This window comes from Bradyrhizobium sp. CCBAU 51765 (assembly GCF_015291725.1).
Taxonomy (GTDB): domain Bacteria; phylum Pseudomonadota; class Alphaproteobacteria; order Rhizobiales; family Xanthobacteraceae; genus Bradyrhizobium; species Bradyrhizobium liaoningense.
In genome coordinates, this window is the sequence record NZ_CP030038.1 from 450,256 (window position 1) to 506,653 (window position 56,398).

Annotated in this window: 53 protein-coding genes and 1 pseudogene (2 of these 54 running past the window's edge); 25 read left to right on the top strand and 29 right to left on the bottom strand. The window is 65.1% G+C overall.

Features of this window, described 5'->3' with window-relative positions:
- On the bottom strand, positions 1-537 hold the 5' portion of the coding sequence (gene rutB / locus XH96_RS02120) for a pyrimidine utilization protein B (RefSeq protein ID WP_194390847.1). 204 nt of this gene lie to the left of the window's left edge; 537 of the gene's 741 nt are visible here — the first part of the coding sequence; it begins with the start codon at positions 535-537; its stop codon lies beyond the left edge, outside the window.
- Positions 537-1,550 carry an ABC transporter substrate-binding protein gene (locus tag XH96_RS02125; protein ID WP_194390848.1) on the bottom strand — a complete coding sequence of 338 codons (1,014 nt, stop codon included), beginning with the start codon at positions 1,548-1,550 and terminating at the stop codon, positions 537-539. Before XH96_RS02125 ends, rutB begins: the two co-directional genes overlap by 1 nt.
- Positions 1,551-1,689: 139 nt before the next feature.
- Between XH96_RS02125 and XH96_RS02130 the strand changes: the two genes are divergently transcribed.
- From XH96_RS02130 to XH96_RS02140, 3 genes are all read left to right on the top strand, one after another.
- The gene (locus XH96_RS02130; protein ID WP_194390849.1) at positions 1,690-2,610 is read left to right on the top strand and encodes a LysR family transcriptional regulator; all 921 of its coding nucleotides are present in this window, start codon (positions 1,690-1,692) and stop codon (positions 2,608-2,610) included.
- A 121-nt stretch (positions 2,611-2,731) separates the two neighbouring features.
- Positions 2,732-4,003, top strand: a complete 1,272-nt coding sequence (locus XH96_RS02135; RefSeq protein ID WP_194390850.1) for a DUF2157 domain-containing protein — start codon at positions 2,732-2,734, stop codon at positions 4,001-4,003.
- Entirely contained in the window at positions 4,000-4,614 is a 615-nt protein-coding gene (locus tag XH96_RS02140; RefSeq protein WP_194390851.1) for a GDYXXLXY domain-containing protein, read from the top strand. The genes XH96_RS02135 and XH96_RS02140 overlap by 4 nt, the downstream gene beginning before the upstream one ends.
- A gap of 473 nt (positions 4,615-5,087) precedes the next feature.
- On the opposite strand, the gene XH96_RS02145 is transcribed toward XH96_RS02140, so the two are convergent.
- Positions 5,088-7,067, bottom strand: coding sequence for a DUF1643 domain-containing protein (locus XH96_RS02145; protein ID WP_194390852.1), 1,980 nt, complete (start codon positions 7,065-7,067; stop codon positions 5,088-5,090).
- Positions 7,068-7,293: 226 nt separating this feature from the next.
- Between XH96_RS02145 and XH96_RS02150 the strand changes: the two genes are divergently transcribed.
- A complete protein-coding gene (locus XH96_RS02150) occupies positions 7,294-8,154 on the top strand; it encodes a DMT family transporter (protein WP_194390853.1) in 861 nt (286 codons plus the stop codon).
- 10 nt (positions 8,155-8,164) lie between these two features.
- Here XH96_RS02150 and XH96_RS02155 read toward each other — a convergent pair whose 3' ends face one another.
- Both XH96_RS02155 and XH96_RS02160 read right to left on the bottom strand, forming a co-directional pair.
- The gene (locus XH96_RS02155) at positions 8,165-9,379 is read right to left on the bottom strand and encodes an EAL domain-containing protein (protein ID WP_194390854.1); all 1,215 of its coding nucleotides are present in this window, start codon (positions 9,377-9,379) and stop codon (positions 8,165-8,167) included.
- A gap of 816 nt (positions 9,380-10,195) precedes the next feature.
- Positions 10,196-11,359: a hypothetical protein gene (locus tag XH96_RS02160; protein WP_194390855.1), complete on the bottom strand. Its 1,164-nt coding sequence runs from the start codon at positions 11,357-11,359 to the stop codon at positions 10,196-10,198.
- Between the two features lie 333 nt (positions 11,360-11,692).
- Between XH96_RS02160 and XH96_RS02165 the strand changes: the two genes are divergently transcribed.
- Complete coding sequence (locus XH96_RS02165; RefSeq protein ID WP_194390856.1) at positions 11,693-12,310, top strand: LuxR C-terminal-related transcriptional regulator; 618 nt, start codon at positions 11,693-11,695, stop codon at positions 12,308-12,310.
- Between the two features lie 72 nt (positions 12,311-12,382).
- On the opposite strand, the gene XH96_RS02170 is transcribed toward XH96_RS02165, so the two are convergent.
- From XH96_RS02170 to XH96_RS02180, 3 genes are all read right to left on the bottom strand, one after another.
- Positions 12,383-12,631 carry a hypothetical protein gene (locus tag XH96_RS02170; protein WP_131874055.1) on the bottom strand — a complete coding sequence of 83 codons (249 nt, stop codon included), beginning with the start codon at positions 12,629-12,631 and terminating at the stop codon, positions 12,383-12,385.
- A gap of 195 nt (positions 12,632-12,826) precedes the next feature.
- Positions 12,827-13,225 carry an Hpt domain-containing protein gene (locus XH96_RS02175; RefSeq protein ID WP_246789910.1) on the bottom strand — a complete coding sequence of 133 codons (399 nt, stop codon included), beginning with the start codon at positions 13,223-13,225 and terminating at the stop codon, positions 12,827-12,829.
- 134 nt (positions 13,226-13,359) lie between these two features.
- On the bottom strand, positions 13,360-14,058 hold the full coding sequence (locus XH96_RS02180) for a Crp/Fnr family transcriptional regulator (RefSeq protein ID WP_194394000.1): 699 nt from the start codon (positions 14,056-14,058) through the stop codon (positions 13,360-13,362).
- Positions 14,059-14,397: 339 nt separating this feature from the next.
- Between XH96_RS02180 and XH96_RS02185 the strand changes: the two genes are divergently transcribed.
- From XH96_RS02185 to XH96_RS02215, 7 genes are all read left to right on the top strand, one after another.
- Positions 14,398-14,538 (top strand): hypothetical protein, encoded by a 141-nt coding sequence (locus tag XH96_RS02185; protein WP_194390857.1) that lies wholly within the window; start codon positions 14,398-14,400, stop codon positions 14,536-14,538.
- A gap of 425 nt (positions 14,539-14,963) precedes the next feature.
- Positions 14,964-17,792: a hybrid sensor histidine kinase/response regulator gene (locus XH96_RS02190; RefSeq protein ID WP_194390858.1), complete on the top strand. Its 2,829-nt coding sequence runs from the start codon at positions 14,964-14,966 to the stop codon at positions 17,790-17,792.
- Positions 17,793-17,870: 78 nt separating this feature from the next.
- Positions 17,871-18,341 (top strand): chemotaxis protein CheW, encoded by a 471-nt coding sequence (locus XH96_RS02195; RefSeq protein WP_194390859.1) that lies wholly within the window; start codon positions 17,871-17,873, stop codon positions 18,339-18,341.
- A gap of 32 nt (positions 18,342-18,373) precedes the next feature.
- Positions 18,374-18,760, top strand: a complete 387-nt coding sequence (locus tag XH96_RS02200) for a response regulator (protein ID WP_028181013.1) — start codon at positions 18,374-18,376, stop codon at positions 18,758-18,760.
- Between the two features lie 60 nt (positions 18,761-18,820).
- Positions 18,821-19,702, top strand: coding sequence for a protein-glutamate O-methyltransferase CheR (locus tag XH96_RS02205; RefSeq protein WP_194390860.1), 882 nt, complete (start codon positions 18,821-18,823; stop codon positions 19,700-19,702).
- Position 19,703: 1 nt separating this feature from the next.
- On the top strand, positions 19,704-20,021 hold the full coding sequence (locus tag XH96_RS02210; RefSeq protein ID WP_028181011.1) for a hypothetical protein: 318 nt from the start codon (positions 19,704-19,706) through the stop codon (positions 20,019-20,021).
- A 140-nt stretch (positions 20,022-20,161) separates the two neighbouring features.
- A complete protein-coding gene (locus XH96_RS02215; protein ID WP_194390861.1) occupies positions 20,162-20,665 on the top strand; it encodes a response regulator in 504 nt (167 codons plus the stop codon).
- Positions 20,666-20,719: 54 nt separating this feature from the next.
- Here XH96_RS02215 and XH96_RS02220 read toward each other — a convergent pair whose 3' ends face one another.
- The gene (locus XH96_RS02220) at positions 20,720-21,022 is read right to left on the bottom strand and encodes a hypothetical protein (protein WP_194390862.1); all 303 of its coding nucleotides are present in this window, start codon (positions 21,020-21,022) and stop codon (positions 20,720-20,722) included.
- Positions 21,023-21,171: 149 nt separating this feature from the next.
- On the opposite strand from XH96_RS02220, the gene XH96_RS02225 reads away from it, so the two are divergent.
- Positions 21,172-21,807 carry a response regulator transcription factor gene (locus tag XH96_RS02225; protein WP_028181008.1) on the top strand — a complete coding sequence of 212 codons (636 nt, stop codon included), beginning with the start codon at positions 21,172-21,174 and terminating at the stop codon, positions 21,805-21,807.
- A 157-nt stretch (positions 21,808-21,964) separates the two neighbouring features.
- Here the strand turns inward: XH96_RS02225 and XH96_RS02230 are convergent, their stop codons facing one another.
- Together XH96_RS02230 and XH96_RS02235 are read right to left on the bottom strand one after the other, a co-directional pair.
- Positions 21,965-25,471 (bottom strand): PAS domain S-box protein, encoded by a 3,507-nt coding sequence (locus XH96_RS02230; protein ID WP_246789911.1) that lies wholly within the window; start codon positions 25,469-25,471, stop codon positions 21,965-21,967.
- Positions 25,472-25,544: 73 nt separating this feature from the next.
- Positions 25,545-25,643: pseudogene (locus XH96_RS02235) on the bottom strand (response regulator); the annotation flags it as partial.
- A 262-nt stretch (positions 25,644-25,905) separates the two neighbouring features.
- Here XH96_RS02235 and araD point away from each other — a divergent pair.
- Positions 25,906-27,645 carry an L-arabinonate dehydratase gene (gene araD / locus XH96_RS02240; RefSeq protein ID WP_194390864.1) on the top strand — a complete coding sequence of 580 codons (1,740 nt, stop codon included), beginning with the start codon at positions 25,906-25,908 and terminating at the stop codon, positions 27,643-27,645.
- 117 nt (positions 27,646-27,762) lie between these two features.
- Entirely contained in the window at positions 27,763-28,482 is a 720-nt protein-coding gene (locus XH96_RS02245) for a ribonuclease activity regulator RraA (RefSeq protein WP_194390865.1), read from the top strand.
- Positions 28,483-28,740: 258 nt separating this feature from the next.
- Here the strand turns inward: XH96_RS02245 and XH96_RS02250 are convergent, their stop codons facing one another.
- Entirely contained in the window at positions 28,741-30,840 is a 2,100-nt protein-coding gene (locus XH96_RS02250) for a S9 family peptidase (protein ID WP_194390866.1), read from the bottom strand.
- A gap of 200 nt (positions 30,841-31,040) precedes the next feature.
- On the opposite strand from XH96_RS02250, the gene XH96_RS02255 reads away from it, so the two are divergent.
- Positions 31,041-32,477, top strand: coding sequence for an MBOAT family protein (locus XH96_RS02255; protein WP_194390867.1), 1,437 nt, complete (start codon positions 31,041-31,043; stop codon positions 32,475-32,477).
- Entirely contained in the window at positions 32,477-33,583 is a 1,107-nt protein-coding gene (locus XH96_RS02260; RefSeq protein ID WP_194390868.1) for a hypothetical protein, read from the top strand. Before XH96_RS02255 ends, XH96_RS02260 begins: the two co-directional genes overlap by 1 nt.
- A 177-nt stretch (positions 33,584-33,760) precedes the next feature.
- On the opposite strand, the gene XH96_RS02265 is transcribed toward XH96_RS02260, so the two are convergent.
- The 3 genes from XH96_RS02265 to XH96_RS02275 all read right to left on the bottom strand — a co-directional run bounded on the left by XH96_RS02265 (position 33,761) and on the right by XH96_RS02275 (position 37,796).
- On the bottom strand, positions 33,761-34,948 hold the full coding sequence (locus XH96_RS02265) for an alanine--glyoxylate aminotransferase family protein (protein WP_194390869.1): 1,188 nt from the start codon (positions 34,946-34,948) through the stop codon (positions 33,761-33,763).
- Between the two features lie 102 nt (positions 34,949-35,050).
- The gene (locus XH96_RS02270; RefSeq protein ID WP_194390870.1) at positions 35,051-35,776 is read right to left on the bottom strand and encodes a thermonuclease family protein; all 726 of its coding nucleotides are present in this window, start codon (positions 35,774-35,776) and stop codon (positions 35,051-35,053) included.
- Positions 35,777-36,068: 292 nt separating this feature from the next.
- Positions 36,069-37,796 (bottom strand): hypothetical protein, encoded by a 1,728-nt coding sequence (locus XH96_RS02275; RefSeq protein ID WP_194390871.1) that lies wholly within the window; start codon positions 37,794-37,796, stop codon positions 36,069-36,071.
- A gap of 419 nt (positions 37,797-38,215) precedes the next feature.
- Between XH96_RS02275 and XH96_RS02280 the strand changes: the two genes are divergently transcribed.
- On the top strand, positions 38,216-39,064 hold the full coding sequence (locus XH96_RS02280) for a caspase family protein (RefSeq protein ID WP_194390872.1): 849 nt from the start codon (positions 38,216-38,218) through the stop codon (positions 39,062-39,064).
- A gap of 245 nt (positions 39,065-39,309) precedes the next feature.
- Here the strand turns inward: XH96_RS02280 and XH96_RS02285 are convergent, their stop codons facing one another.
- Positions 39,310-40,203 carry an efflux RND transporter periplasmic adaptor subunit gene (locus XH96_RS02285; protein WP_194390873.1) on the bottom strand — a complete coding sequence of 298 codons (894 nt, stop codon included), beginning with the start codon at positions 40,201-40,203 and terminating at the stop codon, positions 39,310-39,312.
- Positions 40,204-40,490: 287 nt separating this feature from the next.
- Between XH96_RS02285 and XH96_RS02290 the strand changes: the two genes are divergently transcribed.
- On the top strand, positions 40,491-41,102 hold the full coding sequence (locus tag XH96_RS02290) for a PAS domain-containing protein (RefSeq protein WP_194390874.1): 612 nt from the start codon (positions 40,491-40,493) through the stop codon (positions 41,100-41,102).
- Between the two features lie 3 nt (positions 41,103-41,105).
- Here the strand turns inward: XH96_RS02290 and XH96_RS02295 are convergent, their stop codons facing one another.
- Positions 41,106-41,276, bottom strand: coding sequence for a hypothetical protein (locus XH96_RS02295; RefSeq protein WP_194390875.1), 171 nt, complete (start codon positions 41,274-41,276; stop codon positions 41,106-41,108).
- A 124-nt stretch (positions 41,277-41,400) separates the two neighbouring features.
- Here XH96_RS02295 and XH96_RS02300 point away from each other — a divergent pair, with 124 nt between their 5' ends.
- Complete coding sequence (locus XH96_RS02300; RefSeq protein WP_194394428.1) at positions 41,401-41,577, top strand: hypothetical protein; 177 nt, start codon at positions 41,401-41,403, stop codon at positions 41,575-41,577.
- Between the two features lie 111 nt (positions 41,578-41,688).
- On the top strand, positions 41,689-41,811 hold the full coding sequence (locus XH96_RS39605) for a hypothetical protein (RefSeq protein ID WP_256439331.1): 123 nt from the start codon (positions 41,689-41,691) through the stop codon (positions 41,809-41,811).
- Between the two features lie 90 nt (positions 41,812-41,901).
- On the opposite strand, the gene XH96_RS02305 is transcribed toward XH96_RS39605, so the two are convergent.
- Positions 41,902-42,948, bottom strand: coding sequence for a GlxA family transcriptional regulator (locus XH96_RS02305; RefSeq protein ID WP_246789912.1), 1,047 nt, complete (start codon positions 42,946-42,948; stop codon positions 41,902-41,904).
- A 136-nt stretch (positions 42,949-43,084) separates the two neighbouring features.
- Here XH96_RS02305 and XH96_RS02310 point away from each other — a divergent pair, with 136 nt between their 5' ends.
- On the top strand, positions 43,085-44,131 hold the full coding sequence (locus XH96_RS02310) for a bifunctional 2-polyprenyl-6-hydroxyphenol methylase/3-demethylubiquinol 3-O-methyltransferase UbiG (protein ID WP_194390877.1): 1,047 nt from the start codon (positions 43,085-43,087) through the stop codon (positions 44,129-44,131).
- 76 nt (positions 44,132-44,207) lie between these two features.
- Positions 44,208-44,345, top strand: a complete 138-nt coding sequence (locus tag XH96_RS02315) for a hypothetical protein (protein ID WP_194390878.1) — start codon at positions 44,208-44,210, stop codon at positions 44,343-44,345.
- Positions 44,346-44,424: 79 nt separating this feature from the next.
- On the opposite strand, the gene XH96_RS02320 is transcribed toward XH96_RS02315, so the two are convergent.
- On the bottom strand, positions 44,425-45,117 hold the full coding sequence (locus tag XH96_RS02320; protein ID WP_194390879.1) for a hypothetical protein: 693 nt from the start codon (positions 45,115-45,117) through the stop codon (positions 44,425-44,427).
- 181 nt (positions 45,118-45,298) lie between these two features.
- Between XH96_RS02320 and XH96_RS02325 the strand changes: the two genes are divergently transcribed.
- Positions 45,299-46,321 (top strand): LysM peptidoglycan-binding domain-containing protein, encoded by a 1,023-nt coding sequence (locus tag XH96_RS02325; RefSeq protein ID WP_194390880.1) that lies wholly within the window; start codon positions 45,299-45,301, stop codon positions 46,319-46,321.
- A gap of 190 nt (positions 46,322-46,511) precedes the next feature.
- Positions 46,512-47,804 (top strand): Spy/CpxP family protein refolding chaperone, encoded by a 1,293-nt coding sequence (locus XH96_RS02330; protein ID WP_194394001.1) that lies wholly within the window; start codon positions 46,512-46,514, stop codon positions 47,802-47,804.
- A 32-nt stretch (positions 47,805-47,836) separates the two neighbouring features.
- Here XH96_RS02330 and XH96_RS02335 read toward each other — a convergent pair whose 3' ends face one another.
- The 10 genes from XH96_RS02335 to XH96_RS02380 all read right to left on the bottom strand — a co-directional run.
- Positions 47,837-48,880 (bottom strand): uroporphyrinogen decarboxylase family protein, encoded by a 1,044-nt coding sequence (locus XH96_RS02335; protein WP_210337841.1) that lies wholly within the window; start codon positions 48,878-48,880, stop codon positions 47,837-47,839.
- A gap of 52 nt (positions 48,881-48,932) precedes the next feature.
- On the bottom strand, positions 48,933-49,802 hold the full coding sequence (locus XH96_RS02340; RefSeq protein ID WP_194390881.1) for a fumarylacetoacetate hydrolase family protein: 870 nt from the start codon (positions 49,800-49,802) through the stop codon (positions 48,933-48,935).
- Positions 49,803-49,805: 3 nt separating this feature from the next.
- The gene (locus tag XH96_RS02345; protein WP_194390882.1) at positions 49,806-50,465 is read right to left on the bottom strand and encodes a polysaccharide deacetylase family protein; all 660 of its coding nucleotides are present in this window, start codon (positions 50,463-50,465) and stop codon (positions 49,806-49,808) included.
- Positions 50,466-50,474: 9 nt separating this feature from the next.
- Positions 50,475-51,284 carry an ABC transporter permease gene (locus XH96_RS02350; protein ID WP_194390883.1) on the bottom strand — a complete coding sequence of 270 codons (810 nt, stop codon included), beginning with the start codon at positions 51,282-51,284 and terminating at the stop codon, positions 50,475-50,477.
- A gap of 7 nt (positions 51,285-51,291) precedes the next feature.
- The gene (locus XH96_RS02355; RefSeq protein WP_246789914.1) at positions 51,292-52,098 is read right to left on the bottom strand and encodes an ABC transporter ATP-binding protein; all 807 of its coding nucleotides are present in this window, start codon (positions 52,096-52,098) and stop codon (positions 51,292-51,294) included.
- Positions 52,077-52,832, bottom strand: a complete 756-nt coding sequence (locus XH96_RS02360; protein ID WP_194390885.1) for an ABC transporter permease — start codon at positions 52,830-52,832, stop codon at positions 52,077-52,079. Before XH96_RS02360 ends, XH96_RS02355 begins: the two co-directional genes overlap by 22 nt.
- Before the next feature lie 6 nt (positions 52,833-52,838).
- Positions 52,839-53,801, bottom strand: coding sequence for an ABC transporter substrate-binding protein (locus tag XH96_RS02365; RefSeq protein WP_194390886.1), 963 nt, complete (start codon positions 53,799-53,801; stop codon positions 52,839-52,841).
- A 47-nt stretch (positions 53,802-53,848) separates the two neighbouring features.
- Complete coding sequence (locus XH96_RS02370) at positions 53,849-54,556, bottom strand: GntR family transcriptional regulator (RefSeq protein WP_246789915.1); 708 nt, start codon at positions 54,554-54,556, stop codon at positions 53,849-53,851.
- A gap of 127 nt (positions 54,557-54,683) precedes the next feature.
- Positions 54,684-55,550 carry a hypothetical protein gene (locus XH96_RS02375; RefSeq protein ID WP_194390888.1) on the bottom strand — a complete coding sequence of 289 codons (867 nt, stop codon included), beginning with the start codon at positions 55,548-55,550 and terminating at the stop codon, positions 54,684-54,686.
- Positions 55,551-55,750: 200 nt separating this feature from the next.
- Positions 55,751-56,398, bottom strand: the final stretch of a protein-coding gene (locus tag XH96_RS02380) for an adenylate/guanylate cyclase domain-containing protein (RefSeq protein ID WP_194390889.1). Its footprint extends 1,800 nt past the window's final position; the window shows 648 of its 2,448 coding nt (coding positions 1,801-2,448); the start codon falls outside the window, past its right edge — the gene reads right to left on this strand; it ends in the stop codon at positions 55,751-55,753.

Below are 56,398 nucleotides of genomic sequence, written 5' to 3' on the forward strand. Positions count from 1 at the left end.
CACGCACACATTGGTGGCGATGCCGCAGAACACCAGGTTGCGGATGCCGCGGGCGCGCAAGATGCTGTCGAACTGGCTGTTGAAGAAGCCGCTGTAACGCGTCTTCGGCACCACGATGTCGCCGGGCTTCGGTTGCAGCTCGTCGACCAGTGCATAGTCCCAGCCGCCCTTGGCGAGCAGCTTGCCTTGCAGCTCGGGCCGCTTGCGCATCGTCTTCAGCGCGTTCGACTTGTGCCAGTTCGGCGAGCCCGGCCCGCCGGCCTCGACATAGTCGGCGTCCCAGCCGTTCTGGAAGAAGATCACGGGAACGCCGGCGCCGCGCGCGACCGTCACAACGTCCTGGATCGCCGTGATGGCGGCCTTGGCGCCGGAGATGTCAAAGCCGGCGAGGTCGAGATAGCCGTTCGGCGAAGCATAGGCGTTCTGCATGTCGACGACGACGACGGCGGTCTCGTCGACGGCGAGGCGGAGCGGCTCGGGTCGCGCAGGCAGCGTGACGTAGCGCGGCTCGCGCGCGGGAGAGGTATTCACCGTCATCACACCAGACCGAACTGCTTGGTGGCCTGCTCGGCAAAGCGGTTGTCGACCATCCGCGCATAGGGAAGGGCGGACTGCACCGCGCCGCCGCCCTGTTCGAGCTGCATCGCGCGGTCCCACTCATCCGCGGAAATGGTCGGATTGCGCGGGATCGCGGTCTTGGAGCCGAAGAAGTTCTTCGTTGCGCTCGCGACCACCGACGGCGTGACTTTCGGGAAATACTTTTCGGCGACCTCGGTGAAGACGGCATTGTTCTCGTGCATCAGCTTCTGCGCTTCCGCGATCGCGTTGCAGAAGCCCTGCACCGCGGCCGGATTGCTCGCGATCGTCTCTTCGGTCGCCATCGCGGTGGTGAAGCAGAGCGAACCGAGCGCGTCGGCAAAGGACAGCACGGGGACGAGGCCGAACTGCTCGGCGGCGATGCTGACGTCCCATTCGAACGCGGTGGCGATGTCGGCGCGGCCGTCCTTCACGGCGGCGGCCTGCGCGCCCGGCGGAAGCTCGAGGAAGGTGACGCCGGCTTCCTTGGGATCGAACTTGCCGATGGTCTTGATCGCGTAGGTCGGCACCTGGATCGTCGAGGACGGGAATTTCAGCGTGGCGATGGTCTTGCCGCGCAGATCCTCGATCGTCCTGATCTTGCTGTCGGGCTTGGCGATGCCCCACATCGACACGCCGCCGACGATCTTGGCGATGTTCTTGATCTTGCCGCCCTCGCGAACGGCGTTGACCGACATGCCCGGGCTGGTGACACCGATCTGGCCGCGTCCCGAAAGCAGGATCGGCACCGGCAGCGCGATGCCGCCGGCGGTGGCGAGGTCGGCATCCAGGCCGTGCTTGGCGAACAGCCCTTTGTCCGCGGCGACATAAAGTGAGTTGTACATGCCGAGCCGCAGCGCTTCGGTGATGGCCACTTTGGTGCCGGCCGAGAAAGCCGGGGCACTCAGGCCCGCCAGCGGTGCCGTTGCCGCGCCGAGCAGTGAATACTTCATGAGGTCGCGTCTGTTGATCACGTCCCTGTCCTTTAGCTTGTCAGAACAGTGGGTTACGCCCTGTTCTGCCTAATTGACGATCATCCCCGGTCTTCGCCCAAAATCTTTGCATCGGAGATTTTTATTAACAATCCGGAATAGAGAGATATATTTATAAGGAATGCCGATAGATCAGCTCGACCTCAAGCAGCTCCGCGCCTTCGTTTGCGTTGTCGAGACCGGCAGCTTCAGCGCTGCAGCGCGGGCGCTCGGGATGTCGCAATCCGCCGTCAGCCAGGCGGTGCGCCAGCTCGAAGACGGATTGCGCGTGCGGCTGCTCGACCGCACCACGCGAAAACTCCAGCTCAGCAAGGTCGGCGCGGATTTCATGCCGGGCATTCAGCGCCTGCTCGCCGATCTCGATCGCCAGCTCCAGGATCTACGCGACCTGCGTGAGCATCGCCGCGGTCACGTCACGGTGGCTTGCGTGCCGTCGGTGGCGCTGCGGCTGATGCCGCGCGTGCTCGCCGCGTTTCAGCGCGAGCATCCGATGGTGGCGGTGACGCTGAAGGAGATTTCGCGGCATCAGATCTTTGCGGCGCTGCGTGGTGGCGATGCCGATCTCGGCATTGCGAACGTGCCAGGCGACGATCCCGAGCTCGATGCCGCGCGCCTGCTGGTGGACAATTTCGCGCTGGTGATGCGCCGCGATCACCCGCTCGCCGCGCGCGATGCCGTGAGCTGGGCCGAGGCGTCGAAAGCGGGCCTCGTGGTCATGGCATCAGGCACCGGCATCCGGCTCGAGATCGAGCGCGGAGTCGCCGAACTCGGCCAGGGCACGCCGATCCACGAAGCCGAGCATCCGGCGACGCTGCTGGCCCTGGTCGAGGCCGGCGTCGGCGTTGCGCCGCTGCCGAGTCTCGCCTGGCCCGAGGCCAGCCATCCCGTGCTCACCTGGCGCAAGCTGGTCGATCCCGTGATTGAGCGCGAACTCTATCTGATCTGGCGCATCGGCCGCGATCTGTCGCCGGCCGCGCGCGCACTCCAGCGCGGCATTCTGGCGGGCGCGCAGGCGATCCGCGAGCGCAGCTTCGCCAACTGATGCCTTGCGCCGCCGGCGAAGCAGTGCTCTCGCCACCAGAGCGTTGACGGCTTGAACCTGTTATGGGTGCGGACCGACCTAGCAACATCCGCCGCCAGGCGAGAGTCAGTGAATCACCACAATGTTCGACACAGCCTACCGGCAGCGCCTCGAAGCCGATCTTGCGCGATGGGAAGCCGATGGCGTGATCGCGCCCGCGGCAGCCGCCAGCATCCGCCACGCGCTGCCGCCGCTCTCGCCCGGCGTCAACATCGCCGTGGTCGTCGCCATCGTCGGCGGCCTCTTGATCGCAGCCGCGTTCCTCGCCTTCGTGGCGGCGCACTGGACCGAGATCGCGCGGCTCCTGCGGTTCGCGAGCCTCTTGGCCGGCATGGCCGTTGCCGGCGGCCTCGGCGCCTGGTTCGCCGCGCGCGGCCGCACCATTCTCGCCGATCTCTGCGCCAGCGTCGGCGCCATCATCTTCGGTGCCGGCATCGCGCTGGTCGGGCAGATGTACCATCTCGGCGAGGATTTCGCCGGCGGCATGCTGCTGTGGTCGATCGGCGCGTTTGCCGCGGCGCTTCTGACCGGCTCGCGCGGCGCGCTCGCGGTCGGCCTCGTCGCGGCCTCGATCTGGACCTGCCTGCGGACCAACGACGCGCCCGACATCCTGCATCTTCCTTACGTCGCGGTCTGGCTCGTCGCCGCCGCGGCGGCCTTTGCCTGGAATTCCCGCGTCGCGGCCCATCTCGTCGCGCTCGCGCTGCTGCCGTGGTGGATCGCGACCTCGCTTCGCTTCGAGCTCGACGGCGCCCAGCCGGCCTTCCTGCTCGCCAATGGCGCGGCATTGGCGTTCGGCGCGGGGCTCGCGATCGCGGCCATGCCGTCGCCGCGGGCGCTTCGTTTCGGCAGCGTGCTGTCGGTCTATGGGGCGTTGTCGCTGGCCGGCGTCGCATTCCTCGAGGTGACGACCATCGACGACATCATCCGCCTGCGCACCCTCACGGTGCCGGTCCAGCCGTGGTGGGCGATCCTGCGCGGCGCCGCCGGCGTGATCCTTGCCCTGGTGTCCGCCGCGTTCACCCGGCGCGCCGGTGAAGTCCTGGCGGCCGGCGCGATCGGCCTCGTGCTGCTCGCCGCACCGCTGTGGCCGGCGCCTGCTTCCGGCGAGCCCTGGCTCGCCTATGCCGCGCTGCTCTCAGCCATGCTGTGCCTCGTCGTCTCAGGCATGCTCGACGACGTGCGCCCGCGCATCGTCGCCGGCTGGCTCGGCATCGCCGGCGTGGTCGCGGGCATCACCTGGGCCGTGAAGGGCTCGCTGCTGCGCCGCTCGGTCTTCCTGGCAGTGGCGGGCGTTGCCGCCGTCGCCTTTGCCACCGCGCTGGGCCGCCTGCTGCCGAGGGCCGCGCGATGAAGGGGCTGATCGCTTCGCTCACCGCGTTCTGGCAGCGCATCCCGAAACCCGTGCTGTTCGGCCTCGCCGTCCTGCTGCAATCTGCGTTGCTGGTGCTGATGGTGGCCGACCGCATGCAGATCCTGCGCGACGGCGTCGAGGTGACCTTGCAGACGCAGCCGGTCGATCCCCGCGATCTCCTGCGCGGCGACTATGTCGTGCTCAATTACGACATCTCTCTGGTCGCTGCCGGCGCGCTCAAAGGCAAGGTCGCCGACGCGCGCCATCCCATCGTGTTCGTCAAGCTCGCGCCCAATGCCGATGGCGTCCATCAGGCGGTCTCGGTGCACGCCGAGCCTGTTGCGGTCACCGCGCCCGATGTGCTGATCCGCGGCCGCGTCGCCAATTACGGCGGCTCCTGCGGCGACGACCGGCGACGGTTCTGCGACAAGCTGCCGGTCAAATACGGCCTCGAAAGCTATTTCGTGCCCGAAGGCGAGGGCAGGAAGCTCGAGGACGCCCGCAACCAGCAGAAGCTGCGCATCGTCGCCGCCGTGCTGCCCTCAGGCCGCGCCGCCATCAAGCGGCTGCTGCTGGATGGGGAGCCGGTGTATGAGGAGCCGTTGTATTAGGGCGGGATGGCGTTAGGATAGATCGATTGCCGCGGCGCTCGTTCATCTCTCCCGCTTGCGAGAGGGCCGCGGCCTCTCCTACGGAGGAAATGGATTTTACTACCGTTTAAGGCCAGGGCTGAATGAGACTAAGTTGATGGTTGGAAGCGCGGAGCTACTCCATCTCGTGCCGTGACAAGGAGCGTCGGCACCATATTTTTCTCCGAAGACTCGGCAGGCAGGAGGGTTCGCGTGAATCAAAAGGACTCAGGCAGCGTCGGAATTGGCGCATCATCATGCGTGGGAGATGCGCGGTGGTGGGTATATTGATCGTTGTGCTGAATGATGCCTCAGAAATTGGAGGGGGCCAGGGGGGAAAGCTCGCAGCCGACCCCCCGAGGTGACCTCTCAGATTCTGGACCCCTGCACAGTTCTCGCTCGGGTCCCTCACCGCGCGGCACCAAGCGTCACAGAACGTTATGGCAGTGCGTAGCCTAGAGAACCAGCTGCGCAAGATAAGGTCGCAAATGTTCGCTAACAAATGCAAACTGATTGTCGTCAAGTAGCTGGCGTTTCTGGACCCCCACGCCGACGATATCCGCGTCATCGGCTGTAATGCCAACCGCATCTTCTACGCCAAGTATCAGTTGCGCGTTCTCTGGGCGCTTCTTGACAAGGAACGAGATAATCGCGGGCAGATGCTGTCCATCTTGTCCTTGCTGATTCGGGGCATCGATCACGATCGGACAAAATGTCGACGATCCAAATTCCTTTGCTGTGTGCAAGAAAGCGTAGAAATAGGCGGTGAGACCGCGCGGCCCTTCACTGCCACGAGCTAAATGCGCATTCGCGATTGAACCTGACTTAAAGCTCTCCATCCTCACATCTAGACTCATCGAAAAGCCTGTGAGGCGACTGAAGAAGAAATCATTAATCGCGGCAGACCTCTTACGGTCGAGTGATTTGCGCATCGCAAGCTTAAGCTCCGCGATACGGGCGCCAAGTGCCCCCACCTTGCCTTCAATTTCGGTCATGCGCTCTCGCAGCACGCGGCTTGCCGCATTGCGACCCTCCGCAGCCATTACTTCCTCTAGGCTGACATCATTCTTGCGCGTTGAGAGAATCGCCCTAATACGGGAAAGCGCAGTCTCGACGTCGCCCAGTTCTCTTTGAGCGGCGTCGATCTGTTTCTGAAGCTCGTCCTTTTGTTCTTTAGCTTGGTGGAGGATGCCGATCAGAGCTTCGGTGTCTGCCGCAATGCCGAATCGTTCAGCAATATCGTTTGTGTAGTGTTCTCCGCATGTGGGGCATTCAACGTCCGCCGGGTGTCCAATTGCGCTCTTGAATACCTCGTCAAGTTCCGCAAGGGCCGCTTTTGCGATGTCTATCTGTGTCGTCCACAAGGCGCGAGTATCAATCAATTCTGATAATTTTGCCCGGTGGGAATTCTGTCGGTCGAGAAGTTCCGAGCACTCCGCCAAGAGACTGTTCGTTTCAGCCTCGAAATCCTTCAGGTCGAAATAAATCCCCGTTTCGGGTTGCACGGAACGAATTTGCTCCAGTGCATCTCGGAATCCTTGAAGCTTTGCTTGCGCTTCTTGAAGTGCGATCGTTAGTCGATCCCTCTCAGCCCTCGCAACGTAATAGGCGTTGGGTTTAAGGCCGGAGTGATACTCGGCGAGACTTGCAGCTGAATTCGGAAGATACATCCCACGAAACGGCTTCCATGGTTCGGACCAGCTCTTATCTTGATCGATACAAAAAGGAGCAAATGCGTAAGCCGGCGGTGGGATACCCCAGCCAGCGATTGCGATACCCTTGCGATCTCTGCATTCCTGCAAAATCCTTCGTATATGACGGTCGTTTTCCGGACCTATTGGATCGGCAAGCAATTTCCAGGCTTGGGGTTGTGTGGCCCGCCCTGCTCCTAAATTCCAAACGATCAGGGACCCGAACCCCATCGCCCGGGCACGTTGAATATTACGCGTTATCGTCGGGTCGTCACGGTCGGCGTCCGCCGTCGATGGATTGAGCATCCCAGACACGAATGGTGGAAGCGAGTCGTCCCAAACTCGCCTAAGCTCGTAACGGTATGTTTCACACCGCGAGAGAACTGCGCTGGATTTCTCGAACAAATTTCGCATTAAACCTAGTAGCTGCAAGCGATGCGGCTTCATCGTGAAGGCGAAGCGGATCGTCTTCAAGACCAAATAGCTCCCGAAGCAGGTCAGTTCTAAGAAGACTCGCTTTCTCTGCCGATCCACCGGCGCAGCGGCGACCAGCAGGGTCCAGCGGCAAAACTCGAACCTGCGTCGACCGCGCAATGGGATCGCTTTTAAAGGCCCTGCATACCCCAGCCACTTAGACCTTGCGATGATGCCACTATGCTCCTGTTTTGCCCGACGAAGCAAATGACGCGAGACGTCATTCGAATGGGCGGCAACGATCGCGACCAATTCTCGTTCGGCCCGCATGGCTGCGCCGGGACAAGCGCGTCAAACCACGATCCCTCGGCCTTTTAGCTCCCGAAACGCCCTCCGACCCGCACTCGATCCCGCACCCCACCTAACCCATTGATCTTGCAACCCCCGTCTACTGTGCATGGGGTTGTTTTCGCACTTTCGTTGCTTCATGCCATCACGCGAGGCCCTCAACCGCCCCGGCACCCGATCCGCGGCCCCCACCCCAAGCGAGACCAACATGCACTCTTCGGCCAGCGGCTGGGGCAACGGGCTTCTCGGCGTCATCATCTTCAGCGGCTCGCTGCCGGCGACGCGGGTGGCGGTCGGCGGCTTCTCGGCGCTGTTCCTGACCTCGGCGCGCGCCGTCATCGCGGCGCTGATCGGGGCAGTGGTGCTTGCCGTGCTCCGGCAGGCGCGGCCGCAGCGCCGTGATCTCGGCTCGCTCGCCATCGTCGCCGTCGGCGTCGTGGTCGGCTTCCCGCTGCTGACGGCGCTCGCGCTCCAGCACATCACCTCGGCGCATTCGATCGTCTTCATCGGCCTCCTGCCGCTGTCGACCGCGATCTTCGGCGTGCTGCGCGGTGGTGAGCGGCCGCAACCGCTGTTCTGGCTGTTCGCCGTGCTCGGCAGCGCCACCGTGGCCGGCTTCGCGCTCTCCGGTGACGGCTCCGCCTCGCTCGAAGGCGATCTCCTGATGGTGGCCGCGATCGTGCTGTGCGGCCTCGGCTATGCCGAGGGCGCCGCGCTGTCGCGCCGCCTCGGCGGCTGGCAGGTGATCTCCTGGGCGCTGCTGCTCGCGCTGCCGTTGATGGCGGCGCTCGCGATTCTGACATGGCCGCCCGCCTGGAGCGGCATCGGCGTGCCGGCCTGGATCGGGCTCGCCTACGTCTCCGTCTTCAGCATGTTCGTCGGTTTCATCTTCTGGTACCGCGGGCTCGCAATCGGCGGCATCGCCCGCGTCGGCCAGTTGCAGCAGCTGCAGCCGTTCTTCGGTCTCGCGCTCGCGGGCTTCCTGCTGCATGAGCCCGTTGCCTGGAGCATGATCGCCGCGACCGCGCTCGTGGTCGTCTGCGTCTTCTTCGCGCGGCGGTTTGCGTGAGGCCTGTGCCTCACGCCTCCCCCATCACCGTTCGCGTCAGCGCGCTCCTTGCAAACTTCTTCAGCGGCATCGGCTTGCCGAACAGAAAGCCCTGCACGAGGTCGAAGCCGAGCTCGTTCGCCGCGACGAGGTCGGCGCGGCTCTCGACCCCTTGAGCCACGGTGCGTGCGCCAAAGCCCTGCGCCAGCTCGACGATGTGACGGCACACCGTGCGCTTCAGCCGATCACTGCCGCTGCCGGTGACGAATTGCCGATCGGCCTTCAGCTTGACGAAGGGAATTCGGTCGAGCCCCATCAGCGACGGCCAGTTGGTGCCGAGATTGTCGATCGACAGGCCGATATTGTGCAGGCCCACCTCGCGTGCGACCTCGGTCAGGAGATCGACCTCGCGGATCGCCTCCTCGCTGTCGATCTCGACCGTCAGTCCGCCGAAGGCCGGATGCGTCGGCACGCGGCGGCAGAGATCCCGCACGGCCTGCGGTTCCCTCAGATAGGAGGCGGGAAGATTGATCGACAGATCGACCGGGCTTTGTTGTTCCAGAAGATAGTGCCAGTCCTGCACGGCGCGATCGATCACGAACTCCGACAGACCGCGGAAATGCGGATCGTGCGGCTCCGGGATGAAGTAGGCCGGCGGCACCACGCCCCAGGTCGGATGTCGCATCCGCACCAGCGCCTCGGCGCCGCTGCGCACGAGCGTGCGCGCATCGATCTTGGGCTGGTACCAGAGCTCGAGCCAGCCGGCGTGCAAGGCCTCGCCGACATGCACGGCCGGGCTCGGCGCCGGCTCATCCGGCAGCAGCATCGCGACACGCTCGCGCAGCGTCTCCGCGGCAAAGGGCGTGGTCAGCGGCGGCAGCATCGCAAGGCCATATTCCTCACCGACCTGCCGCACGGCCTTGACGATGATCGACTCGCGGGCACCGACGGCGAGGACCCTGCCGGCAAATGCCTCGCGCACCAGGATTTCGAGGAATCGTCCCGGCTCGATGCCATCGGCGGCGACGCCGAGCAGGATCAGGTCCGGCAACTCGGTGGCGAGCACGGTTTGCAACTCGTCGGCACTGGCGCATTCGCAGGTGACGAACCCGAGATCCTCGAGCACCTCGCTGAGAAAGGCGCGCAGGTGACGCTTGCTGTCGGCCACGCAGGCGCGCGGCGTCACCTTTCGTCGTCCGAAGGTCACAGGCCTCCGGCCGACGAGTTCAATCATCCCATCGTTCATCGTACACCACTCCCGTTCCGTGACGGTTTTTTAAACGGCGAGCGTGGGTTCAAATAAGGAGAGCTTCACTTCGTTCTTGAATAATTTGGGTAACGTTAAGCTCTGCAATTCGAGCTAATTTTTCGACAGATGCTTCGAAAAGAATCCGCATATCCAGGCGTCGCACGCGCAACGACGGTCGAAGCACGTGAAAAGTCTGTTGCGCGCAATGGGCGTGCAATCTGCCGCTCGACTGCATTGCGCAATGCGGTTGCCTGGCGCAGCGAAGAGGCCGGCCGAGGATTGATTGCCGGCGACTTTCTCGTGTCACGCCGGCCCGCGTGCTCGTTCGAGGGACGCGGCTGGTGGTGCTTGTCGTCGTGGTCGGTGTGCAATTGCCTTGCGGCTATGACGCCAGCGCCATTGTCGTCGATGCGAGCGTCAGCGCGCGCATCGGAGCGACGGCTGCGCCGGAACAGCTCGTCTTCCCGCCATGCGCGCATCTTGCGCTTTCGCGCGCGGTGGTCCTGCGACAACGGGGCCGGCCCGGCGGCCGAGAATGTGAAGTGCATCACACGCGCATTGCTGCGCCTGCGCTATTGGTCCGCGCAGCCGGTGGTGGGCTGTCGAGGACTACAGCAATGTCGATGCGGCGAATGATGTATTGGTGGTTCAGATTCGTGCTGTCGGGGCGGTTTTTCGACCGTTTCCTGAGCCTGCCGCGCGCCCGGCGCGCCTAAAGCATGATCCGGAGAAGTGCGCAGCGGTTCTTCGAGAAGATCACGCCTAGACAGCACCCCAAAGCGCGATGACGATTCATCCTCATCGTAGCGCGCTTTAGTTTTGCCCGATCAACTTGCGGAACGCCGCCGCACCGTCCTGCATCGCGTCGCGTCCCTTCCAGGCCAGATAAGTCAGCTTGCCGCCGAGCGTGTCGTGGTTGCGCAGCCGCCGCGATCCGAGAATGTGGCCCACATTGGCGGGGAAGCGGCTCACCTCGGCGGAGACCAGCTTTGCGATCGCGTCCATCAATTGCTGGAGGCGGACGCCCCAGTCGCAATGCTCGATGCCGTCGATGCGGACCTTGAGCGCATATTCGGTGTCGTAGATTTCGGCGAGCAGGTCGCGGGCGATCAGCACGCGGTTGTTGCGAAGCGCGATACGAAGCGCGAGGCGCTTGTCGTCGAGCCGGTCGAGGACCATGTGAACGACGCAGGCATAGGGCGTGGCGGCGACGTCTGCGGCGGCCTTGCTCGCAGCGGCCCTGGTGGCAAGCCGCACCAATTGCCAGGACGTCTTCAGGCGTCGCGCCACCAGCGCCAGCGCGAAGGGCAGCGCCTGGGGGTGGGCCTTCTTGAAGGCGTCGAGCTGCGCGGTGATCTGGGCGACCTGGCCGTCGTCGAACTTCGCGATCCTCTCGGGCAGCTTCTCGTTGAACTTCGGTAGCGCATTGCCGGCGCGCAGCACATGCAGCATCTTCACGACGTCGTCGAAGGCGGTGCGTGAGGCGGTATATTGCCCGAGCTTGGCGCGCGCGGATTCGGCGCTCTCGGGCGAGGCGAGGGTGTTCTCGAGAACCTTGACGACCTTGGTCTGGAAGGTCGACGCGATCTTCTGCACCTCCTTCGGGTTGTTCGCCGCGACCTGGTCGTTGATCGCCTTGATGTAGTCGCGCGCCATCGTCGGCAGCAGGTCGCGGCAGATCCATTCCCAGATCGGGGTGAGGGTATTGCGCGAGATCCGCCCCATGTTGGCATGCTCGGGCGCGCCGTCGATCAGCAGCAGCTCGAGCGGCGCGAAGAAATAGCGCGACGGGCTGGTGGCGCGGGCCTGGGTCGATCCGTCCTTGCGGAACTCGGCGCGCAAGCGGGCCTGGATGTTGGCCGAACCCGGCATGTCGATGCCGCACAGCTCGAGCCGCTCGAGCTCGCTGAGCAGACAGCTGCGCGACAGCGGCGTCAGCCTCTGCAGGAATTCCGACAGTCGATCGATCTCGTTCATGGCACGCATCTTTCGCAGCGTGTCCCGCTGGCTTGCGGGCCCAATGCGTGGAGGCATTTGCGCGCTCAACCTCCCTAGAGAAGCAAGTCGCCGTTAATTAATCCGTAAAAGCCGGGGGCCGGCGCCGGTTGGAGGCGGCGATCAAGGGGAGTTCTCCGGTCCGACGGCTCAAGGCGTTGGCCGGAACTCAACCGCTGCACGATCGAGGGCGGCCGCACGCAAGCACAAATTGTGCCGAAGTCGCCTTTTTAGCGCAAAAGAGCCCAAATCACCGTAGTCTTACGGAGAAGAAAGTTAAGCACAGACCGGCCCCGGTTCCGCTAAACGAGTGCCATGGGGTCACCGAATAATACGGCCACTGATTCGCGGCCGTCGGAATGGGACGAAGGCGGCGCGGCGCCGGCTGAAGAGCCCGATCTCGTCCGCCTGAGCGCCGCCCGTGCCAAGGCGGCCGACGAAATGGCCGCGGCCATCGCCCGCGAGCTCAACGGCCCCCTGACCGCGCTCCTGCTCTACATGGGCGAGATCAAGCACCACAGCGATCAGCTCGTGCCTGCTACGGGCGATCGTGCCTATCTGCAGCGGGTGGTGGAGAACGCGCTGGTACAGACCGAGCGCGTTTGCGGTCTGGTCAAGCAGCTCGCCGGCAAAGGCGGCTTGCCGATCCCGTCCGGCACCGAGGAGGCGCGATCCAAGGCCGCTCGCGCGCTGCAGCCGCAGCGCGTGCCGAGCGCCGAGCTCGTCGGTCCGTCGGGCCAGAAGCGGCTGACCAAGCGCGAGCGCGAGGTGCTGAGGCTGATCAGCGAAGGCTATTCGAACAAGCAGGGCGCGCTTCGCATGCAGATCAGTCCGCGCACCTTCGAGAGCCATCGCGCCGAGGCGATGCGCAAGCTCGGTGCGCGCAACACCGCGGATCTCGTCCGTGCGGCGCTGCTGCATTCGATCGACTGAGGCGGGCGTGCCGCGTCGCCGGCAGGCCATGCGCCCGCGATATCGCTCGAGACGTTCGGAAACCCGTCCTGCTCAGAAATAGTCTTCGGCGAACGGACGCGCGGGGGAGGCGCGACGCAGCGGCTTGACCTCTTCCTTCGGCGCGTTCGGAATGATCGTGATGGTCCAGCGGGGAGGCACGCTCGATTCCTGCTCAAGCACCGAACGCACGAAACCGGTCACGGTGGACTCGCCAGCCTTCACTGTCGCCATCCGGCCGTTGAACTGTGCGATGCGGAAGCGACGAACCTCTTTCTGGTCTGCCGTCTCGTACTTGAACATTGGAAACCCTCCTGGTTTTCCCCGGGACTATCGCCTCCTATGATTAGCCATCTATGAACATCCCAAACCGTAGAAGTACGGCGGGCTTCGCGCGGTCCTCGCCGGGCGGAGTGGATACCGGTTCGCCCAAGGAAAAAGCGTCAACGCGCAAGGCTGCGCGATTTCGGTCCGACTTCGATCGGAAGGAAGATGGTTCTAGACCTGCGGCTCTTGCGCGCGCGCGGCGGCGTAGGCGGCATCCATCCGGTCCAGCAGAGCGTGGAATTCGGCCTCGCCGAGGCCCTCAACGGTCTTCTCCAGCCGCAACGCCAGCGCTGCGAGCCTGACATAGCCGAACGTCCCGGCCGTGCTCTTGAGCGAATGCGCCTCGCGCGCGATCCGGGCGTGGTGCTGCGCAAGCGAGAGCGTGCGGAACAGTTGCAGGCGCGCGCGGGTCTCGCTCCAGAATACATCGCGTACTTCACAGGCAGCATCCTCGCCGATCTCGCGCACCAGCGCTTCGTACGCGCGCGGCTCGCGCGCGGGGTCGGCATCGAGCACGTTCTGCGCAGGTGCGACGGGTGCGTCAAACATGGGCTTGCCTGCCTCGATCATCGTGCGTTGTCGCGCGGCACGTGGCGGCGCGAGGGACGCCCCCGTCTACGGCATCGCAATTTCAGTTCCGATAGCAGGATGGCCAGTGTTTGCAGACCGGCATTAGCCGGCGGTTTACCAATCGCCCGCGGCGGTCAGCGTATGCCGAGCAGCCGGTCGTACTGGGCCTTTACCGTGGCGTAGCATGCACACGCCGTCCGGCGCAGGCCGTCGATGTCGATGATCTGGATGTGTCCGCGGCTGTAGTGGATGAAATTGGCCTGTTGCAAGGAGTGGGCGACCAGCGACACGCTGTTGCGCCGCGCCCCGATCATTTGTGCCATGGTCTCCTGGGTCAGCAGCAGCCGGGAGTCGCCCGACAGATCATGGGTGTGCAACAGGCACCGCGACAGCCGCGACTCCACGGGATGGGCGACATTGCAGCCGGCGGTCTGCTGCACCTGGACGTAGACCGCAAGCCCGTGGCGCATGAGCAACGTGCGCAGGGTTCTGCTCTGGTCGGCCGCGATTCGCAGCGGGTCCAGATCCACCACCGACGCGACGCCGGGAACCAGCACAAGCGCGGTGTTCAATACAGACGCCTCGCCCATGATCGAGAGCGTGCCGAGCAGGCTGTCGCGGCCGATCATGGCGACTTGCACATGCTCGTCCCTGGCCAGCTCCACCACCAGCGAGATGACGCCGCGGTGCGGAAAATAGGCGCGCTTCAGCGTCTCGCCGGTCTCGGCCAGCACTGCGTCATGGGGCAGATCAACCGTTCGCAGGTGCGGACGGATCAATTCATAATCGTCCGCCGACAGTGCGGACAGGAAACCGTTGGGTGGACGCGCCATCGTTTCCAAAGCTGCCTCCGCTGTTCCTGCACCGTCAAATCGCGACGCGCGAAATCACGGCCCTGCGCGGTAGGTTCAATCATGTACAGGCCGGGATATATTGGCAATTGAGACAGGTTGTCCGGCCGCGGCAATGGCTTCCTGCGGCGCTTCGCACTTGCAAAGCGGCGCGCTTGCGGCAGCGCCCGGAAGGGAAGCTCCGATTTCAAGCATGGAGCCAGTTCCGGGGAACAGCACGACGCGTCCATCGGATGCCGTCGGCAAGTGCCCGTTCGTCGCTCAGTTGTAAGACTGGAAGATATTAGCCTAAAGGTTGTGACGTCGTCCAACAATTTTCGGATGATGATGGCAAGGCCGGCGAAGCCGGGCTGCACGTTCGAGCACGACCAGCTCGATCTGATGTTCATCGACATCGTCATGCCGCGTTGCCTGCCAGAGCATCGTGGTGGCGGCATTGCCTCGGCTGCGTGGCTAGGTTAGCGCGGCACGAGTCGCTATGGCCGCAGGGTAAGAGTTCGTTTACCTCATGCGCGGGCCGCGCACGTCGCAGCAATACCGCAAGGCGCAGGTCGCGAGAGCATCGCCGGTTGCGAGCGGCCCGGTCCAGTCGCCACAGGCCGTCTCCAATGCTCTTCGCGAGCAGGACTTTCCCGCGCGCCTCGCCTCGCTGTTATCGGCCCGTTTACTTCGCACGCCGACTCCTTCGCGGCGTGGAGACGGACTTGCCGAAAAGCGCTGGGGCATGCGGTCGAACCGCAAACTTCTCTTCAATATCCGTAGTAGGACGGAGGATGAAATTAACGGGACTGTGAAAGGGGATGTCTAACGATCGAGGAGAGGGCGTCCGTCCGTGCCAAGGGTGGCTCAGGCGTCCAGTTTAAATCCAGGTCAGTAAGGCGTAGCTCATGGATGATCTGTTGCGGGAGTTTTTGACGGAGACCAGCGAGAGCCTGGACACCGTGGACAATCAGCTGGTGAAGTTCGAGCAGGAGCCGAACAACGCCAAGATCCTGGATAACATCTTCCGCCTGGTCCACACCATCAAGGGCACCTGCGGCTTCCTCGGGTTGCCGCGGCTGGAAGCGCTGGCGCATGCCGGCGAGACCTTGATGGGCAAATTCCGTGACGGCATGCCGGTGACCGGGCAGGCGGTGACGGTGATCCTGTCCTCGATCGACCGCATCAAGGAGATCCTGGCCGGCCTGGAGGCGACCGAAGCCGAGCCCGAAGGCAACGACCGCGACCTCATCGACAAGCTGGAAGCGATGGTCGAGCAGGGCATGGCGGCAATGGCGGCCGGTTCGGCTCCCGTCGCTGAATCCCCGCCGCTGGCGCCGGAGGCGCCGGTTGCCGCTGCGCCCGCGCCGGCAAAGGAACTGACCACGGGCTCGCTGATCGACCAGACCCTGGAGCGCCCGTTGCGCCCCGGCGAGGTCTCGCTCGATGAGCTCGAGCGCGCCTTCCGCGAGACCGCGATCGAAGCGCCGGTGCCCGCGCCGGCTGCCAAATCCGAAGCCAAATCCGAAGCCAAGGCTGAAGCCAAGTCCGAAGCCAAACCTGAAGCAAAGCCTGAGCCCGCCCCCGAAGCGCCTGTCGCGGAAGCAAAACCCGCCAGGGAGAAGGCTGCGCCGAAGAAGTCGACGGCCGACGAGGGCGCCTCCGAGGGCGACCGCATCGCCAACCAGTCGATCCGCGTCAACGTGGATACACTGGAGCACCTGATGACCATGGTCTCCGAGCTGGTCCTGACCCGCAACCAACTGCTGGAGATCTCGAGGCGCAACGAGGACACCGAGTTCAAGGTGCCGCTGCAGCGCCTCTCCAACGTCACCGCCGAGCTGCAGGAAGGCGTCATGAAGACGCGCATGCAGCCGATCGGCAATGCCTGGCAGAAGCTGCCCCGCATCGTCCGCGATCTCTCCAGCGAACTCGGCAAGCAGATCGAGCTGGAGATGCACGGCGCCGACACCGAGCTCGACCGCCAGGTGCTCGATCTGATCAAGGACCCGCTCACCCACATGGTGCGCAACTCCGCCGATCATGGCCTCGAGACCCCCGCCGAGCGGCTCGCTGCCGGCAAGGGCGAGCAGGGCACCATTCGCCTGTCCGCCTATCACGAGGGCGGCCACATCATCATCTGCATCGCCGACAACGGCCGCGGCCTCAACACCGAGAAGATCAAGGCCAAGGCGATCTCCTCAGGTCTCGTCACCGAGGCCGAGCTGGAGAAGATGAGCGAAGCCCAGATCCACAAGTTCATCTTCGCGCCGGGCTTCTCGACCGCGGCCGCCATCACCTCGGTGTCGGGGCGCGGCGTCGGCATGGACGTGGTGCGCACCAATATCGACCAGATCGGCGGCACCATCGACATTAAGAGCGTGGCCGGCGAAGGCTCGAGCGTCACCATCAAGATCCCGCTGACGCTCGCCATCGTCTCGGCGCTGATCGTGGAGGCCGCCGGCGACCGCTTCGCCATCCCGCAGCTCTCGGTGGTCGAGCTGGTGCGGGCCCGCGCCAACTCCGAGCACCGCATCGAGCGCATCAAGGACACCGCGGTCCTCAGGCTGCGCAACAAGCTCCTGCCGCTGATCCATCTGAAGAAGCTGCTCAAGATCGACGACGGCGCGGCCTCGGATCCCGAGAACGGCTTCATCGTGGTGACCCAGGTCGGCAGCCAGACCTTCGGCATCGTGGTCGACGGCGTGTTCCACACCGAGGAGATCGTGGTCAAGCCGATGTCGACCAAGCTGCGCCACATCGACATGTTCTCCGGCAACACCATCCTGGGCGATGGCGCGGTCATCATGATCATCGATCCCAACGGCATTGCGAAGGCGCTCGGCGCCGCCGGCTCCTCGGCCCATGACATGGGCGACGACGCGGCCGGCCATCACATCGGATCGGGCGAGCAGACCACCTCGCTGCTGGTGTTCCGCGCCGGCTCGTCCCAGCCCAAGGCGGTCCCGCTCGGGCTCGTCACCCGCCTGGAAGAGCTCCCCGCCGACAAGATCGAGTTCAGCAACGGCCGCTACATGGTGCAGTACCGCGAGCAGCTGATGCCGCTGGTGGCCATGGAAGGCGTCACCATTGCCAGCCAGGGCGTCCAGCCGATCCTGGTGTTCGCCGACGACGGCCGCTCCATGGGCCTCGTCGTCGACGAGATCATCGACATCGTCGAGGAACGGCTCAACATCGAGGTCGGCGGTTCAAGTTCGGGCATCCTGGGCTCGGCCGTGATCAAGGGCCAGGCCACCGAGGTGATCGACGTCGGCCACTTCCTCCCGATGGCGTTCTCCGACTGGTTCACCCGCAAGGAGATGAAGCCGTCGATGCACTCGCAGTCGGTGCTGCTGGTCGACGACAGCGCCTTCTTCCGCAACATGCTGGCGCCGGTGCTCAAGGCCGCCGGCTACCGTGTCCGCACCGCGCCGACCGCGCAGGAGGGTTTAGCTGCGCTCCGCGCCCAGAGCTTCGACGTGGTGCTGACCGACATCGAGATGCCCGACATGAACGGGTTCGAGTTCGCCGAAGTGATCCGGTCCGACAACAACCTCGCCGCGACGCCGATCATCGGCCTGTCGGCGCTGGTGTCGCCGGCGGCGATCGAGCGCGGCCGTCAGGCCGGCTTCCACGACTATGTCGCCAAGTTCGACCGTCCCGGCCTGATCGCGGCGCTGAAGGAGCAGACCGCGGGCGCCGCCGGCGCTTCCGAGCTGAGCCGGGCCGCGGCGTAAGAGCATGATCCGGAAAAGTGTGAAGCGGTTTTCCGACAAGATCATGCTCAACCAAAACGCAGGATCAGGAGACAAGCGATGACCAGCAAGACCCAGTCGGCCGACGGCGCCATGGTGGAATACGTCACCGCGATGATCGGCGGCCAGCTGTTCGGCCTGCCGATCTCCCGCGTCCAGGACGTGTTCATGCCCGAGCGCGTCACCCGCGTTCCCCTGTCCTCGCGCGAGATCGCGGGCGTGTTGAACCTGCGCGGCCGCATCGTCACCGTGGTCGACATGCGCGCCCGTCTCGGCCTGCCCAAGGCCGAGGACGGCAAGGTGCCGATGGCGGTCGGCGTCGACCTGCGCGGCGAATCCTACGGCCTGCTGATCGACCAGATCGGCGAGGTGCTGCGCCTGCCCGAGGCCGGCATGGAGGAGAACCCCGTCAACCTCGACCCCCGCATGGCCAAGCTCGCCGGCGGCGTCCATCGCCTCGACGGCCAGCTCATGGTCGTCCTCGACGTCGATCGCGTCCTCGAGCTCGCACCCGAAATGATGGCGGCCTGAACCAACGAAACCATCGAAGTCGGAGAACCAAAATGAAGACGTGTTTGGTGGTCGATGATTCCAGCGTGGTGCGCAAGATCGCGCGCCGGATTCTGGAAGGTCTGGAATTCGAAGTCACCGAGGCGGAGGACGGCGCGAAGGCGCTCGAGATCTGCCAGCGGCAGCTGCCCGACGCGGTGCTGCTCGACTGGAACATGCCCGTCATGGACGGCTTCGAGTTTATGGGCCACATGCGCCGCCTGCCCGGCGGCGACCAGCCCAAGGTGGTGTTCTGCACCACCGAGAACAACGTGGCTCATATCGCGCAGGCGCTCAGCGGCGGCGCCAACGAGTACATCATGAAGCCTTTCGACAAAGACATTATCGCCGACAAGTTCGCTGAAGTTGGTTTGATCCCGGTCGGACAAGCCATGGTCTGAGTGTGTCTGGCCCGAGTGCTTGGGCCAGAGTGTTCCAGTACAGCTTCCGAGAGGCCATCCGTGACCCCGACCGAGTACGAGTATCTGCGCAAGTTCCTAAAGGACAATTCCGGTCTCGACCTGTCCGCAGACAAGCAATATCTGATCGAGAGCCGCCTGCTGCCGCTCGCCCGCAAGACCGGGCTCTCCGGCATCGCCGAGCTGGTGCAGAAGCTGCAAGCCGGCTCGCGCACGCTGATCACCGATGTGGTCGAGGCGATGACCACCAACGAGACCTTCTTCTTCCGCGACAAGGTCCCGTTCGATCATTTCCGCGACCACATCATGCCCGAGATCATCAAGGCGCGGGCCAACCGCCGCAGCGTGCGGATCTGGTGCGCCGCCGGCTCGACCGGGCAGGAGCCCTATTCGCTGGCGATGTGCCTGAAGGAGATGGGCGCGGCCCTCACCGGCTGGCGCATCGAGATCATCGCGACCGACCTGTCGCAGGAGGTGTTGGAGAAGGCGAGGGCCGGCATCTACAGCCAGTTCGAGGTGCAGCGCGGCCTGCCGATCCAGATGCTGGTCAAATATTTCAAGCAGACCGGCGAGACCTGGCAGATCAATCCCGAATTGCGGGCGATGATCCAGCATCGCCAGCTCAACCTGCTGCACGACTTTGCCCAGCTCGGCACCTTCGACGTCATCTTCTGTCGCAACGTGCTGATCTATTTCGACCAGGACACCAAGATCAACATCTTCAACCGGCTGGCGCGCCAGATCGAGCCGGACGGCTTCCTGGTGCTGGGCGCCGCCGAGACCGTGGTCGGACTGACCGATACGTTCAGACCGATTCCGGAGCGGCGCGGCCTCTACAAGCCGAACGATCCGCGTGCGGCAGCAGCCAAGCCGGTTCTCGCCGGAGCGGCGCCGCGCATGGCGGCGGCGATGGCGGGGCAATAACATGGCCGACGATGGCAAGGGCGCGGAGCGCGTGACGTTCAGCCGCGGCTATGATGTCTGCATCATGGCCATCGACGGCACTTGGCGACGGGACTGCAAGCTCAACGCAATCTCCGACACCGACGCCATCCTCACGGTGGAGGGCTCGATCCAGGGATTGAATCTGAAAGAGTTTTTCCTGCTGTTGTCGTCAACGGGCCTCGCCTACCGCCGCTGCGAGCTGGTTCGCGTCAACGGCGCCGAAATGGACATCCAGTTCCTGCGCGGCAAGAACAGGAAGAAGCGCGGTGCGGCCGGCGGCCACGACGCCGCGGCGTGATCTGGCCGCAGCTGCAGCCATCCTTCCGGCACCTTGCTTCACATTTGCTGAACACATTCGAATCAAATGGCCGCAGCGGTTTTACATCGCCTAAGCGCGAGCCGTGTATCCATTGAGGGTCTCAATCCCAGGATACGGAAATGCCCAGAAGTTCTCTTTCTCCCGTCTCGTCAAACCTGCCAGATGTCGCCGAGCGGCGTGCGCTTCAGCTCCTGGTGGTCGACGACGACGCCACGCAGCGCCACCTGATTGCGGTCGCCGCCAAGCAGGCCGGCCACGAAGTCACCGTGGCGCCATCGGTGATGGACGCGATCGAGAAGCTCCGCGCCGCGCGCTTTGATTGCGTGACGCTCGACCTCGTGCTGGAGGATGGCGACGGCATCGACGTGCTGCGCGAGATGGCGAGCGCGAAATTTGCGGGTTCCGTGATCGTCATCAGCGGCATGGACGGCAAACGCCGCAGCGCCGCCCGCAGCTTTGCCCGCTCCGTCGGGATCGAGTTGCAGAGCCTGCCGAAGCCGCTGGATCTCGCGGCCCTGCGCATCAGCCTCGCCAACCTCGGCAAGATCGCGATGGGCCTGCCTGCGATCCACACCTGGGGTGGTGTCGCCAACGACGCGATCGTGGAACGGCACCGCGCCTGACGCGCGGAGCTGCCATGCAAGCGGCTGCGGCGGCTCCGCCGCGCTGATTCCGGCTCAGGCCCGCTTGCCGGATTCCGACAATTGCTGCAGGGCGTGGTCGAGCCCCGCCCGGCAGGCAATGAGCGCGGCGCCCGCGGCGGCGTAACGGGGCGTGACGTCGTCGAGCACGAAAATCTCATTGGAACCCGCGGCAGCGCTCACGTGCCCTGCCGCGTCTTCTTCCGCCATGACTGCGTCGATCAGGCGCAGATTGATGTCGATGCGCGCGATCAGAGAGCGAAGATCGGCTGCGATCAACTGATGGCTGTCAGTTGCAGATGTCGCGACAAGCGGGGCCGTGCCGGCGAAATTTAGCATGGATAATCTCCGTGTCCCGCAATTAGGCACCCTGCCGCTACTTGTGCGTTAAGTCCATGTCCCGTACAAATACGGGTGGGCCGAATCCGCGCCGAGCGCCATAAGGGTTGGCGCGGACGCGAGTCCCTCATGCCAACCGGATGTGGCACATGGCCGAACAAAGCTCTCGCGGTGAAATCTTCGTGGTGGACGACGACCCTGCCGTTCGCGATACCTTGTCGATGGTGTTGAAGGCGGCGGGCTACGACGTGATCTGTTTTGCGGACGGAGCAGCACTGCTCTCGGTCGCGCGGAGCCGCACACCGGCTGCGATTCTGCTCGACGTGCATATTCCCGGAAAGTCGGGTCTCGACATCCTGAAGGAGTTGCAGGGCGAGGACTATCCGGCGCCGATCTTCATGATCTCCGGTCAGGGCGACATCGCGATGGCGGTCGGCGCGATCAAGAGCGGCGCCCTCGACTTCATCGAGAAGCCGTTCCGCGGCAGCGAGATCGTCGGCCGGCTCGATGAGGCGATCGGCGCCTACGCACGCAGGCAGGCGCAGAATGCAGCGCCGAAGTTCGGCTCGCTGCACTTCCCCGGACGCGAGCCGTTGACGCGCAGGGAGCGCGAGGTGCTGGAGCAGTTCGCCTCCGGTGCATCCAACAAGGAAGCCGGCCGCACGCTTGGCATCAGCCCGCGCACGATCGAGGACCATCGCGCCAACATCATGAAGAAGCTCGGCGCACGCAATGCCGCCGATCTGATCCGCATCGTGATGACTGCGGCCCAGCGCGCGTCGTAAGGGGTTGATTCTCTCTCGTGCCCCGGACGCGGTGCATCATGAAATGATGCGCCGCTGAGCCAGGGCCCTTCTCTCCAACTTCACGGCTCAACATTCTGGGTCCCGGCTCTGCACAGCAGCGCTTGCGCGCCGGAGTGCGTCCGGGACACGAGAGCAATCACCCGCTCAGCGCCTTGCGGATGATCCGCGCCAGGTCCGATTTGCGATAGGGCTTTGCCAGCAGGAGAACACCCGAATCCAGCCGGCCGTGATGGATGATCGCGTTCTCGGTATAGCCTGACGTGTAGACCACCTTGAGATCCGGACGCGTCTTCATCAGCTCGTCGGCGAGCTGCCGTCCGTTCATCTTGCCGGGCATGATGACGTCGGTGAACAGAAGGTCGAACGGCCTTCCGCTGGCGACGATCGCGAGCGCCTCCGCGGCGTTCGCAGCCTGCAAGGTGACGTAACCCAGCGAATGCAATTGCGCCAGCACGTAGTCCCGCACCAGACGGTCGTCCTCGACCACGAGGATCGTCTCGTGTCCGCCCTCGATCGTCGCCGGCGGCACGCCCTCGCCGACCGCTGCCGCCGTCTTCCCGGGCGGCAGGTACATCTTGATCGTGGTGCCGTGGCCCTCCTCGCTGTAGATCTTGATGTGACCTGCGGACTGCTTGATGAAGCCGTAGACCATCGAAAGCCCGAGTCCGGTGCCCTTGCCCGGTCCTTTCGAGGTGAAGAAGGGGTCGAACACCCTGGTCAGCATGCTCGCGGGGATGCCGGTGCCGGTGTCGCTCACGGCGATCAGCACGTAATGTCCCGCCGGCACGTCGTTCGCCCTGGCATAGACCTCGTCGAGATAGGCGGCTCCGGTCTCCAGGATCAGCTTGCCGCCGCCGGGCATGGCGTCGCGCGCATTGAGCGCGAGATTGAGGATCGCGGTGGTGAGCTGGTTGGGATCGACGATTCCGACGCAATTCTCGTCCTCGAACACCGATTCGATCTGGATCTGCTCGCCCAGCGTCGGCCGCAACAGTTTTGCGGTGTCGACGATCAGCGAGTTGATGTCGATCTCGCGCGGCTGGAGCGGCTGCTTGCGCGCGAAGGCGAGCAGGTGCTGGGTCAGATCGGCGCCGCGCGCGGCGGCCTCGTCGATCATCTTGGTGATGGCCGCGAGCTGCGGCTCCTTCGCGACCGCCTCCGCGAGAATCTCGATCGTCCCGGTGATGACGGTCAGAATGTTGTTGAAGTCATGCGCCACGCCGCCGGTGAGCTGGCCGACAGCCTCCATTTTCTCGGCGTGACGGATGCGTTCCTCGGCGGCGATCTTGTCGGTGAGGTCGCGGCAGAACACGTTGAACAGCAGGCCCTCGCGGCGCTTCAGGGCGGTGACGCTCAGCTCGGCCCTGAATTCCCTGCCGTCGCGGCGGCGGCACATGAGCTCGCGGCGGCGGTTCAGCGTCGTGCCGTCCTCGTCCTCGAGGAAGCGCTTCAGCCCCGCCCTGACCCTCTCGCGCTCGCTCTCGGCGACGATCAGATCGATCGTGCTCTTGCCGAGCACCTCGTCCCGGCGCCAGCCGAAGAGCTGCTCGGCCTGCGAATTCCAGTTCAGGATGCTGCCGGTCTCGTCGGTCTGGACAAAGGCGTCGAGCGAGGTGTCGACGATGTTGCGGGCGAGCCGTTCACTCTCGCGCAGCGATTCCTGCGCGAGCCGTGCCTCGGTCATGTCGCGACCGACAAAGAAGAAGCGATGCGCCGGCTCGGACCAGTTACCGAGCCAGGACAGCCAGACCTCGTGGCCGTTCCTGTGGAAGCAGCGGGTGTCGGCGAGCTTGGGACGCTCGCCGCGCCGCAAGGCGCGCATCTCGTCGCGCGACTGCTCAAGATGATCGGGATGAATGAAATCGGCGCCGCTGCGGCCGATCATCTCGTCCGGCCGGTAGCCGAGAATGACTTCGGTGCTCGGGCTGATCTGCGCGATATGGCCCTGCGCATCCATGATCATGATCAGATCCTGCGATGTCTCGAAGATCTGTCGCCGCTCCTCGAGCTGGTGCTGCAACACCCGCTCGGCGCGCCGCGCCTCGGTCAGGCTGCTCGCGCTTCCGGAGACGCCGACGATCTGGCCGGATGGCCCCCTGATCGGCGAGAGGCTGAGCGAAATTTCGACCGGCGTGCCGTCCTTGCGCAGGCGCACGGTCTCGAACCGTTCGATTGGTTCGCCCCGCGCGATCCGCTGCAGATAGTCCTTGCCGTGCGCGCGACGGTCGGGTGGGACAATGATCGACGTGGGCTTGCCGATCGCCTCTTCCGCCGAATAGCCATAAAGACGTTCGGCGGCCGGGTTCCAGCCCGTGATGACCGCATCGAGCGTCTGCATCACGATCGCATCGTCGGACGATTCCACCGCGGCGCTGAACAGTCTCTCGCGCGCCGCGTGATGGCTTCGCGCAACCTCGGTGCGGCGATGCTCCTCGATCTCGCGCTCGAGAGCGGCCGTTTTCACACGGGTCTCCTCGACCATCCGGGCAAAGGCCCGCGCCAGTACGCCGGTCTCGCCGCCGGCGTCGACGGGAATCTCCGCTGGATGTCCACTGCCGATCGCCTGCACCGCCGCGGTGAGGCGCCCGATCGGGCGTGTCAGCGAACGCGCCAGCAGCACTGCGAGCGAGGCCGCTGCGAGCACGGCCAGCACACCGACGAGCAGGGAGGTTCTCTGGATGGCTCCTGGCACGAGGCCGAACACAGGCGCCGGAATCGTCTCGATGATTGCGACCCATTCCTTGCCCACGAGCAGAGCCGGCGCGATGGCTGCGCCGCTCGGCCGGCCCGATTCGTCCGTCATGAGCCGCGTGGAGACTTCCAGCGTGCCGGCCAAGGCGGCGAAATATGGAAAGTCCTTGCGCCAGTCGTTGGGACGGTCATGCAATGCGCCGAATTCCCGCGTGCGATCGGGATGGATGAGATAGTCGCCCCGCGAATTCACGACGTAGATCTCTCCTCCTGAGGTCGCGGTGGAGCGGAGGCGGTCGAGTGCTGGGCGCATGTCGACATTGGCGACGATGATGCCGAACGGCTTGCCGTCGGATGTGAACAGAGGCATCGCAACCCGCAAAGTCGGAGCGTGAGCGGCCGTGGTTCCCCCGTGGCGGGTCGCGAGATCGACGGGGGACACGTAGATCTCGCCGGGTCCGAGCCGCATGGTTTCCTTGAAGTAGGCTCGGTCGCCCTTGCGCTCCAGTTCGCCGTCCGCGGCGATCCGTGCCGTTCCGCCCGGTCCGGAGCGGTCGACGCGGACCAGTTCGCGCTGGTCGTTGTCGATACCGATGATCCGGAACTGCCCATAGATGGGCTTGGCGTCGATCTCGGCCGCGAGCCGCGTCGCGATACGCTCGCGCCAGGTTTGCTCCGAGACGCCATCGATGGGGTCGGTTCCTCCACCAGTGTGAGCGCGGATGAGGCCGTTGATTGCCGCTGCGGCGCGGTAGCCGATCAGATCGCCGCGCACCCCGGCAACGTAGGATTCGAGATTGGACGCGAGCAGGTGTGACTGGGCTTCAACCCGCTCCAGGACCCGTGGAATGACGGCCTGTGTGGTGTTGCGATAGCCCAGCCATCCGACTGCGGCCACGGTCACCGCCACCAGCAGGATCATCGCGATGGCCAGCCGCGTTGCCAGTCTCATGGGGATTTTCGCCGGGCTTGCCGTATTGCGTCCGTTCTGGCCCGGAGCAGAGGAGGTGTCCTGGTCATCTGCAGCCATCGCCGGCGACGGTCACGTGATGACCAGCCCGTTCCAGCAGCCGGATGGTGATCTCCAAGGCCGGATCGTCATCCACAATCAGGATGTTGGCCACGTCTGAAATCCTCCGGGTCAGTGGGGAAGTCCCCGGCGACCATCAAAGCCATCAAAAACATGAAATTGTTGCGCGGATTCTCGTCTGCCGGCAAGCACTTCGGAGCCTCTCCGGCCTGAGGTGCCGATTTTTTGCCCCGCACCGTCCCTATGCCCGCCTGAGTGCATAGCAGAGGTTCGCTCTCAGCCCGCCCAGCGCCTTGCCGGGCATGGAGAGCCTGTGAGAAGAGCAGGGCCGATCCTTCGGACGGACAAGGAATAAAATGACCAACAAGAAGAAGTCGCCCGACCAGCTCCGCAGCGCGCGCTGGTTCGCGCCCGACGATCTGCGCTCGTTCGGCCACCGCTCCCGTGCCATGCAGATGGGCTATGCCCCTGAGGAGTGGAAGGATCGCCCGATCATCGCGATCCTCAACACTTGGTCGGACGCGCAGCCCTGTCACATGCACTTCAAGTCGCGTGTCGACGACGTCAAGCGCGGTATCCTGATGGCCGGCGGCCTGCCGCTGGAGCTGCCGGCGCTGTCGCTGTCGGAATCGCTGCTCAAGCCCACCACGATGCTCTATCGCAATCTGCTGGCGATGGACGCCGAGGAATTGCTGCGCAGCCATCCCGTCGACGGCGTGGTGCTGATGGGCGGTTGCGACAAGACCACGCCGGCGCTGCTGCTGGGGGCGACCTCGATGAACATCCCGGCGATCTATTTGCCGGCAGGTCCGATGCTGCGCGGCAATTGGAAGGGCAAGACGCTCGGCTCGGGCTCGGACGGCTGGAAATATTGGGACGAGCGCCGTGCCGGAAAAATCTCCGACAAGGACTGGCTCGACATCGAGGCCGGCATCGCCCGCAGCTACGGCACCTGCATGACCATGGGCACGGCCTCGACCATGACGGCGATTGCCGAGGCGATCGGCATGACGCTGCCCGGCGCCTCCTCGATTCCCGCGGCCGATGCCAACCACATCCGCATGGCCTCCGAATGTGGCCGCCGCATCGTCGAAATGGTGTGGGAGGACCTGACGCCGAAGGTGATCCAGACCCGCAAGGCGTTCGAGAACGCGATCGCGGTCGCCATGGCGATGGGCTGCTCCACCAATGCGATCATCCATCTCATCGCGCAGGCCCGCCGCGCCGGCCAGGACATTGGCCTGGACGATTTCGAGACCGCGAGCCGCAAGGTGCCCGTCATCGCCAACGTGCGGCCGAGCGGCGATACCTATCTGATGGAAGACTTCTTCTATGCCGGCGGCCTGCCGGCGCTGATGGCGCAAATCAGGCCGCATCTTCATCTCGACTGCATCACGGTCACCGGCAAGACGCTGGGCGAGAACATCGAGGGCGCCGAGGTCTACAATGCCGACGTGATCCGCGGCATCGACAATCCGATCTACAAGGAGGGCGCGCTCGCGGTGCTCAAGGGCAATCTCGCGCCCGACGGCTGCGTCATCAAGCCTTCCGCCTGCGCGCCGCGCTTTCTCAAGCATACGGGACCGGCGCTGGTGTTCGACGACTATGCCTCGATGAAGAAGGCGGTCGACGATCCCGACCTCGACGTCACCGAGGACCACATCCTGATCCTGCGCAACGCGGGGCCGCAAGGCGGGCCGGGCATGCCGGAATGGGGCATGCTGCCGATTCCGACCAAGCTCGTGAAGCAGGGCGTGCGCGACATGGTGCGCATCTCGGATGCGCGCATGAGCGGCACCAGCTACGGCGCCTGCATCCTGCATGTTTCGCCGGAATCCTATATCGGCGGTCCGCTGGCGCTGGTGCAGAATGGCGACCGCATCACGCTCGACGTCGCCGCGCGCACGATCAATCTCGACGTCCCCGAGGCCGAGCTCGAGAGGCGCCGCGCCGCCTGGAAGCGGCCCGAACCCCGCTTCGAGCGCGGCTATGGCTGGATGTTCACGAAACACATCAAGCAGGCCAATGACGGCTGCGACTTCGATTTCCTCGAGACCGATTTCGGCGCGCCGATCGGCGAGCCGTCGATTTATTGACTGTCGTTCCGGGGCGCGCGTCGCGCGAACCCGGAACCCATTTCACCGCGCTCCGTGTGGCCCGATGGATTCCGGGTTCGCCGCTGCGCGACGCCCCGGAATGACAAGAGGATGTCTATGTCAAAACTCAGCGATGCCACCCGCAACAAGCTCAAATCCGTTTCCACTGCCACGGTCGCCACCGCCCTGTTCAAGCGCGGCCTGCGCATCCAGATGATCCAGGATGTCCGCCCCTTGAGCCCGGAGCAGCCGACCATGGTCGGCGAAGCCTTCACGCTGCGCTACATGCCGGCGCGCGAGGATCTCAACACCATCGACGTGTTCAAGGACCGTTCGCATCCGCAGCGCAAGGCCGTGGAAGATTGCCCTCCGGGCGCGGTGCTGGTGATGGACAGCCGCAAGGACGCCCGCGCGGCCTCCGCTGGCGCTATCCTAGTAACGCGATTGATGAAACGCGGCGTCGCCGGCGTCGTCACCGACGGCGGCTTTCGCGATTCCGCTGAAATTGCAAAACTCGGTTTCCCCGCCTTTCACCACCGTCCCTCGGCGCCGACCAACCTCACGCTGCACCAGGCGATCGAGATCAACGTGCCGATCGGCTGCGGCGACGCGCCGGTGTTTCCCGGCGACGTGATCCTCGGCGATGCCGACGGTGTCATCGTGATCCCCGCGCATCTCGCAGACGAGATCGCCAACGAAACCTTCGAGATGACGGCGTTCGAGGACTTCGTCACCGAGGAAGTCGGCAAGGGCCGCGGCATCTTCGGTCTCTATCCCGCCACCGACCCGCAGACGCTGACCGACTTCGCGCAATGGCGGAAGAAGAACGGGCGGTAGTTCCTTCGCCTCTCCCCGCTTGCGGCAGGGCTATCGCATATGGGCTCGCCTGTGGCCATCCTTCGAGACGCCCGCCGTTGGCGGGCCCTCAGGATGAGGACCCAAGTCGTGGCGACCGTTTCAACGAGCACGGATGCTGTTTAGCCTCATCCTGAGGAGACCGCGCAAGCGGTCGTCTCGAAGGACGAGGCGTGCGCACCGGCCGCCGCTACAAGTCATATGCGATCGCCCTGCCGCTTGCGGAGAGAGGGAGAAGAGTTAAGCCTCCGCCATGCCCGCCGCCCATAGCGCGAACGCATAGACGATCGCGACTTCATCCAGCCGGTCGAATCGTCCCGAGGCGCCGCCATGGCCGGCGCCCATGTTGGTGCGGAGCAGGACCGGGCCGCCGCCGGTCATGGTGGCGCGCAGGCGCGCAATCCATTTGGCGGGCTCCCAATAGGTGACCCTCGGATCGGTCAATCCGCCCATGGCCAGGATCGCCGGATACTCCTTCGCGGCGACGTTGTCGTAGGGCGAGTAGGACAGGATGGTGCGGAAATCGGTCTCGCTCTCGATCGGGTTGCCCCATTCCGGCCATTCCGGTGGCGTCAGCGGCAGCGTGTCGTCGAGCATGGTGTTGAGCACGTCCACGAACGGCACCTCGGCGACGATGCCGGCGAACAATTCGCCGGCGCGGTTGGCGACCGCGCCCATCAGCATGCCGCCGGCCGAGCCGCCATGGCCGATGATGCGCCCGGCGCTGGTGTATTTCGCATCGATCAGCGCCCGGGCGCTGGCGGCGAAATCGTCGAACGAGTTCGTCTTCTTCTCGCGCTTGCCGTCGAGATACCAGCCCCAGCCCTTGTCGGCGCCGCCGCGGATATGGGCGATGGCGTAGACGAAACCGCGATCGACCAGCGACAGGCGGTTGGCGTTGAACGAGGCCGGCATCGCCATGCCGTAGGAGCCGTAGCCGTAGAGCAGCAGCGGCGCCGAGCCGTCCAGCTTCAGCCCGCGGCGATACAGGATCGAGACCGGCACGTCGGCGCCGTCATGCGCCTTCGCCATGATGCGCGTGGTGACGTAGTCGGCGGCATCGTGGCCGGATGGTATCTCCTGCCGCTTGCGCAAGACGCGCGTGCGCTTGACCATGTCGTAGTCGTAGACTTCCGACGGCGTCGTCATCGACGAATAGGCAAAGCGCAGATTCGTCGTCTCGAACTCGTAGGAGCCCATCGTGTCCAGCGAGTAGGCCGCTTCGTCAAACGCGATCGCGTGCTCTTCGCCCGAGGTGAGGTCGCGGATCACGATCGACGGCAGAGCGTTGGCGCGCTCCAGCCGCACCAGATGGCCGGCATAGAGATCGAGGTCGATGACGTAGATGCCCGGACGATAAGGGATCAGGTCGCGCCAGTTCTTGCGCTCGGGCGAGCCAAGCGGCGCCGTGACGATCTTGAAGTCGATGGCGTCGTCGGCATTGGTGAGGATGAACAGCTCGTCGCCGCGGTCGGCCAGTGAATATTGCACGCCTTCCTCGCGCGCGGCGACCAGCCGCGGCGGCGCCTCGGGCTTGGCGAGATCGATCAGCCGCTGCTCGCTCGTCTCGTGGTCGCCGCCCGCGATCACGCAGAAGCGGCCGCTGGTGCTCTCGTGCAGATGGGTGAACCAGCCGGCATCCTGCTCTTCGTAGACCAGCGTGTCGTCGGCCTGCCTGGTGCCGAGCCTGTGGCGCCAGACCTGCATCGGCCGGTGATTGTCGTCGAGCTTCACATAGAAGAAACTCTTGCAGTCCGCGGCCCAGACCACGCCGCCGTCGGTCTCCTCGACGAGATCGTCGAGATCGGTGCCGGTCGCCCAATCGCGCACGCGGATCGAGAAATACTCCGAGCCTTTGGTGTCCGCGCTCCAGGCCTGCAGCTTGTGATCGTTCGAGTGCCGGCTGCCGCCGAACTTGAAGTACTTGTGATCCTTGGCGAGCGCGTCGCCGTCGAGCACGATCTCGCTCTCGCCGCCGTCGCGCGGCATGCGGCCGAACATCTCGTGCTGCCCGCCCTCGCGAAACCGGCGGAAATAGGCGAAGGGTCCGTCGGGCGACGGCACGCTCGAATCGTCCTCCTTGATCCGCCCGCGCATCTCGCGCACCAGCGTCTTCTGCAGGCTGGCTGTGTGGCCGAGCAGGCTCTCGGTGTAGGCGTTCTCTTCGTCGAGATATTTGCGGATATCAGGGTCGAGCACCGCAGGGTTACGCAGCACCTCCTGCCATTTCGCGTCCTTCAGCCAGGCATAGTCGTCGGTCACGGTGATGCCGTGCCGCGTGAAGGAATGCGGCCGGCGCGGGGCGACGGGCGGCTTGGAAGGCGTCTTGGCTTGTGTCACTCGGTCCTCGTTCGTGTCCGACGTCGCTGCTCCCCCCGCAAGCGGGGAGAGGGGGAAGAAAGCGGCTTGCCGCGTTCCCTTATATCGTCCCGATTCCGCGAATTGCCAGCGCAGCTGGCGAAGGACTGCGCCGGGCCGCCGGGTTGTTGACCGGCTCCTTGTATGCTTTAGGGACGATATCCCGCCGCCGGTCCAGCCAGATGCTGTTTAATTCCTATTCGTTCATCCTGCTGTTCCTGCCGGTTGTGCTGGCCGGCTACTTCCGGCTCGGCCAACGCAGCAATCTCGCTCCGGTGATCTGGCTGGCGCTGGCTTCGATCACCTTCTACGCCATCGGCAGCTGGCAGTTCGTGGCCCTGTTGCTGGTATCGATCGCGTTCAACTACGGCGTCGGCCATCTCCTCATCGAGGCGGAGCTCACCCCGTCACGGCGCCGGGCTGCGCTCGCTTTCGGCGTCGTCGTCGATCTCCTCGTGCTCGGCATCTTCAAATATGCCGGCTTTGCTGCTGAGAACATCAACGCGCTGCTCGGCACGCATGTTGCGGTCCACATCCTGCTGCCGGTCGGCATCTCCTTCTATACGTTCACCCAGATCGCGTTCCTGGTCGATGCCTATCGCGGCCAGGTCGCGGCCTACGCGCTGCCGCATTACACGCTGTTCGTGACCTATTTCCCGCATCTGATCGCGGGACCGATCCTCCATCACAAGGACATGATCCCGCAATTCGAGCAGGAGGAATCGAAGCGTCCGGACGCGCATCTGATTCTGTGCGGACTCATCATCTTCGCCATCGGCCTGTTCAAGAAGACCTGCCTTGCCGACGGCATCCAGCCGCTGGTCGCGCTTGCCTTCGAGGCGCGCTCGCCGAGCTTCGACCAGGCCTGGCTTGGCGCGCTCGCCTACACCTTCCAGCTCTATTTCGACTTCTCGGGCTATTCCGACATGGCGATCGGGATCTCGCTGATGTTCGGCATCTTCCTGCCGGTCAATTTCAACTCCCCCTACAAGGCGACCAGCATCGTCGAGTTCTGGCGGCGCTGGCACATGACGCTGTCGCAATTCCTGCGCGATTATCTTTACATCCCGCTCGGCGGCAACCGCAGAGGTCGCGTGCTGCGCTATGCGAACCTGATGATCACGATGCTGCTCGGCGGGCTCTGGCACGGCGCGGCCTGGACGTTCGTGGCGTGGGGCACGCTGCACGGCGCCTATCTCTGTCTCAATCATGCCTTCAACGCGCTGGTGCCGGATCTCCCGTCGTCGCTGGCGCGCCCGGCCCGCATCGCCGGAGCGGTTCTGACGTTTCTCGCCGTCGTCGTCGCCTGGGTGTTCTTCCGCGCCGAGAGCGTCGCATGGGCGCTACGCATCCTCCGCGCCATGGCCGATCCCGCCGATATCGTTTTCGGCCGCGAGGAGATTGCGGCGCTGGTGCTGGTGTCAGTCTACGCGGCGCTGGTGTGGCTGACGCCGAACACGCAGGCGATCATGGGCTACGATCACGGCAACCGCAGGGTCGGCGCGGCCTTGCTGGCAGGGCGCCTGCGGCCGCTGTTTCTCTATGGCGCGTCGCTGGTGCTCGCGTTCGGCATTTTGGGCATCCAGAGCCACAGCGAGTTCATTTATTTCCGGTTCTGATGCGCGCACCGTTCACCAATGTGAGACGTCTTCTCCTCGCGAGCATCGTGTGCGCGCTGGCGGCGGCTGCGCTGACCTTCGTGGTCGATCCCCTGCAACTGTTTCGCCCCTCGCGCCTCATGGCGGCCTTCTACTCCGACGACACGCGCGTGCAGAATGCCGGGCTGATCCGCAGCCAGTCGTTCGACACCGCCTTCATGGGCACATCGCTCGCGATCCATTTCCGCCAGAGCGAGATCGATCGCGTGCTCGGCGTCCATTCGCTCAAGCTGGCGATGACCGGCTCCAATTCGCGCCAGCAGGCCTTCGTGCTGGCGCAGGCGATCGACCGCGGCGCGCGGCGCGTGATCTGGGAGATGGATGATTTCATCTTCGTCGATGCCGCCGACATCGAGGCCGACCCCTATCTCTCCGTCGACCTCTATCGCGGAACGGCCAGGGGCATCGCGTCCTATCTGTTCAGCGCGGCGATGGCGAAGGAATCCCTGTTCGCATTGCTGCGTTCGATCCCGCCGCTGCGGGAGCCGCTGACCCGGGCGGCGCCGTTTCTGCCGGTCAAGTTCGCGCTGTCAGACGTCGATGACATCTACGCGCTGCCGCGGGATTTCGATGTCGCGCGCGGCTACAACGCGACGAGGACGCTCGCGGCCTTCGCCCACATCACCGATCCCGTTCGCCGCCGCTTCCTCGGCGAAGGCTACGGCTACGACGCGATGGCCGGGCATTTCGAGCGCGGTGCCGTCGCCCTGATCACGCGCCACCCCGACGTCACCTTCGACATCTACTTCCCGCCCTATTCGATCCTGCAATTCGTCGCCATGCGCGATGCTTCGCCCGAAACGCTGAAGATCGTCACCGATCTCACGGCGTACATCGCGCGGCGCCTGACGCAGTTGCCCAATGTGCGCCTGCATGATTTCCGCGCGATCAAGATGGTCACGCACGATCTCGATAATTACAGCGACGTCATCCACCATTCGCCGGTGGTGGACGCCATGGTGCTGAAGTGGCTGGCGAGCGGGGAGTATCGGGTCGATCCGGACGCGCCGCTTGCGTCACTGAATGAGCTGAAGGCGCAGGTTGAAGTATATCGCGTCGAGCACTGATTTTCCCCTCTCCCCTTGTGGGAGAGGGTGGCTCGCCGCGCAGCGGTGAGACGGGTGAGGGGTTCTCTCCGCGAGTCCATCTAGCCGTATGGATCGCGGAGAGAACCCCTCGTCCGGCGCTTCGCGCCACCTTCTCCCACAAGGGGAGAAGGAAGGCGAGTGCGCAGCGCGCCTGTGCTACGCCGCCACCTCGTCGCCGAGATACGACACCGCCGCTTCCAGCCCGCCTTTGCCGTGCGGGATCTTCAGCGCGTTGAGGCCGACCTCGATCACGCCCAGCGTGCCGAGCAGCATCGGCGCATTCACATGGCCCATATGGGCGATGCGGAAGGCTTGTCCCGAGAGGTCGCCGATGCCGGTGCCGAGCACGACGCCGCACTTCTCCTTGCAATAGCGTTGCAGCACGGCCGGGTCGTGGCCGTTGCTCATGGTCACCGTGGTCACGGTGTTGGAGCGCTCGCTCGCTTCGGCCACGTTGAAGCCGAGCACCTGGCCTTCCGACCATACGGCGACCGCGCGGCGCGCGGCTTCGGCGAGCAGGCTATGGCGGCGGAAGGCGTTCTCCAGGCCTTCTTCGTGCAACAGGTCAATCGCCCGGCGCAGCGCGAACAACAGATGGACCGGCGCGGTGCCGGCATATTTACGATAATTCTCGGTGCCTTCGCGCTCGCTCCAGCTCCAATAGGGCGTCGACATGTTGGCCTTCTTGTGCACCTCGAGCGCGCGCGCATTGGCCGCGACGAAGCCGAGGCCGGGCGGCGTCATCAGGCCTTTCTGCGAGCCGGACATCGCGACGTCGATGCCCCATTTGTCCATCTCGAACGGCATGCAGCCGAGCGAGGCCACGGTATCGACCATGTACAGCGCGGGATGACCGCTCGCCTTGATCGCCTTGCCGATCGCCTCGATGTCGTTCTGCACACCCGAGGCGGTGTCGACCTGGACCACGACGACCGCCTTGATCGTGTGCTCCTTGTCGCGGCGCAGGCGCTCCTCGACCTCGTGCGGCCGCACCGCGCGGCGCCAGTCGCCCTTGAGCACCTCGACCTCGGCGCCCATCAGCGCCGCCGCATTGCCCCAGCCGATCGCAAAGCGCCCGCTCTCCAGCACCAGCACCTTGTCGCCGCGCGACAGCACGTTGCTCAGTGCCGCTTCCCAGGCGCCGTGACCGTTGGCGATGTAGATGTAGGACTTGCCCTTGGTTGCAAACAGCTTCGAGATGTCGCTGAGCAGGCTCTCGGTCAGATCGAGCATCTCCTTGGAGTAGATGTCGATCGCCGGACGATGCATCGCCCGCAGCACCTCGTCGGGCATCGTGGTGGGCCCGGGGATGGCCAGAAACTCCCGGCCCGCGCGAACGGTCATTGTTGTTGGTCCTTGTTGCTTGAGAACAGGCTGATAGGTCGCTGGTCCATGCTTTTACGCGCCGCCGGGTCTTGAGAAAAGCACGTAAAATGCAGGGCTGGGTTATCGCTTCGTCTCCCGGCAACCGGCCGCTTCGGCTTCCTCCACCGAGCAGAACCAGCGAGTGCCCTTGCTGATCTTCATCTTGATCTGGGTGTACCAGCGGCTGGTCGGCTGGTGAAAGATGCACTCGCCGGCGCTGTTCACATTGCCCTTGATGGTGCAGTCCGGCGAGGGCGCGACCGGCCCCGAGGCCGAGGCGAGCAGCACCGCATGCGCGCCGTCGGGCGGCTTGGTGGCGCCCAGGATGGTCGTCTTCTTGTTGCGCACGCGCCAGTCCCAGGGCGCGATGAAGGCGCCCTGCCACATCCCGGCCTTGGCCTCGCGCGCGGCCTTCTCATCCGCCTCATAGTCGTGGGACATGCGGGTGTAGGCCAGTGCCCAGCCGTTGCGCACCAGCCATCTCTGGATGTCCTCGCCGCCGACCTCGCAGCGCGCCACGGTGCGGCCGCGCCGGTCGATCGACCTCGTGTGGCAGGCCCAGCTCTTGCCCTCGGCGTATTTGGCAAGCTCGTCGCGGGCCGCGACGCCGCAGGTCCAGCGCTCGGTCCTGGTGTTGAGGCAGAGCTGGTCCACCGCAGGCGCGTCGATGCCGCCAAGCCGGATGCGCGTGTTCCCGATCACGACGGCATCGCCCGCGCGCACTTTTGCGATGCCGGTGATGTCTGCGGCCTCAGCCAGCGAGGGCAGGGCAAGCAGAGACAGCGCAATCAGGACTTTTCGCAACATGCCGGTCCGGTGTGATGGACGTCTTGATAGACCGGGCAATTGTGGTCGGCTTTTGGCCGCCCGGCCAGCTTATGCCTCAAGGATGGGCTTTCAACTTCCCGTCATCTTGCGACGGTCCTTCACTTACCCTCCCCTGGAGGGGAGGGTCGATCGCGCACAGCGCGAGCGGGGTGGGGTGACGGTCTCTCCGCTACGAACAGTGCGCGTGTGGAGAGATCACCCCCGTCACGCAATCTCGCTTCGCTCGATCACGTGCCGACCCTCCCCCTCCAGGGGAGGGTAAGATGAAGCATCACCCCCGCGCCATCGCTCGCTTCGCCAACGCCAGCCCCATCAGCACGAAGGCCGAAGTCACCTCGGGACCGCCGACCAGAATCCGCGTCGGTGTCTTCATCTTGTTCCATTCATAGGCGCGGAACGGGCCGCGTCGGCCGCCTTCGCCGAGGCTCGCGATGATGACATTCAAGGCCGGCGCAAAGGCGCGCGGGTCGGCGCCGAGATGGCCGAGCGCGATCAGCGCGAGCGCGGCGTCGAACACGTTCATCTCGGCCGCCATCAGCTCGCCCTTGACGTAGGACAGCACGCGGTGGCGGATGAAGTCGAAATCGCCTTCGGGATCGATCGCGGCCTGCGCCGCCAGCGGCAGCGCCAGGAAGGCGGCATAGCAACGGCCGAAATAGGCGCTGTAGAGTTCCGGCAGGTAATAGATGTGCGAGCGCGGATTGGCGAAGGCACCGCTGGCCGCCAGCCGCTTCTGGAAGCCGATGATGCGATGTACGGTGGCGAGCCGCGCCGGCGTCTCCAGAATCTTCCAGCGCACCAGATTGCGGAAGCTGACCTCGAGAATGTCGAGATTGAGCGTCGGATCGAGATCGTTGCCGTAAGGGCGCTCGCCGTCGAGATTGTCGATCCAGGTCGCAACCCCGCCCTCATAGTCGATATTGTCGTTGAGCGGCACGGTCACGCGCGGCGCGTTGACGCCGGCGCGTACCTGATAGCCCGCGTAGAAATCCAGCAATGGCTGGTCGATGATGGGATCGGTGCAGCCGGCCTGCGTTGCCGCGGAGATCGAGCACGCCGTGGTGTCGCAATCCGGCACGTAGATTCCGAACCCGAGATCCTGCTTGATCTGCGCGAAGTAGCGGGAAAAGCGTGGATGCGGCGCCGGCGCGAGTGCGGTGATGACCTTGAAGCGCGCGCCGTCGATGCCCTCGACCTCCTCGCGGCTGATGTTGACGCAGAAATCGACCATGTCGGCGATCGCGCGCTCCGCCGCGACCTTGTCGGCGACCGAGGCGAGCCCGGTCTCGACGTAGCTCAGCAGCGCCTCGATGAAGAACGCATCGTAATAGGCCGAGCGGTGACGGATCTGCACCGGCTCCCACATCGGTTCGGCAATGCCTTTCCAGGACGGATTGACGACGGCGCGCGCCGGCGAGCGCGCGATGAAGACGCGGGCGAGATTGAACAGCAGCGAGGAGTTCTTGTAGCCGCGCGCGTTGAGGCCCGTCAGGGCCATGATCAGCTCGCGTCCGCGGAAATCGGGATCGCCGATCAGGTTGAAGGCGGCATAGGTCGGCAGGAAGCCGTTGCGGCGGTACGAGCCGAGCAGATGCTGCGCGCAGTCGCGGATCGCGCCGTCGATCTGCGCGCCCTGCGGCATGGCGGCGATGAACGGCGCCGGCGGCGGCCTGGGGTGGTCGAGCGCGATGCTGTCGACGAGATCGGCGATCGGTCGCCCGACCGCCGCCCAGTCGGGCTCGACCTCGTCGCGGGCGTGGACGAGTGCCTCGCGCAGCCGGGTCAGCCTGGCTTCGTCGCGCAGCTCGGGCAGGCCTGCGCGGCGGAGCAGGATGCGCAGCGCGGGATTGCCGAGGGCGGTCTTGTAGAATTTGGCCAGATGCAGATCGCCGCCGGTCGTGTCGGACAATACGGGATCGCAGACGTCGTAAAGCGAGGGGCCGTCCTTCCGCGCCGTCAGCGCCCGGCAGGCGGCGCCGGCAAAATAATGAAAGCTCATGAAATACCTGGTCGCGGGGGGCTCGTCCGGGGCCGGCGAGCGCGCAACTGTCCGCACACCACCCCCTGCAAGTCTTTGAAAAAGCTACCCGGATTCGCAGGAAAAACAAATGTGATTGACGTCACAGAAAAAGCCGGCACGAGGCCTGCATGATCGGCCTCCGGAATGCTACGGGGGCGTCAAGAATGAGCCATCCAGCTCGGGGAATTAACTAACATATTCAGAGGTTTATCTCAAATTTCGAGCAATCTATTGCCCGAGGGCCTATATGCGGTTAAGGGTTTGTTTGGTGCGGCGCCGCAAATTGCGCGCAATTCGGGGGCACTCCCCGGCCAATCCCTCAAACCTAAAGACGCTATCGCGCTACTCAAACAGTGTGCGCGCGCGTGGCTGGTCTTTGGCACAGGAAACGAACCGAGATGAATGTAAAGCAGCTCGACCTTTCCAGACGCACGATCGCCTTCGCCGCAGCCCTCATCGGCACGGTGTCGCTGGTGATCGGCGCCCATGCTGCTCTCAACATGCGCGCGATCGACGCCGCCAAGGCCGTCTCGACCGACCAGATCACCGGTTCGATCGGCCAGACCTCGCGCCTGGCTCTGGTCATCGGCAACGGACACTATCCCGACGCCAGCGCGCCGCTGACGCAGTCGATCAACGACGCCCGTGCGCTGTCCTCGTCGCTGCGCAAGAACGGCTTTGACGTCGACATGGTGGAAGACGCGACCAAGGACGACATGGTCCGCGCCGTGGGCCGCCTGAAGTCCCGGATCAAGCACGACAGCGTCGTCATGCTGTTCTTCGGCGGCTTCGGCGTGCAGGCCGGCCGCGAGAGCTACATGCTGCCGGTCGATGCCGTGATCTGGAAGGAAAGCGACGTCCGCCGCCATGGTGTCTCCATCGAGGGCGTGCTCGAGATGATGAAGGAGCAGGGCGCCAAGGCCAAGCTCGTCGTGGTCGATGCCTCCCGCCGTAATCCTTACGAGCGCCGCTTCCGCTCCTACAGCCACGGCCTCGCGCCGATCAGTGCGTCGGACAATGCGCTGATCCTCACTTCCGCCTCGCCCGGCAAGGTCGTCGACGACGGCAAGGGCGAGCACAGCGTGCTGGTCAGCGAGTTCCTCAACAATCTCAGCAAGCAGGGCAGCGCCGAGAGCGTCTTCAACAAGACCCGCCTCGCCATCTCCCGCGCCAGCGAAGGCGACCAGGTCCCGACCGTTTCCTCCTCGCTGCTCGAAGACGTCCAGTTCGGCGAAGCCGGCGGCTAGCTTCTTGCAGCAATCGCGGTTGCTGTAGGGTGAGCAAGGCGCAAAGCGCCGTGCCCACCATCCTTCCAGGCTTTCGATAAAAGACGTGGGCACGCTGCGCTTTGCCCACCCTACGATAGGCGTGCGTGGCGCACGCCCGCCTCTCCATCGTCATTGCGGGGAGCTCTTGCGACGACGCAATCAAGGATCCCTCCGCGGAGAGATTCTGGATTGCTTCGCTTCGCTCGCAATGACGATCGTGGCTGCTACTTCGCAGCTTCCGCGCTCGCCATCACCGGGCGCACCGGATCGCCTTCGCGCAGCAATGCGCCGGCGCGGGCGACGACGACATCGCCTTCGTTGAGGCCGTCGCGGACCTCGATGTTGCCGCCCGACATCAAGCCGACCTCGACACGCTTGGTCTCGACGCGGTTGCGGCGGATCACCTGCACCACGGTGCCCGCGGACGAATACTGCACGGCGGTCAGCGGCACCGCGACGTTGCAGCTCTGTCCGGTCTTGATCAGCGCGCGCCCGCTCGCGTTCAGGAGCAGACGCTTCTGCGATGAGATGCCGATATAGACCATCCCCTGCTGGATGTTCGGCTCGACGGTCGCGCCGATGCGGCGCACCTTGCCGCCGATGTCGTCGGCGCCTGCGATCCACACGCTCGCCTGCTGATTGACCGCGAGCTTGCGCACATCGGTGGTGGCCACGAGGCCGATGAGATCGTATTCGCTGCGCGCGACGATCGTGAACAGCGCCTCGCCCTTGGGCGAGGCGAAGTTGCCGATCTGCGCAGTCGAGGTCGCGATCACGCCCGCCACCGGTGCGGTGACCTGAAGCGAGCCGCCTTCGGGCAGCGCCAGCCGGGCCAGCACCTGGCCGGCGGTGGTGGTGTCGCCCGCTTCCGCCAGCACCTCCGTGACCTTCAGGCCGGGACGCTCGGGCCGCACCGAGGTTTGCTCGCGCGCGACGATCGTGCCGGTCGCCTCGACGATATCGGAGAAGCAGGATTTCGCGACCTTCAGCACCGTGACCGCCGGCCCCTTGGGCGCGTCGTCATCGGCGGCTCCGGCCGGATGGGGGCTGAGGACGAGCAGGCCGGCGACGGCTGCGGGACACAGGCTTCGACCAACGGCACGGGGCAAATGACGCATCGGAAATTCCACAGGGGCTATGTCTCCAATCGATAGCAGATGGCCGCCGCCCGCACTATGGCCGCGTCGTCCCAAAGCAGGATGCCGCGCCGCAGGCGGTCACGGCAAGTCTTTGATTAGTCGCGGGATTGGAGAACAGGTTCGCGCTCCTGGGGTGCCCTTTGCCGTGGCCGTCCGGGCCCCGGGTGCGGCCGATCACGGTCTTCTCATCTGCCAGAGCCAGCTGTATGGAATTAGGATCAGGAACGATGCGGCGTTGCCGCCGTACAACTCGTGGTCGAAACGGGATGCAGCAGTTCGTATGCGAGCAGAATATCGTCCATTTCGAGCGGCTGCTCAATGAGACGAGCGACCCGACGGTCCAGGGTACCGTGCGCGCGCTGCTGGCGTCGGCGAAGCGCCAGTTGGCGTTGCTGAACTCGGCCGCGTCCGGCGCCGATTCGACACCGCTCGAACAGCGCCGGCGGCAGCATATCGACGGCGCAACGATCCGGCGGCAATTCCAGCCGGAGTTCGATAGCTCGCCGCACCCCTACATGTTGCTGGATCCCGGCCCGGGGCTGTCGATCGTCGACATCAACGACGCCTATGCGGCGGCGACCTTCATCAGCCGGGCCGACGTGGTCGGCCGGTCCCTGTTCGAGATATTTCCCGACAATCCCGACGATCCGCTCGCCGATGGCGTCAGCAATCTCTACGGCAGCTTGCGGATCGTCGGCGAGACGGGGCAGGCCCATGCCATGGCGGTCCAGCGCTACGACATAAGGGATCCCGGCGGCACCTTCGTGGAGCGTCATTGGCAGCCGATCAACTCGCCGATCCATGACACGGGCGGCCATCTGGTCTTCCTGCTGCACCACGTCGAAGACGTCACGGCGCAGGTTACGGCGCGGCGTTAACCGTCAGCCGCGCCGATCGCCCAGCAGCTTGCCGGTCGAGCGCTCGATCAGATGCAGCCGCGTGCAGGCCGGGCATGACACGGACACGTGTGTGCGATCGGAGGGCTCATCGGTAAGCCGATGCTGCACGTTGAGGCCGGTCTGAGGGCATTTGAAGACAATCTGTCGGTCCATGGTCGAGATATGACGCCAAGCCGGACCTTGCGAAATTACGGATGTTTACGTAGGTCGGCGGCGGTCTCTCACTGCAGGTCCAATCTTGTCGTGAACCAATGCCGTGCGAACGCATTGAACCGGCATGCCCCGTGAAAACGATCTCGAAGGCAAGCCCGACATGGGTGGCAAGCATGGCGGTCAGGCCGGCCAGCCCAAGCTTCCGCCGCGCCCCCACGAGGGCGAGCGCGACGAGGACGTCGTGGCAAAGCGCCACACCGGCCAAACCGATCGCGCGCCGCCGCCGACCAAATCAAAATAGCGCCTCGTCCGCCCGCGTGCTGTTGGACGGTCATCGCGCCGGGGAACGGCGGCATCGCCACGCCGTTAGCCTCGCGCGGCGGGCGTGAGAGATGGAAACGGAGGCTGGCTCGTGTTTTGGATCTATTGGAACACCGCCTGGTCGCTGATCATCAGCGGCATCATGGTCGCCACCATCGTCAGCCATCCCGACGCCGAATTCGCCGAAGTGCGGGCGGCCCGGCGATCGATGTGAGCTTCCCGAGCTCGCGGGTTTGCGCCTGTTCTGGCGAGGTCCTGAGCAGCAGCCCGTCAGGCCTTGCCGCCACCGTGATCCCTGTTGTCGTCAGCCGGAAGCCCGCCGCGGCCTGACCGATGTGCCGGAGGCCGCGGGCCGCGCTCCCGTGACGTAGTCGGGAAGCTGAAACTTGCGCCGATAATCCTTCGGTGACACGCCGGCCTGCTTTCGAAACAAACGACGAAAGGACGCCACGTCCTCGTATCCGACCTCGCGGCAGATGTCCTCGATGGCCGTCTCCGTCGTCTCGAGCAGTTGCTTGGCTTCCTCGATGCGCAGCGTCTGCACATAGGCGAGCGGCGAATAGCCGGTCGCTGCCCGGAAGCGGCGATCGAATGAGCGCTTCGGCAATCCGGAGTGATGCACCAGCGCCGCAATGAGGTCCTGCCGCTGGTAGTTCTGCGCGATGTAGTCCTGGGACTTCCTGATCACGCCGTCGCCGTGATCCACGTTCTGCACCATCGAGGCGAACGGCAATTGTCCTTCGCGGTGCCACTGGTAGAGAAAGAGCTTCGAGATGCGAATCGCCTCTTCCGTACCGCCGTATTTCGCGACGATCAGCAGCGCGAGATCCTGCCAGGATGAGGCACCGCCCCCGCAGACGAGATTGTGACCGGGACCGTTCTGCACCAGGACGCGCTCCATGCGGAGCTTGACCTTGGGGAAATGCTTTCGAAACACCGGCTCGTAAACCCAGTGCGTGGTAGCCTCGTATCCGTCGAGCAGGCCGGCTTCGGCGAGCACGAGAGACCCGCCGCAGGATCCGTACATCTGCGCGCCCGCTTCGTGCATCCGCCTGATCCATGCGATGAGCCGGCGATCGAGCACGGCAGTGCCCGTCTCCGTGGTGACGATGACATTCGGCACGAACACAATGTCGGTTGACTCAACGTGATCGGCCACGTCCTGCGGCAGGATGCTGACCCCGGTGATCAGCGCGATCGGGCCGGGTTCGGCGCCCACCAGCCGCGGCTCGAACAGGCCTTCCGGCGTGCCGCCCTTGACGCCGTCCCACATCCGTCCCGCGCCCCACAGCGTGTCGAATACGCCGTAGATGATCGACGGATCGCATTCGGCGAACACGGGAATACTCACGCGTACACGTCCACGTGACATTCTGCAGCCTCTGGCTCGATTGGCTCGAAACCGACTATTCTGCCTCTCCATCCGCGAGTCCAGACACCCTATGTCGCACCTCAGCGGCGCATCTCCGCGCCCTGAGGAGCCAGACATGAACTTGGATGAGAGAAAGCTCGAGCAGCTGCTTGGACTCGTCGTCAACGAACTCGGCGCCGCCTCCAATGCGGCGCTCGTCGTCCTCGGCGATCGACTGGGATTATTCCGCGCGCTGGCCGACAGCCCGATGACGTCAGCCGAACTGGCCAGGCGAACGGGGACTCACGAACGCTACGTTCGCGAATGGCTGTCCTCACAGGCGGCTTCCGGCTTCGTGAGCTTCGATGCGACGAAAGACACGTTCAGCATGACACCGGAGCAGAAGGCCGTATTCGCCGATGAGAACAGTCCGGTCGCGATGGTCGGCGGCTTCAGCCTGCTGCCGGCGGTCTATCACGACGAGCCGCGACTGGCCGAGGCGTTCAAGACCGGCAAGGGCCTGCGCTGGAGCGATCACTGCAATTGCATGTCGTGCGGCGTCGACCGCTTCTTCCGGCCCGGCTATCGCGCGCATCTGATCGCCGAATGGCTGCCTGCGCTCGACGGCGTCGTCGAGAAGCTGGAGCGAGGTGCCAAGGTCGCAGACGTCGGTTGCGGCCATGGCTATTCGACAAGGCTCATGGCCGAAGCATTCCCCAACTCGGACTTCACCGGCATCGACTACGACGAGGCCTCGATCGACTGCGCACGGGCCGAGACCTCCGGCGCGCGCAATCTGCGATACGAGGTCGCCAAGGCCCAGGATTTCGCGGGATCCGGCTTCGATCTCGTGACGATGTTCGATGCGCTGCACGACATGGGCGATCCCGTCGGCGCCGCCCGCCACATTCGTTCAGTGATGAAGAACGACGGCACGCTGATGCTGGTCGAACCGGCGGCGGGCGACAGCCTGGCCGACAATCTCAATCCGGTCGGGCGGGTCTATTACGCCGGCTCCACCCACATCTGCCTTCCGACGTCGCTGAGCCAGGACGTCGGTCTGGGCCTGGGAGCGCAGGCCGGCGAAAAGCGCATCGCGCAGGTGTTGCAGCAGGGCGGCTTCTCGCAGATCGGCAAGGCTGCCGCCTCGCCCTTCAACATGATCCTGGAGGCGCGGCCATGAGGGTCGCGCACATCCTTGCGCGCATCGGCGCGGTCGCGGTCGAGCCGCACGCTGCGGGCGCGAGGCGAGAACGGCCGTGATTGACATCATCTCCCACCTCCTCCTCGCCCGTGCCTCGCTGGTCGCCGGCCTGTCCCGCCTGTCCTGGAGGCGGCTGGCTGCGCTCGGCCGCCGCGGATGGCGCGCGTTCTGGACGGTCGCCGCGGGGGCGTGAATGACGCCGATGCTAGGCCGCCACCGCCTGCGCCGGGAGACAAGCCCGGGCATGGCGGCCTCGCGTCAACGATGAAGCCTCACCGCCTGATCTCCCATCGCAACGCTTCCGCATTCGCCCTGGCGAATGTCGACGGCACATCGAAAGTGCCGGTCTCGAGATCATAGCGGCAGCGCCAGTCGTTGAGCCCCTTCGCGGCAACGTTCTTCGGATGCTTGTCCATCTCGCCCGACAGCGAGATCACGAGATAGCGGTTGTTGGGCCAGCGGACGCCGAGCCGGCGATAGCCATCCTCCGTGCCTTTCACGAGATTGGCCGAGACGTGGTAGTCGAGCTTCATCCTCTTCGTGTCGGGCCGGCCGTGGAAATAGGCCCAGGCGAGATCGCTGAGCGACCTTTTCGTCGCACTCACGAAGGCTCCCTTCTCCGCGTGGTAGAGATAGAGGTCCTGTTCGCCGGCACCGGTCTTCTGCATCCGCACCAGCCATTGCGAATCGTCGGTGAAACGGAAGCCGGCCGGATAATCCTGCTCGGGCTTCAGCTCGGTCATCTCTTCGCCGTGCCGGGCCCAGGCCTGCCACTTGACGTCGGATTCCTCGCTCTCCTTCACGTACTGCTCGATCCTGGTGGCGCCGTCGGGCGAGGTGAAGGCGAGATCGGTGTTGTCGGAGAGGGTGAAGCCGGGCGGCGGGCCGGAGGCACCGAGTGCGGGTGAGGCGGCCATCGTCAGGACCAGCGCCAGCCATCGAGCGGGACGGCGAAATACGGCCACGGGAAAATTCCTTGAAGAAATGCCGCGCTGCGGCCTCGCCGATTGGACGCCGGCGGGGTCACGCCGGTTCATCCCGGGCGCCGGGATAGAGGCTTATCATCCCATCGACCGTCTTGCTGCCGCAGCCAAATCGGCGCACTTTGCCGCCTTCGGCTGATTTGCCATTCAAGGTCCTTTTCAGATGATTACCGCATCCAAGGCCCTCATTGCCGTCTGTCTGCTCGCGCTGGCCGGCACCGCACTGGTGATCGGCCCGACCGAGCTGCGCCGCCTGTTGTCGTCCGGGAGGGAAACCGCCGTCGCCGCCAAGCCGGAGGCCAAGGTCGAACCCAAAGCGGAGGTCAAGGCCGAGCTCAAGCCGGAACAGCCAAAGCTCGCCGGCGGCTCGCCGCCGGCCACGGCCGCCGGACCGAAGGCGGGCGCGCTGGCCGAGACGCAGAACCAGGTCACGGCCGCGCTCGCCGATCTCGCGCCGGTCAAGCCACCGCCGGCGGTTGCGGAGAGCGGCCCTCGTTTCGACGTCGCCCGCGTCGACGATCACGGCGAGGCGGCGGTGATCGCGGGCCGCGCCGCGCCGGGTGCAAGGGTCGAGCTGCTGCGCGACGGCAAGCCGCTCGATAGCGTCGTCGCGGACGCCTCGGGCCAGTTCGTCATGACCCCGCCGCAGCTTCCCTCCGGTTCCTATGAATTGACGCTCCGGGCCAAGGCACCGGACGGCACGGTGACAGAGTCCGGGCGGACCATGCCGGTGACCATCGCCGCGGCAGCGCCGCCGCCCGCGCGGCCCACATCGGCCGCGAAGCAAGATGCGGGACAGGAGCCGAAGCAGGCCGAGAAGCCCGACGACAAGCCGGACGTCGTGGCCGCCCTGCCATCGGCCTCGCCGCGCCTGGCTTCGGCGCCTGACAGGCAGGCGGCCCGGCCGAGATTGACCGGCGCGCCGAAACCCAAGGTCCTCGCGCGCGCGCCGGCGGACACCACGGTCGCATCGGCCTCGCCGGCGGACGTGCTCACCACCGCACCGGCGCAGGCCGGCGGCAGCCGGGTCATTGCTCGTGGCGACAGTCTGTGGGCTCTGAGCCGGCTCGCCTATGGTGACGGCGCTCGTTACGCGGTGATCTTCAAGGCCAACCGCGACAAGATCAACAACCCCAATCTGATCTATCCCGGCCAGACTTTCGTGATGCCGCAAAAGGCGGAGTGAGGGCGCGGTCCGTCCTCTCCCCGCCCAGGCGGGCGTCTTGAAAGCTGCCTATCCCGCGGGTCGAGTGCGCGGTCGCCCGCGACGCTTTGCCCTGTGTCTCTCCGGAACAATCGGTTCCCTTGCGCGTCATTGTGCTACGACGCATTGCGCTTGGTGCTGGGAGGAGGCCGAGGTGGCCAGGTCGGCGATCATGTCGGGACGCATGGGACTGGCTCTGGCCGGCGCGACCCTCGTGATGGCGGCAGTGTTGCTGCCCAACAAGGCGGAGGCGCAGTTCGGATTGCGCGGCGGTCCGCTTGGCGTTGCACGTTTCGCGGTCGGCCACATGTTCGGCCTGTCGCGACTGCGCCACTCCCGCATGGCCGTGCGCGGCAGCCGATACCGCTCCGCTGCGCTGCGGTCGCAAGATCTGCGCGGGGCCGAGCGCGGCCAGCTGTCCAATCCTTACGTCCTGCGTGCGGCCCTCACCGCGCAGGCGGCGCTATCGGGCTGGCATGGCGGCCGGCGCCCGCAAGGCTGGTGGCGCCATCCCGACGGCAGCTACGGCTGGGTTGGCCCGGTGTTCTGGCCGTTCGCACATGACGATCTCACCATCGCGATCATGTTCGGCGACACCACCAGCCTTTCGTTCTACGGCTATGGCGACATTTATGCCGCGATCTTCTCGCCCTATGCGGCGACGGAGCTCGCCGCCTACACCGCGCCGCAAAGCCGGCGTGGACGAAGGGTCCCGACGGCGGAGACGCTCTGCGAGGCCAGCGACACCGGCGGCCTGCCGGTCGACCGCATCGCCGCGGCCGTGACACCGAACGAGCTGCAGCGCACCGCGCTCGACGAGCTCGCATCCGCCTGGAATGCGGCGCGCGACGCCATTCACACTGCCTGCCCGGAGCAGGCGCCTGCGACTGCGTCGGAGCGCCTCGGCCTGATGCGCGAGCGCCTCGAGGCCATGATCAGGGCGATCGACGCAATCGAAGCGCCGATGGCGAAATTCACCGGCCTCCTCAAAGACGACCAGAAGGCCAGGCTCAATGCCCTCGCCAGCGAACGTCGCGCTGCACTGGCGTCACATCAGCCAAAGGATTCGCAGAAGGATGCGGCCAGGGATGCGCAGGTGATCGCCGCCTGCCGGCCCGACTACGATCCGCGTTATGACGAAAAGGCGCAGCGCCAATACGAGCAGCTGCTCCAGCAGCAATGGCCCGCAAACGACATTGCCTCCACGCTCCACCTCGACGAGGTGGCCCGCGCCCGCCTCGAGGTGCTCCAGGACACCACCCTGCGCACCATGCAGACGCTCAGTGCCTGCCCGACAGAGCCCGCCGCGACACCGCAAGCCCGCCTCCCGGCCGTGAAGGCGCGGCTGCAGACGATGCTGCAAGCCGTCGGCGACGTCGCCGATGCGCTCGACGATTTCGAGGCGGATCTGAGCGACGAGCAGAAGGCAGGCTTCGAGGCAATCGGGCCGAAGCGGGGGGCGTGAGACCGAAGCCGCAACGCCTCCCGTGAAGGTCGTTAGCCGACCTCCCGCCGAACCTTCGCCGCTGCGTCGCACATGGCCTTCAGCTTCCCGAACGCGGTCGCACGCGGCATGTATTTCATGCCGCAATCCGGCGCCGGGACGAGACGATCCGGCGAGACATATTTCAGCCCGTTGCGGATGCGCTCGGCGACGGTATCGACGCTCTCGATCGCGGGATCCGCGAGGTCGAGCACGCCGAGCATGATCTTCTTCGACGACAGGTCCTTGAGCACGCCGAGGTCGAGCTTCGGCTGCGCCGCCTCGATCGAGATCTGGTCGGCGGTCGTGTCATCCAGCTCTGCGAGGAAGGAATAGCCGGCCGGCTTGTTCGAGCCCGGCACGACCGCAGCATAGCCAAAGCAGAGATGCACCACGGTCGGCACCGTGATCCCTTGCAGCGCGCGGTTGATCGCCTTGACGGCGTAGCGCTTGGCGAGCTCCGGATTGTTGCGCACCCAGGGCTCGTCGAGCTGGATCACGTCGGCGCCGGCCTTTTGCAGATCGAGCGCCTCGGCATTAACGGCCTCGGCGAGAGCCATCGCGAGCTCCTCGTCGTCCTTGTAGTACTCGTTCTTGGCCTGCTGGCTCATCGTGAACGGGCCGGGAAGGGTGATCTTCGCCGCGCGCTCCGTGTTCTTGCGCAGGAACTGCATGTCATGCAGTTCGACCGGGCCCTTGCGCCTCACAGGGCCGACGACGCGCGGCACCGGCGTCTGGGTGTTGCCGGTGCGCGCCACGATCATCGCGGGATTGTCCCCGTCGATGCCGTCGAGCGCGGTGGCGAAGCGATTGGAGTAACTCTCGCGGCGGATCTCGCCGTCGGTCACGATGTCGATGCCGGCGCGCTCCATGTCGCGGATCGCGACGATGGTGGCATCATCCTGGGCTTCTTCCAGATGCTCCGGCGGCAACCGCCACATGTCGTGCAGGCGCGTGCGTGGCACCACCTTCGACAGCATGGCGCGATTCACCAGCCATTCGGGCTGCGGATAGCTGCCGACCACGGTGGTCGGCAGGATGTGCGACGGCATGGGCATAGGATTCTCCTTCTTCTTGTTGTTGTGGCATGTCGTTGTTAAGCGCGGCCGTTCAGGCCGCGCGCGTTGCCGCGACTGAACCCTCGTCCTTGACGGGATTGCGCAGGATACCGATGCCGGAGATCTCGATCTCGACGACGTCGCCGCCCTTCATCCACAACGGTGGCGTACGATAGGCGCCGACGCCGCCGGTCGTCCCGGTCACGATCACGTCGCCCGGCACCAGCTCCGTGAAGGTCGAGCAATAGGCGATCAGGGCCGGCACGTCGAAGACGAGGTCGGAAATCGGAGCCTTCTGCACTTCGGCGCCGTTGAGCCGGGTGATCAGCGTCTGCTTGGCGATATCGGTCAACTCGTCGGTCGTGACCATCCAGGGCCCGAAGCCGCCGGTGCCGGCAAAATTCTTGCCCGGCGCGAATTGCGAGGTGTGGCGCTGCCAGTCGCGGATGCTGCCGTCATTGTAGCAGGCATAGCCGGCGACATGGCTGAGCGCGGCTTCACGCGAGATGCGGCGGCCGGCCTTGCCGATGATGACGGCCATTTCGCCCTCATAGTCGAAACGTTCGGATTCCAGCGGCCGGATCATCGGCTGGCCGTGGCCGACCTGGCTGTTGGCGAAGCGGGTGAAGATCATCGGATGCGCCGGCGTCGGATGGCCGCTCTCGGCCAGATGCGTGGCGTAGTTGACGCCGATGCAGAAGATCTTGTCGGGATCGGGGACCGTCGGCAGCAATGCAACGTCCTCGAGCGCGTAGTCGGGCTTCTCGCCGCCGAGCTTCTTCAATTCGTCGAGCGATCCCTTCGCGAGCAGCGCCTTCAGCGTCGGATACGCCTTCAGGCGCTTGCCGGCGTCGATGACACCCCTGTCGGTGACGATGCCATAGCTCGCCGTGCCGGCGATGGTGAAGCTTGCAACTTTCATCGGTCAAACACTCTCTTCGATGGAGGAAACATAGTCGTCGATGGGAAGCGCGATCTCGCCGTTGCGGACGGGAACGCAAGGCGGCGGAAAATCCTGGCGGAAGCGGGCGCCGGCCGCGGCGGCGCGATCGAGAAAGCGATCCAGATGATCCATCGCGCCGGTCGGCAGGTCGTGCAGCACCATCAGCGTCCAGGGCTGTCGGCTGCACTGGTCGAGCGCACGCGCGGTCCAGCCCTCGGGATCGTCCCAGTCGCGCGGGATGGAATTCCAGAGCACGCAACTGTGCTTCTCGCGGGTGAGGTAATCGACCACGGACGGCTTGAGCAGCCGCCTGTCCAGATTGCCGCCGCCGCCGAACGGCCGGAACCAGCGCTGCGGATGTGCGAGATCGCCAATCGCGTCCTGCGTGCGGCCGATCTCGCTCTCTGCGGTATCGCGCCCGGATTGATCACCAAGCGGAATGCTATGCGTAAAGGTGTGATTGCCGACCCAGTGCCCCTCACGGTGCGCGCGCTCCGCAAGCTTGCGCCGCTCGGGATCGACAAGCTTCTCACCGATGACGAAGAAGGTGGTCTTGATCCCGCGCTCACCGAGAATGTCGAGCACGCGCGGCGTCACGTCAGGATCGGGGCCGTTGTCGAATGTCAGGGTCAGGTCGTACACGCGAGTACCTCAGGTCGCCGGCTGCATCGCGCCGGTCGCGATGTCGTCGTTGGCCTGGCCGGCGCGGGTGCCGGTCTGCCAGATCGCCGCCTTGCGCTCGATCCACCGGATCACGGCGTTGAACCCGATCGCAAGAAACAGCACGAGCAGCACGCCTGCGAACACGTGCGGGCTGTCGAGGATCGTCCGGTAGCGCGAGATCAGGTAGCCGATGCCCGCCGAGGAGATCAGCATCTCCGAGACCACGACGCCGACGATCACCAGCGCACCGCCGACGCGCAGACCCGACAGCACCGTCGGGATTGCCGCCGGGATGATGACGCGGACAAGCCGCTGGCTCAGCGTCGCGCCCATGCTGCGGGCTGCGAGCAAGAGTTGCGGATCGATGGTCTGGATGCCGGCGGCGGTCGCGAGCATCGTCGGCAGGAAGCCGTAGATCGAGGCGAATGCGATCTTGGATTCGGAGCCGATGCCGAGCCACACGGTGAAGACGGGATAGAGGATCACAAGCGGCACCGCATAGAGGCTCGATACCATCGGCATGATCAGCACGCGCGGACGCGGCAGGCTGCCGACGATAGCGCCGAGCAGGATGCCACCCCCGCAGGCGAAGGCCATGGAGACCACGACCTCGTAGAGGGTGACAGCAAGCGCATGACCGTATTCACCCGCGTCTGTCCATCCCGCGATCAACGTGGACGACAGCGACGGCAGGAACAGTTCCGGAATGAGCCCGGCGCGCGGCAACAGCTCCCACAGCGCGATCAGGCCGATCACGATCAGATGTCGCAGCGTCTTCGCGCTTATCCTGGCACTCATCTCCGCCTCACGCCGATTTGCGGATGTGCCGCCAGATGCGGTCGCGCAGGCTCCCGAAGGCATCGCCGCTCAGCATCTCGTAGGTCCGCGGCCGCGGCAGCTGGACCTGGAGATGGTCGACGATGCGGCCGGGCCGTGCCGACATCACGATCACCTCGTCGGCGAGATAGACCGCTTCGGTCAGGCTGTGCGTGACGAAAACGACCGTCTTGCCGGTCGCGGCCCAGATCCGCAGCAGCTCGTCGCCCATGGTCATGCGCGTCTGCTCGTCGAGCGCTGCAAACGGCTCGTCCATCAGCAGCACCGGCGGGTCCTGCACCAGCCCGCGCGCGATCGAGACGCGCTGCTTCATGCCGCCTGACAGCTCGTGCGGATGACGTCTGCCGAAGCCTTCCAGCCCGACCAGCTTCAACGCATCCTGCGCCTTGGCTCGCCGTTCGGCCTTGGGGACACCCCGCAACGCCAGCGGAAACTCGACATTGTCCTCCGCCGTCAGCCACGGAAACAGGCTCGCCTCCTGGAACACCACGCCGACCCTGTCGGGGTCGGGCTGCAGGATCGGCGCGCCGCTGATCGTGATGGTGCCCGCGGTCTGCTGGCGCAGCCCCGCCATCATCATCAAAAGGGTCGACTTGCCGCAGCCGCTGGGGCCGACCAGCACGACGAAGCGGCCGGGCTTGATCTCAAGCGAGACGTCCTCCAGCGCGACGACGTCCTGCGACCGGGTCTTGAACACCTGGCCGACATTCTTCACCTCGATCGCGCCGGCGCGCGCGGCGGGCTTGAGCGGGGTCACGTTCGCCAATGGCTGCATCGCGTTTCCACCCATCTGACAAGTTCGTTGAAGGTCATGGCGATCGCGGCGACCATCACGACGCCGGCGAGGAGCTGCTTCATCTGGAAATTCTCGCCCCAGATTGCGATCTGGTGGCCGATCCCGTCGCGCGAGGCGTACATCTCGGCGAGGATCACGCCGGTGAGATTGAAGATCATGGAGATCCGCAGCGCCTCCAGCAGCACCGGCAGCATGCTCGGCAGGTAGACGCGGAACGCGGTCTGCATCGGCGTGGCGCCGTAGGAGCGCGCCACCGTCAGATGCTCGACCTTGACCGACTCCACCGCCGTCGTCGTCGACATGATCACGATGAAGATCGTGGAGAAGAAGCCGAAGCCGACCTTCTGGGCAAAGCCGACGCCGAACACGAGGATGAACATCGGCAGGAAGATCGATTTCGGGATGCTGAAGGCGAAGAACAGCAGGGGCTTTGCAACGTCGGCAAAGTAGCGGTTCTCCGCGACCAGAAAGCCGATCAAGGCGCCGACCGGCACGGCCAGCGCGAATGCCGTCAGCACCTCGGTCGCGGTGACCATCAGGTCCTTCTGCACGGCCGCGCGCTGCAGGAGATCGCCGAGCGTCACGAACGTGTCTGACGCCGACGGCAGCAGGCGCGGATTGACGATGCCGGTGCGCGACAGCACCTCCCACAGCGCCAGGACCGCGACGATGATCGCGATCCGCGCAAGGTTGATGGCAAACGTGCTCTGCATCGCCAACTACTTGGTCGGGACGGGCTTGAACCTGGTCGAGATCACGTCCTCGACCGGCACGATGTCCTTGAGCCCGCCGAGCTTGGCAAGGTCGAGCGAGAGCTGAACCGCAGCGTTCACGTTGGCCGCGCCCATGTCGCCGCTGGTCTCGAGCTTCATGATCGTGTTGTCGTACTCGAGGCCGGCGATCTCCGGCGGCATCTCGTAGAGCTCGGCGATCAGCTTGACGGTGACGTCGCGATTGGCGCGCATGAACGCGACCGCGCCGTAGAGAGCGTTCACGGCCTTCTGCACCAGCTGAGGCTTGGCTTCGGCGAATTTGTCGAGCACGATCCAGCCCGCAGTCAGGTTCGGCGGAACGGCGGTCGCGTAGTCGAGGATGGACTTGGCTTCGCCTGATTTCGAGATCTGGAAGCTCAGCGGCGAATAGACCACGGCGGCCTCGACATTGCCGGCCAAAAGGTTCGGCACCAGGCCACCGCCGCCGACGGGAACGCGCGTGAAGTCGATCTTCCTGTCCTGGATGGTCCACAGCGCCAGCAGGTCCGAGCCCGAGCCGGCCGCGGTGATCGCCACCTTCTTGCCGTTGAGGTCCTTGACGTCGAGCGTCGATTTGGTCGGCACCATCAGCTGCCAGCCGAAATTGCCCATCGCGGCGTTGGCGACGATGCGCGACATCACGCCCTTCTTGCGTCCGGCGGAGACCAGCGACGGCGGATCGAGGATGATGTCGGCCGCGCCCGCAGCCATGCCTTCGAAAGTCTCCGCGCCGCTGCGATAGATGGTCAGCTCGGCCTTGATGCCTTCCTTCTCGAACAGCTTTTGCCGCACGGCGGTCTCGGCGATCGTGGTCGGCCAGTATGTTTTCGTGGGCAGGCCGACGCGAATGGTGTCGGCGGCACTCGCGGGGCCGGCGAAAATTGCGGCGGCAACGAGCGACATGAACGCGTGACGGCGATTGATCTTCATTGTTTTCTCCCGGTCTCTCTTTTTTTGTATCGAATTTCTAGGGATCGTCAGGTCGTGCGGCTCACCTCCGCAATGCGCGAGGCGGCGAGCTCGACGAATTCCTTGGTGATGCCGAAATGCTTCGACAGGGCGCGAACTGCCGCATCTGCGTCGCGTTTCATCACGGCAGCGACAATCGCCTCGTGTTCGGCTTCGACGTCGCGCGGCTTGCCACCGAGCTCGCGTCGGATCGAGAGACGGCGATATCTCTCACTCTGCTCGTGCAACACGTCGCGGAAGCCGAGCAGCCATGGCGAGCCGCAGGCGTTGACGAGCGCACGATGGAAAATGCGGTGACGGATCACCCATTCCTCGTAGTGCACGGTCGGATCATCGGGGTAGTGATAGGGGACGGCCTTCAGATCCGCCCAGGTCGACTTCACCGACGCGAGCCAGGCGTCGTCGCCCCGCACGATCGAACGGCGCAGCGCGAGGCCTTCGATGTCGATCCGCGTCTGGGTCACGTCGGCAAGATCGGCCAGCGACACCGGGCTGACGCGAAAGCCGCGCTGGTCCGACGCCTGCACGAGGCCGTCGGCGACGAGACGCGACAGAGCTTCGCGCACCGCCGCAAGGCTCACGGAGAACTGCTTGGCGAGGCCGGCGATATGCAGCTTCTGGCCTGGCAGCAGCCGCGTCGCCAGGATATCGGCGCGCAGCCGCTCGTGCAGCGCCGACGTCAGGCTGCGCGGACCATCGCCGGGGTTTCCGGACATGTCGAACTGAAGCGGACCCATCGCGGGATGATTGCAAGGCGCCACCTCGCGGTCAACAGAAAATCGAAAATCGATTTTATCGGCGCCTCTCGGTTGAGCAGGGGAGGAAGCGGCACGCTCGGCGTGATCACCCGCAAGCCCAATCGAACTTCATCTCCTTGAAATCGAGCTGGGCGTTGCCGCCGCCGAAATTGTAGCCGCCGAAATATTCCTCGAACTCGATGTAGAATGGGCTCATCTCGGGCACGGCCTGGCAGGGCCGCATCGTGCCGCCGAGATGGTTGTGGGCGTGATCCTTGCTCCAGTCATGCAGGCGGAAATTATCGCGGCCGGGCACGCCGCCGACATAATAGTAGTAGGGCTGATAGCCGGTCGGCGTCCTCTCGCGCACGTGCTCGTCCTGCGGGCCCTTGCCGGCGTTTGGATCGTTCGCGCGCGCCGACAAGGAGATCGCGCGATTCTCGACGAGATCCGCGCGCGGCGAAGCGGCGAACATCTTCCTTGCGTAAGGCGGCGCCGCCTCGAAGAAGGCGCTGGCCCCGCCGACGTCGAGCCAGCGCGGCCGCTCGGCCGTCGCCAGCGCCAGCGGTGCCGGCGGCATCGCGAACGCGCCCTCGTACTCGGCCCGTGTCAGCAGCAGCGCGGCATATTCGTAGTCGAGGATGTCCGTCATGCGCGACAGGCGTGGATGGGAGATGCGCGCCAACACCGCCTCGCGAATCTCGGGATCATCGGGCGCGCCGCCGTCGTTGTGATCTGGCGCAGTGGCAAAGAACGACACCGCGACGATGTCCTCGCCATGCACGCGATAATCCTCCGGCAGCAGCAGGGTGAACCCGTGCATCAGGGGATAGCCGGTGACGGGATCGAGCGGCCATTGCTCGCTGGTGATGCCCGGCGGCGATCCAAAGACCCAGCCATGATCGCGCACGCGGTCGGCGGGCCGGTCCAGCATCTGCAGATCGTAGGCACGTGAAGGCAAGGCAAGCGCCACGGGTCGTCTCCATCCGGCTTCAGCCTCGAGGCGAGGGTTGGTCGCAAGGAGGAGGGATCTGGTTCGTGGGGATGCTATCCTGCCGCTGTTTTCGCCCGACGTATCAAACGCTTCGGCATCCGCGGAAAGGCCCCGCTAACCCATTGGTTTTTCAGCCCCCGTCTACTGTGCATGGGGTTGTTTTCGCACTTTTGTTTTAGCTACCCCCGCATCCGCACCGCCGCGGCATCCACCACGTTCTCCACCTCCTCGCGCCAGCGCAAAATCTCCATTGCCAGCACGGGGTGATTGAAGCCCTTGAGCTGGAGATCGTCGAGGGCGCGGGCCTCGACCCAGGGCTCGACCATGCCGTAGACACGGCGGCTCACCACGATCTGGTTGGGCTTGGCTTCGCCGCAGAGGCGGGAGGCGAGGTTGGTGACGCTGCCGATCGCGGCATATTCCAGCCGCTGCTCGAAGCCGACCTGGCCGAGCGTGGCATAGCCGAGCGCGATGCCGATGCCGAACCCCAGGCTGTGCCCGCGGTTGCGCCAGCGCTCGGTCAGGGGGCCGATGGTGTCGCGCATCTCCACCGCCATCTTCACCGCGCGCCTGGTGTGGTCCTCGAACTGGATCGGCGCGTTGAACAGGATCATCACGCCGTCGCCGGCATATTTGTCGAGCGTGCCCTCGTATTTGAAGATCAGCTTGCCGAGCGCGGCGTGATATTCGCGCAGCACGTTCATCGCCTCTTCCGGCTCGGTCGCTTCCGTGAACGCGGTGAAGCCGCGCAGGTCGCAGAACACGACCGTGACCTCGCGGCGCTGGCTGGTGAGCAGCCCTTCGGGGCTGTCGGAGGAGGCGATCAG

Excerpts from the sequence above, each read along its gene's own strand:
- XH96_RS02130 (WP_194390849.1), top strand. The coding sequence starts at position 1,690 with ATGCCGATAGATCAGCTCGACCTCAAGCAGCTCCGCGCCTTCGTTTGC.
- XH96_RS02135 (WP_194390850.1), top strand. The coding sequence starts at position 2,732 with ATGTTCGACACAGCCTACCGGCAGCGCCTCGAAGCCGATCTTGCGCGA.
- XH96_RS02140 (WP_194390851.1), top strand. The coding sequence starts at position 4,000 with ATGAAGGGGCTGATCGCTTCGCTCACCGCGTTCTGGCAGCGCATCCCG.
- XH96_RS02145 (WP_194390852.1), bottom strand. The coding sequence starts at position 7,067 with ATGCGGGCCGAACGAGAATTGGTCGCGATCGTTGCCGCCCATTCGAAT.
- XH96_RS02150 (WP_194390853.1), top strand. The coding sequence starts at position 7,294 with ATGCACTCTTCGGCCAGCGGCTGGGGCAACGGGCTTCTCGGCGTCATC.
- XH96_RS02155 (WP_194390854.1), bottom strand. The coding sequence starts at position 9,379 with ATGAACGATGGGATGATTGAACTCGTCGGCCGGAGGCCTGTGACCTTC.
- XH96_RS02160 (WP_194390855.1), bottom strand. The coding sequence starts at position 11,359 with ATGAACGAGATCGATCGACTGTCGGAATTCCTGCAGAGGCTGACGCCG.
- XH96_RS02165 (WP_194390856.1), top strand. The coding sequence starts at position 11,693 with ATGGGGTCACCGAATAATACGGCCACTGATTCGCGGCCGTCGGAATGG.
- XH96_RS02170 (WP_131874055.1), bottom strand. The coding sequence starts at position 12,631 with ATGTTCAAGTACGAGACGGCAGACCAGAAAGAGGTTCGTCGCTTCCGC.
- XH96_RS02175 (WP_246789910.1), bottom strand. The coding sequence starts at position 13,225 with ATGATCGAGGCAGGCAAGCCCATGTTTGACGCACCCGTCGCACCTGCG.
- XH96_RS02180 (WP_194394000.1), bottom strand. The coding sequence starts at position 14,058 with ATGGCGCGTCCACCCAACGGTTTCCTGTCCGCACTGTCGGCGGACGAT.
- XH96_RS02185 (WP_194390857.1), top strand. The coding sequence starts at position 14,398 with ATGATGATGGCAAGGCCGGCGAAGCCGGGCTGCACGTTCGAGCACGAC.
- XH96_RS02190 (WP_194390858.1), top strand. The coding sequence starts at position 14,964 with ATGGATGATCTGTTGCGGGAGTTTTTGACGGAGACCAGCGAGAGCCTG.
- XH96_RS02195 (WP_194390859.1), top strand. The coding sequence starts at position 17,871 with ATGACCAGCAAGACCCAGTCGGCCGACGGCGCCATGGTGGAATACGTC.
- XH96_RS02200 (WP_028181013.1), top strand. The coding sequence starts at position 18,374 with ATGAAGACGTGTTTGGTGGTCGATGATTCCAGCGTGGTGCGCAAGATC.
- XH96_RS02210 (WP_028181011.1), top strand. The coding sequence starts at position 19,704 with ATGGCCGACGATGGCAAGGGCGCGGAGCGCGTGACGTTCAGCCGCGGC.
- XH96_RS02215 (WP_194390861.1), top strand. The coding sequence starts at position 20,162 with ATGCCCAGAAGTTCTCTTTCTCCCGTCTCGTCAAACCTGCCAGATGTC.
- XH96_RS02220 (WP_194390862.1), bottom strand. The coding sequence starts at position 21,022 with ATGCTAAATTTCGCCGGCACGGCCCCGCTTGTCGCGACATCTGCAACT.
- XH96_RS02225 (WP_028181008.1), top strand. The coding sequence starts at position 21,172 with ATGGCCGAACAAAGCTCTCGCGGTGAAATCTTCGTGGTGGACGACGAC.
- XH96_RS02230 (WP_246789911.1), bottom strand. The coding sequence starts at position 25,471 with ATGAGACTGGCAACGCGGCTGGCCATCGCGATGATCCTGCTGGTGGCG.
- araD (WP_194390864.1), top strand. The coding sequence starts at position 25,906 with ATGACCAACAAGAAGAAGTCGCCCGACCAGCTCCGCAGCGCGCGCTGG.
- XH96_RS02245 (WP_194390865.1), top strand. The coding sequence starts at position 27,763 with ATGTCAAAACTCAGCGATGCCACCCGCAACAAGCTCAAATCCGTTTCC.
- XH96_RS02255 (WP_194390867.1), top strand. The coding sequence starts at position 31,041 with ATGCTGTTTAATTCCTATTCGTTCATCCTGCTGTTCCTGCCGGTTGTG.
- XH96_RS02260 (WP_194390868.1), top strand. The coding sequence starts at position 32,477 with ATGCGCGCACCGTTCACCAATGTGAGACGTCTTCTCCTCGCGAGCATC.
- XH96_RS02265 (WP_194390869.1), bottom strand. The coding sequence starts at position 34,948 with ATGACCGTTCGCGCGGGCCGGGAGTTTCTGGCCATCCCCGGGCCCACC.
- XH96_RS02270 (WP_194390870.1), bottom strand. The coding sequence starts at position 35,776 with ATGTTGCGAAAAGTCCTGATTGCGCTGTCTCTGCTTGCCCTGCCCTCG.
- XH96_RS02275 (WP_194390871.1), bottom strand. The coding sequence starts at position 37,796 with ATGAGCTTTCATTATTTTGCCGGCGCCGCCTGCCGGGCGCTGACGGCG.
- XH96_RS02280 (WP_194390872.1), top strand. The coding sequence starts at position 38,216 with ATGAATGTAAAGCAGCTCGACCTTTCCAGACGCACGATCGCCTTCGCC.
- XH96_RS02285 (WP_194390873.1), bottom strand. The coding sequence starts at position 40,203 with ATGCGTCATTTGCCCCGTGCCGTTGGTCGAAGCCTGTGTCCCGCAGCC.
- XH96_RS02290 (WP_194390874.1), top strand. The coding sequence starts at position 40,491 with ATGCAGCAGTTCGTATGCGAGCAGAATATCGTCCATTTCGAGCGGCTG.
- XH96_RS02295 (WP_194390875.1), bottom strand. The coding sequence starts at position 41,276 with ATGGACCGACAGATTGTCTTCAAATGCCCTCAGACCGGCCTCAACGTG.
- XH96_RS02300 (WP_194394428.1), top strand. The coding sequence starts at position 41,401 with ATGCCCCGTGAAAACGATCTCGAAGGCAAGCCCGACATGGGTGGCAAG.
- XH96_RS02310 (WP_194390877.1), top strand. The coding sequence starts at position 43,085 with ATGAACTTGGATGAGAGAAAGCTCGAGCAGCTGCTTGGACTCGTCGTC.
- XH96_RS02325 (WP_194390880.1), top strand. The coding sequence starts at position 45,299 with ATGATTACCGCATCCAAGGCCCTCATTGCCGTCTGTCTGCTCGCGCTG.
- XH96_RS02330 (WP_194394001.1), top strand. The coding sequence starts at position 46,512 with ATGTCGGGACGCATGGGACTGGCTCTGGCCGGCGCGACCCTCGTGATG.
- XH96_RS02335 (WP_210337841.1), bottom strand. The coding sequence starts at position 48,880 with ATGCCCATGCCGTCGCACATCCTGCCGACCACCGTGGTCGGCAGCTAT.
- XH96_RS02340 (WP_194390881.1), bottom strand. The coding sequence starts at position 49,802 with ATGAAAGTTGCAAGCTTCACCATCGCCGGCACGGCGAGCTATGGCATC.
- XH96_RS02350 (WP_194390883.1), bottom strand. The coding sequence starts at position 51,284 with ATGAGTGCCAGGATAAGCGCGAAGACGCTGCGACATCTGATCGTGATC.
- XH96_RS02355 (WP_246789914.1), bottom strand. The coding sequence starts at position 52,098 with ATGCAGCCATTGGCGAACGTGACCCCGCTCAAGCCCGCCGCGCGCGCC.
- XH96_RS02360 (WP_194390885.1), bottom strand. The coding sequence starts at position 52,832 with ATGCAGAGCACGTTTGCCATCAACCTTGCGCGGATCGCGATCATCGTC.
- XH96_RS02365 (WP_194390886.1), bottom strand. The coding sequence starts at position 53,801 with ATGAAGATCAATCGCCGTCACGCGTTCATGTCGCTCGTTGCCGCCGCA.
- XH96_RS02370 (WP_246789915.1), bottom strand. The coding sequence starts at position 54,556 with ATGTCCGGAAACCCCGGCGATGGTCCGCGCAGCCTGACGTCGGCGCTG.